54 protein-coding genes, 1 other RNA gene, 1 pseudogene and 2 other annotated features (1 of these 58 running past the window's edge) are annotated in these 57,671 nt (G+C 38.1%); of the genes and pseudogenes, 48 read left to right on the top strand and 8 right to left on the bottom strand.

Annotation, left to right across the window (positions count from 1 at the left end; all coding sequences use genetic code 11):
- The 17 genes from J5J03_RS14075 to pheA form a co-directional block, all read left to right on the top strand.
- Positions 1 to 7, top strand: partial view of a hypothetical protein gene (locus tag J5J03_RS14075; protein ID WP_208590362.1) — the final stretch only. The gene continues 905 nt to the left of window position 1, outside the view; the window shows 7 of its 912 coding nt (coding positions 906-912); the start codon falls outside the window, past its left edge; it ends in the stop codon at positions 5 to 7.
- A gap of 183 nt (positions 8 to 190) precedes the next feature.
- Positions 191 to 859: a RadC family protein gene (radC, locus tag J5J03_RS14070; RefSeq protein ID WP_208590377.1), complete on the top strand. Its 669-nt coding sequence runs from the start codon at positions 191 to 193 to the stop codon at positions 857 to 859.
- A gap of 187 nt (positions 860 to 1,046) precedes the next feature.
- The gene (locus tag J5J03_RS14065; protein WP_331460498.1) at positions 1,047 to 2,087 is read left to right on the top strand and encodes a rod shape-determining protein; all 1,041 of its coding nucleotides are present in this window, start codon (positions 1,047 to 1,049) and stop codon (positions 2,085 to 2,087) included.
- Positions 2,088 to 2,099: 12 nt separating this feature from the next.
- Entirely contained in the window at positions 2,100 to 2,996 is an 897-nt protein-coding gene (gene mreC / locus J5J03_RS14060; RefSeq protein ID WP_208590360.1) for a rod shape-determining protein MreC, read from the top strand.
- Positions 2,993 to 3,532: a rod shape-determining protein MreD gene (gene mreD, locus J5J03_RS14055; RefSeq protein WP_208590359.1), complete on the top strand. Its 540-nt coding sequence runs from the start codon at positions 2,993 to 2,995 to the stop codon at positions 3,530 to 3,532. The genes mreC and mreD overlap by 4 nt, the downstream gene beginning before the upstream one ends.
- Before the next feature lie 36 nt (positions 3,533 to 3,568).
- Positions 3,569 to 4,252: a septum site-determining protein MinC gene (gene minC, locus J5J03_RS14050; RefSeq protein ID WP_208590357.1), complete on the top strand. Its 684-nt coding sequence runs from the start codon at positions 3,569 to 3,571 to the stop codon at positions 4,250 to 4,252.
- Positions 4,245 to 5,042: a septum site-determining protein MinD gene (gene minD / locus J5J03_RS14045; RefSeq protein WP_208590355.1), complete on the top strand. Its 798-nt coding sequence runs from the start codon at positions 4,245 to 4,247 to the stop codon at positions 5,040 to 5,042. Before minC ends, minD begins: the two co-directional genes overlap by 8 nt.
- Before the next feature lie 590 nt (positions 5,043 to 5,632).
- A complete protein-coding gene (locus J5J03_RS14040; protein ID WP_208590353.1) occupies positions 5,633 to 6,409 on the top strand; it encodes a M23 family metallopeptidase in 777 nt (258 codons plus the stop codon).
- A complete protein-coding gene (locus J5J03_RS14035) occupies positions 6,396 to 7,250 on the top strand; it encodes a site-2 protease family protein (RefSeq protein ID WP_208590352.1) in 855 nt (284 codons plus the stop codon). The genes J5J03_RS14040 and J5J03_RS14035 overlap by 14 nt, the downstream gene beginning before the upstream one ends.
- Before the next feature lie 13 nt (positions 7,251 to 7,263).
- Positions 7,264 to 8,712: a ribonuclease E/G gene (locus J5J03_RS14030; protein WP_208590351.1), complete on the top strand. Its 1,449-nt coding sequence runs from the start codon at positions 7,264 to 7,266 to the stop codon at positions 8,710 to 8,712.
- A gap of 35 nt (positions 8,713 to 8,747) precedes the next feature.
- Positions 8,748 to 8,821: a sequence feature (ribosomal protein L21 leader region), on the top strand.
- 14 nt (positions 8,822 to 8,835) lie between these two features.
- Positions 8,836 to 9,144, top strand: coding sequence for a 50S ribosomal protein L21 (gene rplU, locus J5J03_RS14025; RefSeq protein WP_208590350.1), 309 nt, complete (start codon positions 8,836 to 8,838; stop codon positions 9,142 to 9,144).
- 12 nt (positions 9,145 to 9,156) lie between these two features.
- Positions 9,157 to 9,489 (top strand): ribosomal-processing cysteine protease Prp, encoded by a 333-nt coding sequence (locus tag J5J03_RS14020; protein ID WP_208590349.1) that lies wholly within the window; start codon positions 9,157 to 9,159, stop codon positions 9,487 to 9,489.
- Between the two features lie 14 nt (positions 9,490 to 9,503).
- Positions 9,504 to 9,782, top strand: a complete 279-nt coding sequence (gene rpmA / locus J5J03_RS14015) for a 50S ribosomal protein L27 (protein WP_018931448.1) — start codon at positions 9,504 to 9,506, stop codon at positions 9,780 to 9,782.
- 426 nt (positions 9,783 to 10,208) lie between these two features.
- Positions 10,209 to 10,721, top strand: a complete 513-nt coding sequence (locus J5J03_RS14010; protein ID WP_208590348.1) for a Spo0B domain-containing protein — start codon at positions 10,209 to 10,211, stop codon at positions 10,719 to 10,721.
- A gap of 19 nt (positions 10,722 to 10,740) precedes the next feature.
- Complete coding sequence (gene obgE / locus J5J03_RS14005) at positions 10,741 to 12,021, top strand: GTPase ObgE (RefSeq protein WP_208590346.1); 1,281 nt, start codon at positions 10,741 to 10,743, stop codon at positions 12,019 to 12,021.
- 55 nt (positions 12,022 to 12,076) lie between these two features.
- The gene (locus J5J03_RS14000) at positions 12,077 to 12,529 is read left to right on the top strand and encodes an ACT domain-containing protein (protein ID WP_208590344.1); all 453 of its coding nucleotides are present in this window, start codon (positions 12,077 to 12,079) and stop codon (positions 12,527 to 12,529) included.
- Positions 12,530 to 12,548: 19 nt separating this feature from the next.
- Entirely contained in the window at positions 12,549 to 13,430 is an 882-nt protein-coding gene (gene pheA, locus J5J03_RS13995) for a prephenate dehydratase (RefSeq protein ID WP_208590342.1), read from the top strand.
- Between the two features lie 360 nt (positions 13,431 to 13,790).
- On the opposite strand, the gene J5J03_RS13990 is transcribed toward pheA, so the two are convergent.
- Together J5J03_RS13990 and J5J03_RS13985 are read right to left on the bottom strand one after the other, a co-directional pair.
- Positions 13,791 to 14,321: a transcription repressor NadR gene (locus J5J03_RS13990; RefSeq protein WP_208590341.1), complete on the bottom strand. Its 531-nt coding sequence runs from the start codon at positions 14,319 to 14,321 to the stop codon at positions 13,791 to 13,793.
- The gene (locus J5J03_RS13985; RefSeq protein WP_208590340.1) at positions 14,299 to 15,468 is read right to left on the bottom strand and encodes an IscS subfamily cysteine desulfurase; all 1,170 of its coding nucleotides are present in this window, start codon (positions 15,466 to 15,468) and stop codon (positions 14,299 to 14,301) included. The genes J5J03_RS13990 and J5J03_RS13985 overlap by 23 nt, the downstream gene beginning before the upstream one ends.
- A gap of 262 nt (positions 15,469 to 15,730) precedes the next feature.
- Here J5J03_RS13985 and nadB point away from each other — a divergent pair, with 262 nt between their 5' ends.
- From nadB to J5J03_RS13955, 6 genes are all read left to right on the top strand, one after another.
- On the top strand, positions 15,731 to 17,269 hold the full coding sequence (nadB, locus tag J5J03_RS13980; protein ID WP_208590339.1) for an L-aspartate oxidase: 1,539 nt from the start codon (positions 15,731 to 15,733) through the stop codon (positions 17,267 to 17,269).
- Positions 17,266 to 18,111: a carboxylating nicotinate-nucleotide diphosphorylase gene (gene nadC / locus J5J03_RS13975; RefSeq protein ID WP_208590338.1), complete on the top strand. Its 846-nt coding sequence runs from the start codon at positions 17,266 to 17,268 to the stop codon at positions 18,109 to 18,111. The genes nadB and nadC overlap by 4 nt, the downstream gene beginning before the upstream one ends.
- The gene (nadA, locus tag J5J03_RS13970) at positions 18,108 to 19,214 is read left to right on the top strand and encodes a quinolinate synthase NadA (protein WP_208590337.1); all 1,107 of its coding nucleotides are present in this window, start codon (positions 18,108 to 18,110) and stop codon (positions 19,212 to 19,214) included. The genes nadC and nadA overlap by 4 nt, the downstream gene beginning before the upstream one ends.
- 170 nt (positions 19,215 to 19,384) lie before the next feature.
- The gene (gene safA, locus J5J03_RS13965) at positions 19,385 to 20,410 is read left to right on the top strand and encodes a SafA/ExsA family spore coat assembly protein (protein ID WP_208590336.1); all 1,026 of its coding nucleotides are present in this window, start codon (positions 19,385 to 19,387) and stop codon (positions 20,408 to 20,410) included.
- A gap of 210 nt (positions 20,411 to 20,620) precedes the next feature.
- Complete coding sequence (locus J5J03_RS13960; RefSeq protein WP_208590334.1) at positions 20,621 to 21,370, top strand: YebC/PmpR family DNA-binding transcriptional regulator; 750 nt, start codon at positions 20,621 to 20,623, stop codon at positions 21,368 to 21,370.
- 275 nt (positions 21,371 to 21,645) lie between these two features.
- Positions 21,646 to 22,188: a BofC C-terminal domain-containing protein gene (locus J5J03_RS13955; RefSeq protein ID WP_208590333.1), complete on the top strand. Its 543-nt coding sequence runs from the start codon at positions 21,646 to 21,648 to the stop codon at positions 22,186 to 22,188.
- A 119-nt stretch (positions 22,189 to 22,307) separates the two neighbouring features.
- Here the strand turns inward: J5J03_RS13955 and J5J03_RS13950 are convergent.
- Positions 22,308 to 23,434: pseudogene (locus J5J03_RS13950) on the bottom strand (MFS transporter).
- A 191-nt stretch (positions 23,435 to 23,625) separates the two neighbouring features.
- Between J5J03_RS13950 and ruvA the strand changes: the two are divergent.
- The 6 genes from ruvA to yajC are packed head-to-tail and all read left to right on the top strand — an operon-like array spanning position 23,626 to position 27,922.
- Positions 23,626 to 24,228: a Holliday junction branch migration protein RuvA gene (gene ruvA, locus J5J03_RS13945; RefSeq protein WP_208590332.1), complete on the top strand. Its 603-nt coding sequence runs from the start codon at positions 23,626 to 23,628 to the stop codon at positions 24,226 to 24,228.
- Between the two features lie 18 nt (positions 24,229 to 24,246).
- Entirely contained in the window at positions 24,247 to 25,248 is a 1,002-nt protein-coding gene (ruvB, locus tag J5J03_RS13940) for a Holliday junction branch migration DNA helicase RuvB (protein ID WP_208590331.1), read from the top strand.
- Positions 25,245 to 25,445 carry a DUF2905 domain-containing protein gene (locus J5J03_RS13935; RefSeq protein WP_018931465.1) on the top strand — a complete coding sequence of 67 codons (201 nt, stop codon included), beginning with the start codon at positions 25,245 to 25,247 and terminating at the stop codon, positions 25,443 to 25,445. Before ruvB ends, J5J03_RS13935 begins: the two co-directional genes overlap by 4 nt.
- 13 nt (positions 25,446 to 25,458) lie before the next feature.
- Complete coding sequence (gene queA, locus J5J03_RS13930; protein WP_208590330.1) at positions 25,459 to 26,487, top strand: tRNA preQ1(34) S-adenosylmethionine ribosyltransferase-isomerase QueA; 1,029 nt, start codon at positions 25,459 to 25,461, stop codon at positions 26,485 to 26,487.
- 15 nt (positions 26,488 to 26,502) lie between these two features.
- A complete protein-coding gene (gene tgt / locus J5J03_RS13925; protein ID WP_208590329.1) occupies positions 26,503 to 27,642 on the top strand; it encodes a tRNA guanosine(34) transglycosylase Tgt in 1,140 nt (379 codons plus the stop codon).
- A 16-nt stretch (positions 27,643 to 27,658) separates the two neighbouring features.
- Positions 27,659 to 27,922: a preprotein translocase subunit YajC gene (gene yajC, locus J5J03_RS13920; RefSeq protein WP_208590328.1), complete on the top strand. Its 264-nt coding sequence runs from the start codon at positions 27,659 to 27,661 to the stop codon at positions 27,920 to 27,922.
- 383 nt (positions 27,923 to 28,305) lie between these two features.
- On the opposite strand, the gene J5J03_RS13915 is transcribed toward yajC, so the two are convergent.
- A complete protein-coding gene (locus J5J03_RS13915; RefSeq protein ID WP_208590325.1) occupies positions 28,306 to 28,683 on the bottom strand; it encodes a TIGR04086 family membrane protein in 378 nt (125 codons plus the stop codon).
- A gap of 154 nt (positions 28,684 to 28,837) precedes the next feature.
- On the opposite strand from J5J03_RS13915, the gene J5J03_RS13910 reads away from it, so the two are divergent.
- Positions 28,838 to 30,139, top strand: a complete 1,302-nt coding sequence (locus tag J5J03_RS13910) for an ArsB/NhaD family transporter (protein ID WP_208590324.1) — start codon at positions 28,838 to 28,840, stop codon at positions 30,137 to 30,139.
- Between the two features lie 59 nt (positions 30,140 to 30,198).
- The gene (locus J5J03_RS13905; protein WP_231710759.1) at positions 30,199 to 30,873 is read left to right on the top strand and encodes a DUF421 domain-containing protein; all 675 of its coding nucleotides are present in this window, start codon (positions 30,199 to 30,201) and stop codon (positions 30,871 to 30,873) included.
- A gap of 239 nt (positions 30,874 to 31,112) precedes the next feature.
- On the opposite strand, the gene spoVB is transcribed toward J5J03_RS13905, so the two are convergent.
- Entirely contained in the window at positions 31,113 to 32,651 is a 1,539-nt protein-coding gene (gene spoVB / locus J5J03_RS13900; RefSeq protein WP_208590323.1) for a stage V sporulation protein B, read from the bottom strand.
- Positions 32,652 to 32,816: 165 nt separating this feature from the next.
- Between spoVB and J5J03_RS13895 the strand changes: the two genes are divergently transcribed.
- The 7 genes from J5J03_RS13895 to dtd all read left to right on the top strand — a co-directional run bounded on the left by J5J03_RS13895 (position 32,817) and on the right by dtd (position 42,062).
- Positions 32,817 to 33,113: a post-transcriptional regulator gene (locus tag J5J03_RS13895; RefSeq protein ID WP_208590322.1), complete on the top strand. Its 297-nt coding sequence runs from the start codon at positions 32,817 to 32,819 to the stop codon at positions 33,111 to 33,113.
- 80 nt (positions 33,114 to 33,193) lie between these two features.
- On the top strand, positions 33,194 to 35,455 hold the full coding sequence (gene secDF, locus J5J03_RS13890) for a protein translocase subunit SecDF (RefSeq protein WP_208590321.1): 2,262 nt from the start codon (positions 33,194 to 33,196) through the stop codon (positions 35,453 to 35,455).
- 191 nt (positions 35,456 to 35,646) lie between these two features.
- On the top strand, positions 35,647 to 35,976 hold the full coding sequence (locus tag J5J03_RS13885; RefSeq protein WP_208590320.1) for a LapA family protein: 330 nt from the start codon (positions 35,647 to 35,649) through the stop codon (positions 35,974 to 35,976).
- Positions 35,977 to 36,032: 56 nt separating this feature from the next.
- Positions 36,033 to 38,354: a single-stranded-DNA-specific exonuclease RecJ gene (gene recJ, locus J5J03_RS13880; RefSeq protein ID WP_208590319.1), complete on the top strand. Its 2,322-nt coding sequence runs from the start codon at positions 36,033 to 36,035 to the stop codon at positions 38,352 to 38,354.
- Positions 38,344 to 38,856 (top strand): adenine phosphoribosyltransferase, encoded by a 513-nt coding sequence (locus tag J5J03_RS13875; RefSeq protein WP_208590317.1) that lies wholly within the window; start codon positions 38,344 to 38,346, stop codon positions 38,854 to 38,856. The genes recJ and J5J03_RS13875 overlap by 11 nt, the downstream gene beginning before the upstream one ends.
- A gap of 533 nt (positions 38,857 to 39,389) precedes the next feature.
- Complete coding sequence (locus tag J5J03_RS13870) at positions 39,390 to 41,594, top strand: RelA/SpoT family protein (protein ID WP_208590315.1); 2,205 nt, start codon at positions 39,390 to 39,392, stop codon at positions 41,592 to 41,594.
- A gap of 21 nt (positions 41,595 to 41,615) precedes the next feature.
- Positions 41,616 to 42,062: a D-aminoacyl-tRNA deacylase gene (gene dtd, locus J5J03_RS13865; protein ID WP_208590312.1), complete on the top strand. Its 447-nt coding sequence runs from the start codon at positions 41,616 to 41,618 to the stop codon at positions 42,060 to 42,062.
- 42 nt (positions 42,063 to 42,104) lie between these two features.
- Here dtd and J5J03_RS13860 read toward each other — a convergent pair whose 3' ends face one another.
- A complete protein-coding gene (locus J5J03_RS13860) occupies positions 42,105 to 43,007 on the bottom strand; it encodes an N-acetylmuramoyl-L-alanine amidase (RefSeq protein ID WP_208590311.1) in 903 nt (300 codons plus the stop codon).
- An 83-nt stretch (positions 43,008 to 43,090) separates the two neighbouring features.
- Between J5J03_RS13860 and J5J03_RS13855 the strand changes: the two genes are divergently transcribed.
- From J5J03_RS13855 to ssrS, 4 genes are all read left to right on the top strand, one after another.
- Positions 43,091 to 43,264, top strand: a complete 174-nt coding sequence (locus J5J03_RS13855; RefSeq protein ID WP_208590309.1) for a hypothetical protein — start codon at positions 43,091 to 43,093, stop codon at positions 43,262 to 43,264.
- Positions 43,265 to 43,310: 46 nt separating this feature from the next.
- Positions 43,311 to 43,525 (top strand) — a binding site (T-box leader).
- 59 nt (positions 43,526 to 43,584) lie between these two features.
- The gene (gene hisS / locus J5J03_RS13850; protein WP_208590307.1) at positions 43,585 to 44,847 is read left to right on the top strand and encodes a histidine--tRNA ligase; all 1,263 of its coding nucleotides are present in this window, start codon (positions 43,585 to 43,587) and stop codon (positions 44,845 to 44,847) included.
- Between the two features lie 11 nt (positions 44,848 to 44,858).
- Positions 44,859 to 46,610: an aspartate--tRNA ligase gene (gene aspS, locus J5J03_RS13845; protein ID WP_208590305.1), complete on the top strand. Its 1,752-nt coding sequence runs from the start codon at positions 44,859 to 44,861 to the stop codon at positions 46,608 to 46,610.
- A gap of 88 nt (positions 46,611 to 46,698) precedes the next feature.
- A non-coding RNA gene (ssrS, locus tag J5J03_RS13840) (6S RNA) lies at positions 46,699 to 46,896 on the top strand.
- Positions 46,897 to 47,207: 311 nt separating this feature from the next.
- Here ssrS and J5J03_RS13835 read toward each other — a convergent pair.
- Both J5J03_RS13835 and J5J03_RS13830 read right to left on the bottom strand, forming a co-directional pair.
- Positions 47,208 to 47,927 (bottom strand): RsfA family transcriptional regulator, encoded by a 720-nt coding sequence (locus J5J03_RS13835; RefSeq protein ID WP_208590303.1) that lies wholly within the window; start codon positions 47,925 to 47,927, stop codon positions 47,208 to 47,210.
- A 278-nt stretch (positions 47,928 to 48,205) separates the two neighbouring features.
- Entirely contained in the window at positions 48,206 to 49,468 is a 1,263-nt protein-coding gene (locus tag J5J03_RS13830) for a replication-associated recombination protein A (protein ID WP_208590301.1), read from the bottom strand.
- Between the two features lie 228 nt (positions 49,469 to 49,696).
- On the opposite strand from J5J03_RS13830, the gene cymR reads away from it, so the two are divergent.
- From cymR to ltrA, 6 genes are all read left to right on the top strand, one after another.
- Positions 49,697 to 50,116 carry a cysteine metabolism transcriptional regulator CymR gene (gene cymR, locus J5J03_RS13825; protein ID WP_018931487.1) on the top strand — a complete coding sequence of 140 codons (420 nt, stop codon included), beginning with the start codon at positions 49,697 to 49,699 and terminating at the stop codon, positions 50,114 to 50,116.
- Positions 50,117 to 50,134: 18 nt separating this feature from the next.
- Positions 50,135 to 51,277, top strand: coding sequence for a cysteine desulfurase family protein (locus tag J5J03_RS13820; protein WP_208590299.1), 1,143 nt, complete (start codon positions 50,135 to 50,137; stop codon positions 51,275 to 51,277).
- A 13-nt stretch (positions 51,278 to 51,290) separates the two neighbouring features.
- On the top strand, positions 51,291 to 52,400 hold the full coding sequence (gene mnmA, locus J5J03_RS13815; RefSeq protein ID WP_208590297.1) for a tRNA 2-thiouridine(34) synthase MnmA: 1,110 nt from the start codon (positions 51,291 to 51,293) through the stop codon (positions 52,398 to 52,400).
- Positions 52,401 to 52,649: 249 nt separating this feature from the next.
- Entirely contained in the window at positions 52,650 to 53,315 is a 666-nt protein-coding gene (locus tag J5J03_RS13810) for a tetratricopeptide repeat protein (RefSeq protein WP_208590295.1), read from the top strand.
- A gap of 18 nt (positions 53,316 to 53,333) precedes the next feature.
- The gene (gene recD2, locus J5J03_RS13805) at positions 53,334 to 55,703 is read left to right on the top strand and encodes an SF1B family DNA helicase RecD2 (protein WP_208590294.1); all 2,370 of its coding nucleotides are present in this window, start codon (positions 53,334 to 53,336) and stop codon (positions 55,701 to 55,703) included.
- 630 nt (positions 55,704 to 56,333) lie between these two features.
- Entirely contained in the window at positions 56,334 to 57,593 is a 1,260-nt protein-coding gene (gene ltrA, locus J5J03_RS13800; protein WP_208585947.1) for a group II intron reverse transcriptase/maturase, read from the top strand.
- Positions 57,594 to 57,671: the final 78 nt, after the last annotated feature.

The raw sequence follows: 57,671 nt of genomic DNA, 5'->3' as shown, positions 1-57,671 counted from the left end.
TGAGTAATTTTGTTTTTTCATATTCTAGAGGTAGCAAGTTTTGCCTTTTTCCTATAACGAAAATCGCAAAACTTGTTATTTTTAGTGCTAGAAAATCTATAAATGGCTATTTGCTGATGATATTCCTTGTCGTTAAAATAATAGATATTGCTTAAAGGAGGAATATACATTGGAGATACCTACTATTAAAATGAAAGAAGTACCTAAAGAAGACCGACCAAGAGAAAGACTATTGGAACATGGTCCAGATCATTTATCCAACCAGGAATTGTTAGCAATCTTATTGGGTTCAGGAACTCAAAAGGAAAATGTCCATCAATTAGCTGAAAAAGTGCTAAAACATTTTGAAGGATTAAGAATGCTAAAAGACGTTACGATTGAAGAATTAATCGAAATTAAAGGTATTGGTCAGGTGAAAGGAGTTAATATTCTGGCGGCTGTAGAATTTGGTAAAAGAATTCAACAATTTAAAGAAAGGGAGAGGTATGTGATAAGAAGTCCGGAAGATGGTGCAAATTATGTAATGGAAGAGATGAGCAGTCTCAAACAGGAACATTTTGTATCTATCTTTCTTAACACGAAAAATCAAGTTATTCACCGGCAAACGATCTTCATTGGCAGTTTGAATGCTTCCATTGTCCATCCTCGTGAAGTTTTCCGCGAAGCAATTAAAAGATCTGCAGCTTCTATCATCTGTGCACATAATCATCCTTCAGGCGATCCCTCCCCTTCCCAGGAAGATATCCATGTTACCAAGCGGTTAAGCGAGAGTGGAAAAATGATAGGTATTGAACTTTTGGATCATTTGATTATTGGTGATCACAAATTTATTTCATTAAAAGAAAAAGGGTACTTATAGCACTATCTATTTTTGTTAAAGTTAAGTATAATAGAATTAACAAGCTTTTATAGCGCCTTATACAAGATCGCTTGTATAAAGGCGCTTATTATTATGAAAGAATATAATTTCTTGATTGAAAGTCAATAAAAGCATAAAATATTGAAGTGAATGTTTTGTATAATAATGGTTGAGAGGAAGAACAAGAGTGGGATTATTTAATTTATCACAAGATTTAGGGATTGATTTAGGTACAGCAAACACATTAGTATTCATCAAAGGTAAAGGCATTGTTGTGCGTGAGCCTTCCGTTGTAGCAATAAATAAGACAACAGGTGATATTGAAGCAGTTGGTAGTGATGCCAAGAATATGATTGGTCGTACTCCCGGTAATATTCAAGTTATTAGACCGATGAAAGACGGTGTTATTGCAGATTATGATACTACTGCAGCGATGATGAAATATTATATTAAATTAGCACAGAAAAACAGATCTAGCTTTGCCAAAAAGCCTAATGTAATGGTATGTGTACCATCAGGAATAACAATGGTAGAAGAACGAGCTGTAATTGATGCAACGAAACATGCAGGTGCAAAGGATGCATTTCCAATTGCAGAGCCATTCGCTGCAGCCATTGGTGCAGGTTTACCTGTATGGGAACCTACTGGTAGTATGATTGTAGATATTGGTGGAGGAACAACTGAAGTAGCGGTTATTTCTCTTGGTGGTATCGTTACAAGTAGATCGATTCGTACTGCTGGTGATGACATGGATGAAGCAATCATTCAGTATGTCAAAAAAACGTATAACCTGATGATTGGTGAGCGTACAGCAGAATCATTAAAGATGGATATAGGATCTGCTAAAGCCTTATCTGAGAAGGAACTAATGGATATTCGCGGACGTGACTTATTGACAGGATTACCAAAAACAATTAGTGTAAGTGCTTCTGAAATTGCATCCGCATTAAAGGATACAGTAGATTCCATTGTAGAAGCGGTGAAGAATACTTTAGAAAGTACGCCGCCAGAGCTTGCAGCTGATATTATGGACAGAGGTATTGTGTTATCCGGAGGGGGAGCACTTTTAAAAGATCTAGATGAAGTAATTAGTGATGAAACGAAAATGCCGGTATTTGTTGCAGATGAACCGTTAGATAGTGTCGCAATCGGTACAGGGAAATCCTTGGAATATATCGAACATTTTCGATCACATCCAAATATAGGGGTGCAGCGCTTATCAGATTAAGAAGGTGTTATGATGTTTTATAAAAAGAGAAGACTGTTTATTTTAATGATTTCGTTAATTATCATTGTTGGTTTGATCGGTTTTTCCTTACGAGAAAGAACGGAGCTGACCATCATGGAAGACTTTATCCATGACAGTGTTGGTTGGGCGCAGGAAGTGATTAATAAGCCGATTTCTTTCACAACCGGAGTTGCAAATAATATTAAAGAAATCCGTAATGTCTATCGTGAAAACCAACAATTAAAATCAAGTTTAGACGAGATAAGACAGTTAGAATATGAAAATCAAGAGCTGACAAAAGAAATAGATGAATTAAAAGAAGTTATGGATAAATCAGAGTCAGACTTTCTGCAAAATTTTGAAGCAATTCAGGCATCCGTAGTTGCAAGGAGCAAGGATCAATGGTTTAAGCAAATCACGATTAATAAAGGAACACAGGATGGTGTTCAGCCAAATATGTCGGTGATAACAGGAAAAGGGATGATTGGAAAAGTACAAACGAGCTCCCCTTTTACATCAACTGTATTATTGCTTAACGGATTTGACCGAACCAATCGAATTTCAGTAAATGTATTTGAAGAAGAAAAAGAAACAGATAATTCTGGGTTCATTGTCGGCTATGATGAAGAATCAGAATTACTACTGTTAGAAATGAATGATAATGACGGGAATTTAGAAGAAGGTCAATATGTATTTTCTTCAGGACTTGGTGGAGTCTTTCCAAAAGGCCTTGAAATTGGTGAAGTTGTTGATGTAGAAGCTGATCGTTATGAATTAACAAGTATAGCCCATGTAAAACCTTCAGCTGATTTGGAGGATTTAAATCATGTTATTGTCATCGATCGTTCGATGACAACAGTAGATGAAATAGAAGAAGTAGAAGAGCAAACAGAGGAGGATGAATCATGAAACGGATGATCCCTTTTCTTATTGCTCTCATCTCCTTTTTATTGGTGATACTGGAAGGTTCGTTGGCTCAAATTTCTCTGCCATTTCTGAAAGATGAATGGATAAATGTATCACATTTTCTTTTTATATTCCTGTTATATGTCACGATCTTTTTTGAAAAAGAATCTACATATTATGCTATTGCACTTTCGATTATATTTAGCTTAATTAACGATATTGTGTATACGGATGTGATTGGTGTCTATGTATTTGCTTATACAGCAGTATTATACGCAGCAAGAGTATTAATGAAGATTTTGCAGTCGAATTTTGTGATTGCGTTATTGATGACCACAGTAGGAGTTGTGGTTACAGACATTTTGATCTTTTTCCTTTATAATATTATTCAAGTACATGTACAAAGTTGGAGTATGTACTGGCAAAACAGGTTGATTCCGACAAGTATATGGAATATACTATTTGGCTTGCTAATTTATCTAATCTTTGCAAAAAAATTAACAAAATGGTCATATATTAAGTTTGAGCGAGCAGATTGATAACGGTTAGTGAATGTTTTAAGGGGTTGAATTGAAGTGGCATCAAATAAATGGATTACAATAAAGGGAACAAGAGATGGTCTAACCCTTTTTATGAATGATCAATGTGCATGGAATGAGCTGCTCGAGGAATTGGAAGAAATACTTTCTACAAAACATATGGCGGCGGATGAGCCGTTGATCACCGTGAAAATTGAATTAGGAAACCGTTATGTGACGAATCAGCAAGAACAAACGTTACGAGAATTTATTCGCAAGCATAATAAGTTAGTTGTAGACAAAATAGCTTCAAATGTTATTTTGAAAGAAGAAGCGTTACAATGGAAAGAAGAAACAGATGTCAATTTACATAATAAGATTATTCGTTCTGGACAAGTATTAGAGATTAATGGTGACTTATTATTAGTTGGGGATGTGAACCCTGGCGGTAAAATAATAGCAACTGGGAATATTTTTGTAATGGGTAATTTAAGAGGAATTGCACATGCTGGCGCAGACGGTAATAGAGATGCTGTTATAGCTGCTGCACATATGGCACCTAGTCAATTACGGATAGCGGAAGTAATTAGCAGGTCACCTGATGCTGACTCGGAAGGTGTCCCTATGGAATGTGGCTTTATTGATTCAAAGGGTGAACAAATTGTAATGGACCGTATCAGTACTATTGCAAGATCGCGTCCAGACTTAAATGCTTTTGAAAGGAGAGTTATGAATGGGTGAAGCTATCGTTATTACTTCTGGTAAAGGTGGTGTCGGTAAAACGACAACTACGGCAAATCTAGGAACTTCATTAGCATTGCTAGATAAAAAAGTATGTTTAATAGATACAGATATCGGACTGCGAAATTTAGATGTTATTATGGGGCTTGAAAATCGTATCATTTATGATATTGTGGATGTTCTGGAAAAAAGATGTAAAATTTCTCAGGCGTTAATCAAAGACAAGCGCTTTGACTGTCTATATCTATTACCTGCTGCACAAACAAGTGATAAATCGGCACTAACTCCTGAAGGTATGGTGCAAATCATTGAAGAATTGAAGCCGGATTATGATTACATACTAATTGATTGCCCGGCAGGTATTGAGCAAGGTTATCGTAATGCGGTGGCTGGCGCTGATAAATCGATTGTCGTGACAACTCCTGAGAAATCAAGTGTAAGGGATGCTGATCGCATAATTGGTTTATTAGAACAAGAGGATATGGAACCTCCTCATTTAATCATTAATCGTATCCGCAACCATATGATCAAAAATGGCGATATGCTAGACGTCGATGAGATAATCCAAGTATTGTCAATAGATTTATTAGGCATAGTTGCAGATGATGACGATGTGATTAAAGCATCTAATCATGGCGAACCTGTTGCTTTTCAACCTAATACACGAGCTTCTATCGCCTACCGTAATATTGCAAGAAGAATCTTAGGCGAATCAGTTCCACTACTCTCGTTAGAGGAAAAAGTATCATTCTTAGACAAAGTAAAAAAAGCATTCGGAATAAAAAAATAACCTAGACTAAAGAGTTTACCTGATAGCAGGTAAACTCTTTTTTAACATCATTTTCCGGTCAGTTCCATAACATATTATACATAAACTGCGAAGTAACGTGTACATAGGTATGCTTTCTTCCACTCTTTTCTTGATGAGTGCATAACCATCGCTGCGGAAAAATACTCCCTTTCCGGGGGCACGGCCTCAGCTAACTTTGCAAAGAAAATCACTTTGCAAAGTGGATCTTCGGCTCGCGCTGTTCCCCCAGGAGTGTCGCATTTTTCCGCAGCTTTGAATAGTGTTCTGGAAAAAAGAGAGGAAAGCCAGCGTATATATTCCCAGTAATTCTTTCCAATCCTAATTCAGAACACCAAATATAGCGCTGTATTCTGCCAGAGCGTATGTTAGCACTCATTATTAATCAGAATGGAAGAAAGCCTCACTCCACAAATTCTTACTAGTTCGCAGTATGTATCAACTTTTCTTGTTTACCATTTTTACTAAAGTGATTTTTGATGAAGCTTTTAAAAGTTTTTTTGTTCCTTTTTCATATTATGATGGTTGTCCACATATATTGTACAAACGTTGGAAAAAAGGAATGGATGCTGATGAAAAAAGATAATCTATCACAAATACGCCAAAATATTACGAGAAGAAAACAGTCTAGAAAAAAAATCACCTCAACAAGTTTATCAGATTTCAAGCGGAATAGTTATGTAAATCAAGCCTACATGGAAGATGAGGAACGACATGGGTATTCTCCGAGTTTCGGTGGGTATCACAACAATAGTGACCAAGCTCACTTAAAATCATTTCTCATTAAAAGTATTGTTGCAGCCATTATTTTTTTTATTACGGTGTTTTCAACGGCTTCCAATCAACAATGGCTTGAACAACCAAGGAACTGGGTCAATTATGCGATGACAGAAGAATTTCCTTTTGCAAGTGTGAATGCATGGTACCAAGCTCGATTTGGTGCACCATTTGCTATTGAAGCAGATCTTGATAAAGCGGAAACCGCTGAACCTACTGCATTGCCGGTTTCTGGTCAGGTAAACCAGACATTTCAAGAAAATGGTGAAGGTATTTTGATTTCATCTGATGAAGAAACAGAAGTGATTGCTGTAGATGAAGGTACTGTTTTATTCGCTGGTAATGATCGTGAAACAGGAAAAACAGTGATTGTTCAGCATGCGGATCGCAGCAAATCCATTTATGGAAACTTAACCAACATTGATGTTCATTCCTATCAATCGATTAGAGCTAATGAGAAAATAGGTAGCTATGAACCTTCTGAGACTAACACAGCAATGTACTTTGCGATTGAAAAAAATCGAGAATTTTTAGATCCGATTCGGGTGATGCAAGTTGATGAACAACCATAGGCTGCCTCCTGTTCATATTCACCCTATTTTATTTTTTTTCTTACTTATTGCTATTCTTACTGGTATGTTAGTGGAATTTTTTGTTATCTTTTTGATTGTTTCTATTCATGAATTAGGACATTATATATGCGCTCGCGTTTTCAAGTGGCGAATCCGGCGCATTTTTTTGTGGATTTTTGGTGGAGTGATGGAAACGGATGAGTATGGAACAAGACCGATACGTGAAGAATTTCTAGTGACGATTGCCGGACCATTACAACATATTTGGATTTATATCATTATCTATATGCTCGATGCTGGCTCCTTGCTGCCAGAATCCACTTTAAACCTGGCATATCAATATAATACATTCATATTGATTGGAAATTTGTTACCGATATGGCCGCTTGATGGCGGGAAACTCGTCCAGCTTAGTTTAGATTCTTTTTTTTCCTTTCAAGTTTCTCATAAATGGATGATTATAATATCCGTTGTGACGATAGTTTTTGTAAGTATCTATGTATATAGTCAAGCATGGATTTCTTTAAGTTTTGTTTTACTTATGATTTTTTTAATTTGGGAAAATCGGTTAGAATGGAAGCGAAGGTATTTTAAGTGGTGGCGTTTTTTATGGAGTAGGTATAGTGAGACCACTAAATTTCGAAAACACAGAGATATAGAAGTGCCTGCATCGATCAGTTTATTGGATTTGTTTCGTTTGTTTAAAAGAGATACCTTACACCGTATCAAAGTATATGATCAACATGGAAAGATTTATTGGTTATCGGAACGAGATTGTTTGCAAAGTTATTTCGATCAGAAAAATATTCACTTGGTGGTGAGCCAGTTGCTTACAGGATAGAAAGAGGTTTAATATGAAGAAATTACACTTTTACACAGGTAGTTCGGAAAAAATAGGCATGCTTTTTGAAGGAAAGCAATGTATCGATATTTTTATTGACCGCCAGTCAACAAATGCTCGCCTAGGTTCAATCTATAACGGGAAAGTGCGAAACGTTGACGAAAGTATTGATGCAGCATTTATTGATATTGGTGAGAAGAAGGTAGGTTTTCTGCCTAAAAGCGAAGTGCCTTTTTTGGGTGTAAATGACAAACTCTCCTCCTATTTAACAGATGGAGCAAGTATTATTGTGCAGGTTATCAAAGAAGCTTATCAAGATAAAGGACCAAGGCTTACGGCTAATATAACACTCACGGGACAACGAATTATTTATTTACCACATGGAAATTATGTTGCTAGTTCCAAAAAATTATCGCAAACAGCAACAGAAAAATGGAAAACTTATCTAACTGAACAACTTTCTATTAATGAAGGAGTTATATTACGAACAGACATAGCGAATGCTGAAACAGAGCAAGTATTAACTGAATTAAATAATAGCAGACATCTCTGGCGAAAGTTGGATAGTGATGCATCACAAAATAAAGCACCTTACTTCCTTTTTCGATATCCAATGATTCCAAATCAAATGATAAGTCAATATCAAAATGAATCCTTTCAGGATATTACCTTTGATGAGCCTCGTACTCTACAAAAAATGAAGTCAGCTTTTCCTAACCTAGCGGATAAAATGCGGATTAGGAAAGAGGCCAATCAAATTGCTGGTCAAGATGTGAGCAGATGGTTAACAGAAGCGATTCAGCCAGTTGTTCATAAACAGGATGGTATTACCTTAACAGTGGAACAAACAGAGGCATTGACAGTGATTGATATAGATAGCAGTAAATTCACAAGTCGGCATAACAAACAGGATACCATCTATCGCATTAATCAACGTTCTGTAAGATATTGTATCGAAGAAATTCGCAAACGTAATATATCAGGAATTATTCTAATTGATTTTCTGAAAATGGGGAAAAAAGAAGAGGCTATCATTGTACAGCAGGTGAAACAAGCTTTACGAGAAGATCCGATACGTGCAGAGGTGCTCGGATTTACAAAACTGGGTTTGTTGGAAATAACGAGAAAAAGAGAAAGAACTGGGCTCTTGGAACTGATGACTGATAGGGAAATAAATAAGAAGCCTGTATTATCAGTGGAAACGACCGGTTATCAGCTGGAACGCGAATTGTTAGAGTGGAATCGAAATACGGAATGCTTATTACTTGTTATTCATCCAGACCTGTATATCTTTTGGAAAGAAATGTTGGCTGCTGAAGTCTCTTCTAATATTCAAATGGAAGTTTATTATTATACGGATGAAAGTATTCCTGATTTTCAGATAATCCGTTCGGGCAGTAAGGAGCTAATTAATCTGCACATAGCTGACAATCCGGAAATAGTCATTGACAAGTTGCTTTAATATATGGTAAGATCGTTTTGTTGTTTATGTAGCACCTGTTGCTACAACCGCGCAGAACAGGTCTTTAAAGCTTTGTGAGGCTACCTGTATGGCGAGTCTGAGTCTATGAGGAGGTGCAAGAGAATGTACGCTATTATTGAAACTGGTGGAAAACAAGTAAAAGTAGAAGAAGGTCAAGCAATTTTTGTTGAGAAGCTAGCTGCTGAAGCTGGCGAATCAGTAACATTTGACAAAGTACTTGCAGTAGGTGGAGACGAAGCAAAATTTGGTACTCCATACGTGGACGGAGCTTCTGTAACTGCGAAAGTAGAAAAACAAGGCCGTCAAAAGAAAATCACTGTATTTAAGTACAAGCCAAAGAAAAACTATTCGCGTAAACAAGGTCATCGTCAGCCATACACAAAAGTTATCATTGAGAAAATCAATGCATAAGGTTTAGCTTGTATGATTAACGTGACAATTGAGCGTGAAGAAACGTATATAAAATCATTTACGCTGACAGGGCACGCTGGAAGTGGTCCAGAGGGGCATGATTTAGTTTGTGCCGCTGTTTCTGCGATCTCTTTTGGTTCTGTTAACGCAGTGTTTAAGCTATGTGAGATTGATTTGGATATAGATCAAGCTGGTGATGAAGGCGGATATTTGAAGGTCACCATTCCTAATTTATTGGATGAGCAACTTTTAGAAAAAGTATCATTACTTTTTGAAGGTATGGTGGTTTCCTTACAAACTGTTGAGCGGGAATATGGTCAATATATATCTATCTTGGAAAATTAAGGAGGTGCAACAACATGCTACGTCTAGATTTACAGTTTTTCGCAACGAAAAAAGGTGTAGGTAGTACGAAAAACGGTCGTGATTCTGAGTCTAAACGTTTAGGTGCTAAACGAGCAGACGGTCAATTCGTTTCAGGTGGTTCAATCCTTTATCGTCAACGCGGTACAAAAGTTTACCCAGGTGTAAACGTAGGCCGTGGTGGAGATGACACACTATATGCTAAAGCAGACGGTGTGGTTAAATTCGAACGCCAAGGACGCGATCGTAAAAAAGTCAGTGTATATCCTGCATAAGGAAATAAAAAAAGGCTCTAATCTTTCAAGGTTAGAGCCTTTTATTTTGAACTTACAAATAGAAAAAATTCACAAGATACATAAACTACGCAGTAACATAGACATAGATTTAGCTTCTTCCATTCTTTTGTTGATGAGTGCGTGACCGTCGCTGTGGAAAAATACTCCCTTTCCGGGGCCACGGCCTCAGCTAACTTTGCAAAATGATCTTTGCTTTCCGAGGAAGCTGAAGCCGTGCCCATGGAAAGCGCGGTACTCTGCCGGAGCGAATGCTAGCACTCACCTTAAATCAGAATGGGAGAAGCTACACAAGTCAATTTTCATAACTCGCAGTTTGTATCTACTTCGACAAGGATATACCATTATATAGATGAATTTTCTGTATTTCTATGCTATAATTTGCTTATTGTGTGAGGGGTGAACACGTTGAAAGAACAAGACGTAGTCGAAATGTTACGCCATTATCGTCATGATTGGCTTAATGATCTGCAACTAATTTTGGGTTATGCTCAAATGGGGAAATTAGATAAAATACAAAGTAAAATAACCGAAGTGATGGAAAGATCAAACCAGGAACGCGGTCTGGATCGGTTAAATATACCAAAAACAATGGTATGGCTGTATCAATTGAATTGGCGCTCGGAAGCGTTTCAGCTGCATTTTCAATCCTTTGTTGACGAGCTACCAGCCATCATTGATGACGAAGCATTACTTACTAAAATACAAAAAATATTTCAAATATTACCTTCTTATCAGCAAGAATATGAAGAATATATCGGTACGCTTATTTTCAAAAAAGTGGACCATACTATACATATTCACTTAACATTTGATCAGAATTGGACCGATATTGATGCATTAAAACAAGAGTTAGAATCTTTATCATTTATTGAAAAAGTGACAACAGAAAAGATGTTAAGGATAGAGTGGCAAGAATAACGAAAGAAGGTGAGACAGTATGTTTGTCGATCAGGTCAAAGTATATGTAAAGGCAGGCGACGGGGGCAACGGTATTGTTGCTTTCAGGCGTGAAATATATGTTCCGATGGGCGGTCCTGCTGGTGGCGACGGTGGAGATGGCGGAGATGTTATTTTTGAAGTTGATGAAGGCTTAAACACACTAATGGACTTTCGCTACCAAAAACATTTTAAAGCGAAGCGTGGCGAGAACGGAATGGGGAAAGGCATGCATGGAAAAAATGCAGACCCATTAGTATTGTCTGTACCGCCGGGTACCACTGTGAGGGACGTTAATACAGGAGAAGTGCTCGCTGATTTGATTGAACACAAACAACAAGCAGTCATTGCAAAAGGTGGCCGAGGTGGTCGGGGAAATATTCGATTTGCATCTGCTAGAAATCCAGCCCCGGAAATCGCAGAAAATGGTGAGCCAGGTATAGAGCGCGATATTCAGATTGAATTAAAATTGATAGCTGATGTTGGTTTAGTAGGATTTCCAAGTGTTGGGAAGTCAACTTTGTTATCAACCGTTAGTGCGGCAAGACCGAAAATAGCGGACTACCATTTTACGACATTACAACCTAACTTAGGAGTTGTCGATACGGCCGATCAACGTAGTTTTGTTTTAGCAGACCTACCTGGATTGATAGAAGGGGCACACGAGGGTGTTGGGCTTGGACACCAATTTTTACGACATGTGGAACGTACACGTGTGATTTTACATGTGATAGATATGGCAGCAACAGAAGGGCGAGATCCTTACGAAGATTTTATTACGATTAATAAAGAACTGAAACAATATGATCCGACACTATTAGAGCGTCCAATGATCATTGCTGCTAATAAGATGGATCTACCAGAGGCAGAGGAACAGCTTGCCTTTTTTAAAGAACAGTTAGACGAGGATTGTCCAATCTTCCCGATCTCTACGGTTACTAAGGAAGGAATCCGTGATCTATTATTTGCTGTAGCGAACAAACTAGATGAAATTCCAAAAAATTATAAACCAGTTGAAGAACAAGAGGATCGCGTTGTTTACCGTTTTGAAAAAGAAGAAAGAGCTTTCTCGATAACTCGTGACCCTGATGGTGCGTATGTACTATATGGCGAAAAAATTGAGAAGCTATTCAAGATGACTGATTTCAGTCGTGATGAATCTGTTCAACGTTTCTCCAGACAATTGCGCGGAATGGGTGTAGATAATGCGCTAAGGGACCGCGGAGCAAAAGACGGTGATACAGTTCGTCTGCTTGATTATGAATTCGAGTTTATGGAATAATAGATAGTATGCTTAGTAGCAAGACCATCCGTTGGTATAAAAAAGGGGAATGTGGATGTCTGCGAAAAATGAAAAGTTCTATTTGGTAAGTGAAGATTTCTTACCAGAAGGAATGAAAAAAACATTGGAAGCAAAAAAATTATTGGAAAGTCACAAAGTGGATTCGGTTCATAAAGCTACACGCCAAGTCGGATTGTCGCGTAGTGTTTTTTATAAATATCGGGACGCTGTCTTTCCTTTTCAACATATGGTGAAAGAGCAGATGATTACGTTGTTTTTCCATTTGCAAGATCAAACAGGGGTGCTTTCTCACCTCTTGTCTGTTGTGGCACAGGCGGGATGCAATATATTAACGATTCACCAAACAATACCAATTCAAGGGAAAGCAAATGTCACGTTATCCTTAAATACAAATGGAATGACAGTTGAGATCGATCAGCTTTTAAATGATCTTAAACAGATTGATTTTGTCAATCAGGTAGAAATATTAAGTTCAGGTGTTTCATAACATAGGGGGAGCAAGCTATATGAAGGAAACTATCGGGTATTTAGGTCCAAAAGGAACTTTCACTAAAATCGCAGTAGACTCCATGTTTAATGGAGAAGTAAAAAAAGGATATAGTACCATTCCGGAATGTATCGACGCTGTAGTGACCAATGAAGTAAGCTATGCTGTTTTACCATTGGAGAATGCAATAGAGGGTACGGTTAATATAACTTTGGACTACTTAATCCAAGCGCCGGATGTGAAAATTGTAAGTGAAGTAATTGTTCCGATTCGTCAGCATTTAATGGTTCACCCAGATAATGTTAATAAATGGACAGAAATCGATGCTATTTATTCTCACTCTCATGCGATTGCGCAATGTCACAGCTTTTTACGTAAGGAATTAGTGAAGGTACCGGCACAGTCGATGACCTCAACAGGAGCAGCTGCTGAATTTGTCAGTGAGCACCCTGAACAGAATATAGCTGCAATTGCCAATCATCTCGCAGCGAAAGAATATGGCTTATCGATTGTGAAAAAAGACATCCATGACTTTGATAATAATCATACAAGATTCGTTGTCTTGCATAAAGATCAAACAGAATTAACTTCCAATAAAATGGAGGAAATAGGATTCAAAACATCAGTAACCGTCACCTTGCCATCAGATCAGCCTGGTGCATTACATCAAGTATTATCTGCCTTTGCATGGCGTAACTTGAACTTATCCAAAATTGAATCACGACCAATGAAAACAGGCCTTGGTAATTATTATTTCTTAATAGACATTGAACAAAAAATGGATGATGTTCTGATTCCTAATGCTATAACAGAAATGGAATCGTTAGGCTGTAAAGTTTCAGTATTAGGCAGTTATCCTTACTATTTACACAGCGGAAACGGTGTAACGCTTGCGGTATAATCGCAAGCGTTTTTTTATGGAAAGCAAGTATAAAATCAGCGCAATGATAGTTAGTTATTTTGGCATATTTTATGTATATTTGCAACGCTCCGCACTAATTACTTCGCTTTCACCCAAAGGGTATAAGTCAACATCTGCTAAAAGCTTGCTTTCGCAGTGTATCCTATACCGCGGGCACGGCCTCAACTAACTTTGCAAAGTGGATTTTCGGCTCGCGCTATTCCCGCAGGAGTCTCCGAAATTAGTCTCCGCTATGAGAAGGTGCAACAATCCTTGTCAGAAGAAATAGGTTGACTTTTTACAATGGACAAAGAGGATTATTGCTATTTTCATCTGCATGTGCTGTATCAAATACAACTGCTATTCTACAATAAATCCTTTCTCCTTTAACGCCTCATATGCTTGATCCAACTTCCGCTCTTCATTTGCAACTATCGTATGATTATGAATCCCATCCGTCAACTCCAGTAAATATGGTGCGTTTTTTTCTTCGATTTTCTGAACAAATTGATCAACATCAACACGACTGTTTATCATTAAAGAGGCTTTTAAATCACCGTAAATAGGATGTTCGATAATGACATCTTCTACAGTCGCACCATAGTCTACGACCGTATATAATTCTTCCCTAGTATCCTTCCCTTCATGTTTACACGCAATAACACGACGGAAATCTACCTTTTCGCTTTCAGCCTTCATATATAAATAACCATTACTTGTAGCAATAATCGGATAATTATGAGCTTTTAATAGGGACATATCTTGCACGATCGCTTGCCTGCTTACATTGGCCTTCTCCGCCAGTTCTGCACCTGTGAGCGGTGTTTTGCTATTTTGTAACCAGGTCAGCAGACTTTCGCGTCTTGCTTTACCCGTTAACTTCTTCGTCATAACCTTGTCTCTCCTCCTTGATTCGATTAAATATTCGCTTTGATGCTTCCATGATTTTATAAATGTCTTTTTCCGTTGTCTGATGGCTAAAAGAAAAACGTACAAATCGATTTCCTTCATCATAATCAGTAATAAAAGGTTGAATTGACATAGGAACTTCTGATGCGCCAATACTACATGCACTACTAGTCGAAATGGCAATACCTTGTCGATTATATTCTAGCATGACGTAATCACCCTGTACAAAGTCACTGATACAACCAACAATACTTGGACATTGTTTAACAGATACAATTGGTTGTAATGGAATTCCTTCGGTTTTCAATTTCTGAATAAAAAGATCTCGTATGTATTCGACGTGATCTTGATTTTGATCGAGGTTGTTTATTGTTTCTGAAGCTGCTGCGGCAAATCCAGCTATTCCAGGCACATTAACGGTTCCAGGTCTTAAGCCGTGTTCATGATTAGTTGAAACAGGGTGAGCTTTTAATGAGAGCTTATTAGAGAAATATATTGCTCCAACTCCTTTAGGACCGAATATTTTATGACTTGAAATCGTCAAACAATCAACAAGCGGTATCAACTGCTTTATATCTATTTTACCAAATGATTGAATCATATCGCTATGAAAAGGGATATTATGTTTTTGTAACCGCTGACCAATTTCTTTTATTGGCTGGATAATACCAGTTTCGCCATTAACATGTTGGATAGATACAAGACATGTATTAGGCTGGAGGGCTTTTTCTAGATCGGATAGCCGAATTTGTCCGTTGTGATCTACTGATAGAAAAGTGACATCTACATTTGGTTGATGTGCCAACTCGTTCATGTAGTAATATAATGAACTATGCTCGACTTTTGTTGTAATGATATGCTTTTTTTCCTTTAGATGACTAGTTCTTAGTAAGGTATCGACAGCCAACAGATTACTTTCCGTTCCCCCACTGGTGAATACAATTTCTCGTGCTTCTGTATCTAAAAGCTTTGCTATCATGGTTCTTGAATTTTCTAATATATCCTTTGCTTTCCCACCTATATCATGTAAGCTGCTAGCATTTCCGAAATAACCTTTTGCCACTTCTTGATATACATCCAATGCTAGATTTGACATGGGGGATGTAGCAGCATAATCACAATAGATCATCCAATCGTCCTTTCTTTACAAGTTTAGACTTAAACAATAGTTGGTAGATTTGTATGCTAATCACCGTCGTAACACTCCCACTTAAAGAATTGAGCATTCTAATGAAGTAAAACAGGAATAACTGACGCTAACATCTTGATAAAATATACTCACTGATGGGAGTCTCGCTTTATAATGGCTGATAGCTCAAAAAATACTTGTCATATCATTCATTATATGTAAAGATATCTGTAAAGACAACTGTAAAGTGTGGTGTTTTGTTTTGAAACGACAAAAAATTATTATTGTCGGCTCCGGCCTTGCTGCATATGTACTTGCAAGTAAATTATGGCAGCATAACGATGTGACAATACTGACGAAAAATACAACACAGCATAGTAACTCTATACGTGCCCAGGGAGGAATAGCTGCTGCCATTGCTGCTAAGGATCAATGGCAATTACATGTAGAAGACACATTAAAAGCTGGTGTATTCCATAATCATCAAAAAGCTGTGGAAACATTAGTGAAAGAGGGAAAACAGGTAGTGACAAATCTGCTTCAACAAGGGTTTCTAGCAGATCGTGATCATCATGGTGAACTTTTATTAGGACGTGAAGGTGCCCATAGTGAGCGAAGAATCATTCATGCAGGAGGGGATCAAACCGGTAAGTATCTCATTTACTTTTATCAGCAATTATTGCAAGGAAAAATAGCGATTATAGAAGGGCAACTTGCTGTTGAATGTGTTATGGAAGGTGGCGAGTGTAAAGGGATTATGACGATGGGTCATGATAATCAATTGCATACTTATACTGCGGATCATATCGTATTGGCAACCGGAGGCTTTGGTGCGCTTTATGATACAACATCCAATGATCCAAGTGCTACCGGTGACGGAATAGCGATTGCTTATCGTGCTGGAGCCAAAGTCTCAGATCTTGAATTTGTCCAATTTCATCCGACAATGCTAGCAACACAAGCTCCATACAATGATTTGATTTCAGAAGCAGTTCGAGGAGAAGGAGCCATTTTGGTGGATCAGAATGATCGAGAAATTATGAAAGGTGCTCATCCATTGGAAAATTTGGCACCTAGAGATATTGTAGCCCGTGTTATGATGACGGAATTGACGAAAGGACATCAGCTTTATTTGGATATTCATCAAATTAAAAACTTTCAAACTAAATTTCCTTTTATTAAATCAGTATGTGAAAAGAATAACATAGACTGGCAGCAAGGACTAATACCGGTCAAACCAGGTGCCCATTTTACGATGGGAGGGGTAGAAACCGACTTACGAGGAAGAACGAATATCCCACGGTTGTATGCAATTGGAGAAGTAGCATGCACACATGTCCATGGTGCTAATCGTTTAGCAAGTAATTCATTGCTAGAGGGTATGGTGTTTGCAACGAGATTAGCAGATTATTTAACGACGCAATCAAGTGTGTCTTTCAGTAATATACCGGTGAACCAACGATTACATCACACATTCCATCATCCGGATTTAGATAGATTACGTAAACAAATGACCAATCATGTTGGCATTAACCGAAGTGAATCGGGTTTAAAACAAATGACCGAATGGCTAGAGAAATTTACACTTATCCAAGAAAATCATTTAACTAGCTATGTTTTATCACGAGGTCAGATTCAAATGCAGCATCATTTACTAGTTGCCCAGCTTGTTACAAAGGCAGCCAGAAAACGATTGGAAAGCAGAGGTGCTCATTACCGAGTTGATTATCCATTTAAAAGTGAACAATGGAGGAATAAAAGTATTACCTTTCAATTAACCAAACAAGGAGTAACGGTATGAATCGATTATATGTAAAACAACAGCTCAACCAATTTTTTCAAGAGGATATCGGGAGTGGAGATATCACAAGTGATCGTATTTTCGATCAATCATCTCCAACAGGAACAGGTGAATTTATTGCAAAACAGGATGGTATCTTTGCAGGTGAAGTGATATTAGATGAGGCTTATCATCTTTTTGACGAAACTATCAAACTGGATCTATTTAAAAAAGATGGTCAACAAGTAAAGAAAGGAGATGTAATTGCACAAGTATCTGGTCCATATCCATTATTGTTAACCTCAGAAAGGGTAATTTTAAACCTTTTGCAACGACTGAGTGGTATTGCGACTGTTACTTCTCAAGCAATTCGTCATTTAGCTAATGATCAGGTAAAAATTGCTGATACTAGAAAAACAACACCAGGATTACGTATGTTAGAAAAATATGCAGTTCGTTGTGGTGGTGGAGTCAATCATCGTTTCGGATTAGATGATGCGGTGATGTTAAAGGACAATCACATTGCAGCAGTGGGTTCGATTACTAAGGCTGTAGACAAAATAAAAGCCTCGACAGGACACATGATGAAGATCGAAGTAGAAATAGAAAACAAGGAGCAGCTGGAAGAAGCTATTGGAGCAGGAGTTGATGTGATCATGTTCGATAATATGTCGCCAGAACAAATAAGAGAGCTGATTGAACTAGTGCCAAATCATATTATCACAGAAGCCTCAGGTAATATCACTGTCGATAATATCCATCTATATAAGGATACGAGCGTGGATATGATTTCGCTTGGGTTTATTACCCACTCAGCACAAGCTTTAGATATCAGCTTTAACATAACGGGGGGACTAAAATGAATCTAGCAACACTTTTTACCACACATCAACAGTTACCAGAAAAGTATCAACAGTTGAGTAATAACGAAATGATAGAAAGAATCAAAATGATAAAAAAAGATATGGGAGAAGATTTATTTATTCCAGGACATCATTATCAAAAGGACGAAGTGATCCAATTTGCTGATGAAAGTGGAGATTCTTTGCAACTAGCTCAAGTTTCCGCACAACAAAAGGCAAAATATATTGTTTTCTGTGGTGTTCATTTTATGGCAGAAACAGCTGATATTTTAACAAATGCTGATCAAAAGGTAATTCTACCTGATATGCGTGCCGGATGTTCGATGGCGGATATGGCAGATGATAAGCAGACAGAGGAAGCCTGGAGAGAATTAACTGACTTGTTTGGAGATACTATTTTGCCCTTAACCTATGTCAATTCCACTGCGGCCATTAAAGCATTTGTAGGTCAACATGGCGGTGCTACGGTTACCTCATCTAACGCGAAACAAATGGTTCAATGGGCATTTGAGCAAAAACAGCGGCTGTTATTCTTGCCTGATCAGCATTTAGGCAGGAATACCGCAGTAGAGTTAGGCGTTCCGTTAGATCAAATGGCAGTATGGGATCCGATCGGAAGAAAATTGGAATTTGAAGGTGGTTCTGTAGAGCATATCCGTGTTATTTTATGGAAAGGTCATTGTTCTGTACATGAAAATTTTACTACGAAGAATATCGATCAAGTTCGTAAAAAACATCCTAATATGACGATTATCGTTCATCCGGAATGTAAGTATGAAGTTGTGCAACAAGCAGATCTTGCTGGTTCGACGAAATATATCATTGAAACAATCAAGCAAGCACCTGCTGGAAGTGAGTGGGCAATCGGTACAGAAATGAACTTAGTTAATCGTTTGATAAACAGCCATCAAGATAAAAAAATCATTTCCTTAAACCCATTTATGTGTCCTTGCTTAACGATGAATCGTATTGATTTGCCTCATTTAACCTGGGCATTAGAAGAAGTAAGGGAAGGAAATTATACGAATCGAATCCGTGTTCCAAATCAAATAGCTCAAAATGCAAAACTAGCTCTAAATCGTATGTTGCATGTAAACCTATAATAATAGCATATATGTGCAAACATGTATGGAAGTCGAAGGATATCTATAAAAAAAGATATCCTTCTTTTTTTATTCAACATTTTGGGCATTTTGCATATGTTGTTAAAGAAGATGGATTAGAACGAGACAAATGCCCTTCCATACTTATCATACAGAAAGGAGAAATTGCTTTGAAAATTCATATTGTGCAAAAAGATGAAACACTTTGGAAAATTGCGCAAAAATATGGTGTAAATGTAAATGATGTGATAGCAGCGAACTCACAAATTTCAAATCCTGATATGATTATGCCGGGAATGAAGATAAAGATTCCAACTGCTGCTGACAGTAAACAACAACCAGCACCAACTAATAAGAAACAACAAGTCCAGCCTGGTACAACGGACAAAAAAGACAAACAGGAGGTAAAACCGGAGGCTCCTAATCAAATCTTACCAGCGATTGAAGAAGATGAAGACAAAAAATGGGAACCATTAAAAAAAGAAATGCCTTCCTTACCAATTCATTTTAATAAGCAGCCACCACAACCAGTACAGCCAGCACCATCTCAAGCATCACAAGACTTGAAATGGACACAGCTAACGAATAATTTTGAAACGCATATTCATCCAACGCAAATGCCCGAAGATGACGACCACGTAGCAGGAGTGGAGGATCATATGAAACCAAAACACAAACCGATGGCACCACACCATCATCATCTTCCACAACCAATGCCAATGCACGCACCATGTTATTCAAATGATGGTATACCCTATGGCTATGGACACACTGGACATACAGGGCATATGCCTCAGTATCCGTTCCCAGAAGGTTTTCAGCCACAAGTAATGGGGGAACAATCGCAACCGCAACAAGGATGGTATCAAGCACAAATGCCATCAGATAATCAAGGACAGCAAATGCCATGGGGACCATCACAAATGCCCCAAAATCAAATGATGCCAAATCAACAACAACCAATGCAACAAATGATGCCACAACAAATGCCAATGCAGCAACAACAAAATATGCCAGTACCAATGCCAGGAGAACCAATGATCCCACAACCTGGTGCACCGAATTATCCATTAATGCCAATGCCATATGGAATGCAAGGACAACAACAAATGCCATATCAGCCATATCCTCAACAAGGAATGCCTTACGGACAACCGAATAAAAAGGACTGTGGGTGTGGAGGAAATCGAGAATAATCATAATTGCCAAGGCTGCTGAGAAATTTTTTCTCAACAGCCTTTTTTAAATTTCGCAATAAAGAAGCTCGATTTCGCAATAAAGAAGATTGATTTCACAACAAAAAAACTTGCATAGATAAATCTGTTTTGCCTCGATATTTTCAATTTCTGATAGTTGTGATAAAGTAAGTAATGGAGACTGAGATAGATTATGAGAGGTGAGAAAGCATGGCAGGACATTCTAAGTGGAAAAATATCCAAAGAAGAAAAAATGCACAAGATGCAAAACGTGGTAAAATTTTTATGAAACATGCTAAGGATATCTATATAGCTGCTAAACAAGGTGGCGGAGACCCAGAAATGAATGCAAGCTTACGTCTTGCAGTAGAAAAAGCAAAGTCTGACAATATGCCGAATGAGAACATAGATCGAGCGATTAAAAAAGCAACAGGGGACTTAGACGGAGCTAATTATGAAGAATTAACTTATGAAGGGTATGGTCCTGGTGGAACCGCTGTAATGGTTGAGGTATTAACAGATAATAAAAATCGGACAGCATCTGATATAAGACATGCGTTTAGTAAAAATGGTGGGAATCTTGGTGAGAATGGTTGTGTAGCTTTCATGTTTGATCGTAAAGGTTACCTGGTAATTGATCAAAGTACAACGGATGCAGATGAAGATACTGTAATGTTAGAAGTAATTGAAGCTGGTGCAGAAGAAATGGAAACCGTGGAAGGTGCTTATGAAATCTACACTGATCCAGAAGATTTTCAGGAGGTAAAATCAACGTTAGAAGAAAATGGCTTTACGTTGGAAACAGCGGAAATCACCATGATACCTCAAACACTTTCAGAAGTGGATGACAGTGCCGGTAACAAAATGGTCAAGCTTGTCCAAATGCTCGAAGATATGGAAGATGTTCAAGAAGTATACCATAACATGGATGCAAATGAAGAAATTATGGAACAAATATAATAAACAAAAGGCTGCCCTAGGAGGTAGTCTTTTTGTATGTATAAATAAACCCTCAATCTTAAGTTCAAAAACTAGTCTTAAACAAAGAAGATCCTTTATCATGGTTGAATTGCTGCCAAAAAAAGGTTAAGTATTTCCTTGCATTCTCCAAATCTCAAATTGTATTACCGTCTTACAATCATTTAAACAATCTGTCCTTTTCTTTAATATTGTGGTTATATTTTCTAAAATTGGACACCCTAATAATAAATAAAGCTCAATTGGGGGCATTCATTATGGGCAAATTATGGTTGTTATTAAATGGTATCGTTGTCTTAATAATTGGGGTCATTAGTTTTCAATCATTCTTTGAGCAAGAAGGATCTGAAGAACAACAGGAAGAAGTAATGGTCATGTCACAAGACCCGCTAACAATTGAATTAACTTTAGAGAAACAATATATAGATGGACATATTGAAACAGAGGATGTCCAGGAAACCATCGCTTCTATGGAAGATTTCTGGTCCGAATACCAAGAATGGCAAGTGATGGAACAGCGGGATGGTTTTATTCGTTTTCGAAAAGAAGTGAATGATATTTCGCCATACCTGAAAGCAAATGGATACTTTGGCATTAAAGATGGGCAATTAACAATCTTTGAAGGTGTTCCAATACATGAAGCAGCTGTGCAATCCTTTTATCAAATTGATACTGAAGAATTAGAATCACACTTGTATGAAGAATTAAAAGAAGGTATTAAAATTAACTCAAAGAAAGATTATTTAGAAGTACTAGAAACATTTCGATCCTATCAAGATGTGGAAGCAGTAAATAGTTGAACGATGCTAAATCATCGTTCAACTATTTTACATTTATCACGGTTACGACCCACTAATTCAAGGAAGCGAAGTGCGGAGAACATCCTGATCAGTTTTGCTATTGTTCATCCTCCCACTGATCATTGTCTCATTTTATAGGAAGTGAAAATACCAATCATAGCTAAAAAAGTCATTGCTGCCATTAATTGATACATGGTTTGAGAACCAAAATTGTCTAAGATAGCTCCCCCTGTAGTACCTCCAACCGCACCACCTAATCCAAAACATGTCGACATTAATAATGCTTGGCCCGTACTACGTAAATGGTTGGGGACAAAATTCACGGCAGTTTGTAAAGCAACGAGCCAGAACAAACCAAATGTGAGCCCCTGCGTTATTTGAAAAAACACAATCCATTCAGCAGATTCAATGAAACCATACAATAACCAACGGATCGTAAAAAGCAAAGCAACAATGCCAAGTAAAAATAAATGATGAAATTGCAGGACCTTCTGTGTTAAGAAATAAAAAACAGGAACTTCACTAAATGCAGCCAGCGCCCAGGCAGCTCCGACTAAAAAAGTAGTAGCTCCTAAATCTTCTAAGTGAAGAACAAGCATTGTATCGTTCATTCGGTGTGGAATCATAACCAGAAAGCACAAAAACAAAAATACCATAAATCCTTTATTCGTTAATACTTCCTTGACTCCCTGTAAAGAAACTTTGTCGGTTGCATGGTTATTATCTTTTAAAAATAAGGTTAAAGAGAGTAAAAGTAAAATCAGAATCCAAAATAAAATATAAATGTTATGAATACCAATCATACCCAGAACAGGCCCAGAAACTACTGCAGTAAACGCAAATCCGACAGACCCCCAAAGACGAACTTTACCGTACTGATCACGTTTTTTTGCCCCTAAGCTTTTGATGGCCATACTATCTAGTAACGGACCAGCAGGTGACATCACAAAGTGAAAGGCGACAAAAGAAATAAACACGATATAAAAAGAAGTGCTGAAAAAAATACTGAAGCTAACTGCGATCACGGCAAAATATAAAAATAGCAGTAACCCTTTAATCGTTTTATACTTATCACTAATGTAACCAAAAAAGGTTGTGCTACAATACTTACCATGGGAGCAATCCCTAAAATGGTTCCAATCTCAACAGAAGAAAAGCCTCTAAAACTCAAAAATAATGGTAAAAATGGTAGTATAAGCCCTTTGTGACTGGCGTTAACCAGCGTTAACGCTTTCAAAAATAACATTTGACGTTTGTTTGACATAGTAGTCCATCCTTTTATGATAAAGTCATTCTATTACTTTATCACACATAAACAAACGCTTTCATTTATTTTGCTTCTGCTTACCTTGATAAAAGATCTGAGATAAGCTAAGATTAATACGAACGTATGATTGTGACATTTAAATAGAATTGGATCAAAGAGGAGTTCATGATATGATTGCATATATAAACGGGGAAGTAGCGGAAATAACGGAGCAAGCTGTTATATTAGATACGAACGGTATTGGATATGAAGTGATATGTCCGAATCCTTATCGTTTCCAAGCACAAGTTGGTCAAAGACAAAAGGTGTATACGTATCATTATGTAAGGGAAGATGCCCAAATATTATACGGGTTTCAAAATCAGGAAGAAAAGACTTTGTTTGCACAAATTCTTAATGTTTCCGGTATTGGACCAAAGGGTGCATTAGCTGTTCTTGCCACAACTTCTGTGCAGGACTTTGTTGTTGCGATCGAACAAGAAGATGAAAAGTTTCTAACAGGTTTTCCAGGTGTCGGAAAGAAAACAGCTCGACAGATGATTCTCGATCTAAAAGGAAAACTGCCTTTTGACTATCAAACTGAAAACATGGCGCAACAGCAAAAAGCAGGAACACTGGAAGGTAATCAGGCATTAACAGAGGCAATTGAAGCACTAAAAGCACTAGGTTATTCGGAAAAGGAAATTAATCATATTAAACCGGTATTAACGAAAGAACAGAGTGATACTGCGGATACATATATACGGAAAGGGTTAGCATTATTAATGAAATAAGGGGAAAGGAGCTTCATAATGGAAGAGCGGATCATTTCAGGTGAAATTCAAGAAGAAGATATAACAGAAGAGCTCAGTCTCCGACCGAAGGTATTGAAGCAATATATTGGACAACATAAAGCAAAAGAAAACTTATCGATTTTTATTGAAGCAGCTAAAATGCGGAATGAAGCGTTAGATCACGTCTTATTATACGGTCCGCCTGGGCTTGGTAAAACCACGATGGCGCAAATAATTGCAAATGAAATGGGTGTACAGTTTAAGCAGACGTCAGGACCAGCTATTGAACGATCAGGGGATTTGGCAGCGATTTTATCGTCATTGGAAGTAGGGGACGTCCTTTTTATCGATGAAATTCATCGTTTACCTCGAGCTGTAGAAGAAATTCTATACCCGGCAATGGAAGACTTTTGTTTAGATATTGTGATTGGGCAAGGGCCAAGTGCACGTTCTGTTCAATTAGATCTACCTCCTTTTACTTTAGTAGGAGCAACGACACGTGCTGGGTTGCTGTCAGCACCATTACGTGATCGTTTTGGTGTGTTGTCACGCTTGGAATTTTATGAAGTAGTGGACCTTTGTGCCATCGTCGAACGAACTGCCGATATTTTTCAGGTGGAAATAGATAAAGCAGCGGCATTAGAGGTTGCGAGAAGGTCTCGTGGTACACCACGTATTGCCAATCGATTGTTGAAAAGAGTTCGAGATATTTCGCAAGTTAAAGGAGAAGCTAGTATATCAATAGAGACAACTCAAAAAGCACTTCAAATGTTACAAGTCGATCAAGAAGGACTTGATCATATTGATCATAAGTTGTTGTTAGCGATGATGGATGGTTTCAAAGGTGGACCTGTTGGATTAGATACGATCGCAGCATCCATAGGTGAGGAATCGCAAACAATTGAAGACGTTTATGAGCCATACTTATTACAACAAGGTTTTATCCAACGTACACCAAGAGGAAGATTAGTAACACCAAAAGCATATGCGCATTTTAAGCGGGAGGTGCCTGAAGCTTGACGGATTTTGGCAAAATCTTTATTGTAATAGGGGTTGTCTTTATTATCGTTGGTCTGTTATGGGGAATGATTGGGAAGTTACCAGGAGATATCAGCTTTAAAAAAGGAAACTTTTCTTTCCATTTCCCGATAATGACCTCGATTGTGATCAGTATCATTTTAACAGTGATTTTTGCGATTATCGGACGTTTCAAATAGAAGGAGAAGAAAAATGGAAATAGAAGATTTTGATTTTGACTTACCAGAAGAACTAATTGCTCAGACTCCATTAGAGGATCGCGCAAGTTCGCGCTTGATGGTATTAAACCGAGAGAATCGCTCCATTACCCATCATCATTTTTACGATATATTGGATTATTTAAAAGCTGGTGACTGCTTGGTATTAAATAATACAAAAGTATTACCTGCAAGATTGTACGGTGTAAAGGAAGATACAGGTGCAAAAGTGGAAGTCTTATTATTAACCCAAATGGAAGGCGATTATTGGGAAGTGCTCGTCAAGCCAGCAAAAAAAGTGAAAGAGGGTACTACCATTAGTTTTGGTGACGGAAAGCTTACGGCAACATGTGTTGATATGAAAGAACATGGTGGACGAGTCCTTCGTTTTCAATATGAAGGCATTTTTTATGAAGTATTAGATGAACTAGGAGAAATGCCACTCCCTCCATATATTAAAGAACAATTAGGTGAGCGCGATCGCTATCAAACCGTTTATGCTGAAGAGAAAGGCTCTGCAGCAGCACCGACTGCCGGTTTACATTTCACAAAAGAATTATTAGAACAAATCAAGCAAAAAGGTGTGGAAATTGCTTTTATTACGTTACATGTAGGCTTGGGAACATTTCGTCCAGTAAGTGTGGAAAATATCGAAGAACATGAAATGCACGCAGAATTTTATCAAATGACACAAGAGACTGCTGATCAACTAAATGCGGTAAAAGCAAGAGGTGATAGGATTATCTCAGTTGGAACCACTTCAACGAGAACACTAGAAACGATTGCTAGAGATGCTGGTGGTAAATTTGAAGCGCGAAATGGATGGACAAGCATTTTCATTTATCCTCCATACGAATATCAAGCTATTGATGGTTTAATCACGAATTTCCACTTACCGAAGTCAACCTTGATTATGTTAGTAAGCGCGTTAGCAGACCGCGATTTTATTTTAGAAGCGTACAACAAAGCAGTAGCTGAACGTTACCGATTCTTCAGTTTTGGTGACGCCATGCTAATTTTGTAAGGAAAGGAAACCACTATGACAGCTATAAGATACGAACATATTAAAACGTGTAAACAAACAGGTGCTCGGCTTGGAAAAGTGCACACGCCACATGGTTCATTTGAAACACCTGTTTTTATGCCTGTTGGCACTTTGGCGACAGTGAAAACAATGAGCCCAGAGGAATTAGAGGAGATGGGTGCGAATATTATTTTATCTAACACTTATCACTTATGGTTACGACCAGGAGAAGATATTGTAAGAGAAGCAGGTGGCCTACATCAATTTATGAACTGGGATGGTGCGATTCTCACCGATTCTGGCGGATTTCAAGTCTTCAGTTTAAGCGATTTACGTAAAATCGAAGAGGAAGGGGTTCATTTTAGAAATCATTTAAGTGGTGAGAAACTGTTCTTATCACCGGAGAAGGCAATGCAGATTCAAAACGCACTAGGTTCGGATATTATGATGGCTTTTGATGAATGCCCGCCATATCCGGCAGAACATGACTATATGAAAAAGTCTGTTGAACGTACTAGCCGTTGGGCAGAGCGTTGTCTAGCAGCACATGAGCGAAAAGATGTCCAAGGCTTATTCGGTATCGTCCAAGGTGGAGAATATGAAGATTTACGACGATTAAGTGCTCAAGACTTAACATCCTTAGATTTTCCTGGTTATGCAATCGGCGGTTTATCAGTCGGAGAGCCGAAAGATGTGATGAATCGAGTGCTTGAATTTACAACACCACTATTACCATCAGACAAGCCTCGTTATTTAATGGGGGTAGGATCACCTGATTCGTTAATTGATGGTGCGATTCGTGGTGTTGATATGTTTGACTGTGTGTTACCGACAAGGATTGCTCGCAATGGAACATGTATGACATCTGAAGGACGATTGGTTGTTCGAAATGCGAAATTTGCTCGAGATTTTTCACCTTTAGATCCAAATTGTGATTGTCATGTATGTAAAAATTACACAAGGGCTTACATTCGACACCTAGTCAAAGCAAATGAAACGTTCGGTTTTAGACTTACTACTTATCATAATCTATATTTTCTGTTAAAATTAATGAAACAAGTCCGTGAAGCGATAAAGCAAGACCGACTTGGTGATTTTAAAGAGGAATTCTTTGAACAATATGGTTTTAACAAACCAAATGCAAAGAACTTCTAGAAAGGGGGCGAAGTGAATGGAAATTTTTGCAACTTTTGGACCACTGATTTTAATGGTTGTGATTTTTTATTTCTTATTAATCAGACCTCAACAGAAAAAACAAAAGCAGGTCCGTGAAATGCAACAAGAATTGAAAAAGGGTGACAAGATCGTTACGATTGGTGGATTTCACGCAACTGTACACGCACTGGATGAAGACCAGATCGTACTTCTAGCTGGGGATGGAACGAAACTTACATACGATCGTTCGGCAGTAAGAGAAGTAGTAGAACAAAGCTAAAAATAAGGAAAAATACCATGGCCTTCCAAATTGTCATGGTATTTTTTATTCTACCAAACTAAAATATTGCACAAAAAACATAAACTGAGCAGTAACGAGGACAAGGAATTGCTCTCTTCCGATCTGTTATTATGAGAAGTGTTGTCATTCGCTCCGGCAGAATACTACGCTTTCCATGGGCACGGCCTTAGCCTCCTCGGAAAGCAAAAGATCCACTTGGTGAAGTGGTTTTCTTCACCAAGTTAGCTGAGGCCGTGCCCCCGGAAAGGGAGTATTTTTCCGTAGCGACGACTTAGCACTCATCATCAATCAGAATGGAAGAAGGCCTCACTCTACAAAATTTTCATTACTTCGCAGTTTCTATCTACTACGAATGAATCTTTTTAGGTTGATTCTTCTTCAGAAGATAGGTTGACACCAATAATCGCCCCTATTATCGCTAACAATAAATATGCACTATGGTTTACTAGCTCGACAACCGAAAATCCTACATGTAAACCGAGGAAACGATAACAAAAGACTACAAATGTAAACAATAGACTTGTAATCGTACCGATAAGAATTCCTTTATGCTTTGCTTTTAATCCCGCGATTAACCCACCTGTAAATAGCGCAATAAAACTGATAAATAACGTAGCCATTTCGAGTGTGGATTCCCCTAAAGAAGTGAAACGTAACAATAGTGTAAGAATAACACTGGCAAGAACCATCACTACAAAAATCCCAATCCAGCCATATAAGACACCGACAATTGTTTTCATCCATCACGCCCCCTGATTATTAAAAAGTCCTCTTTAATTATGTATGCATGTCCTTCAAAAATAGAAGAACTGCTTTTTTGAATAGTTCCAAAAAATCAGAATATAGATGGTAATATAACTTGTCTTACTATGAAGATTAGAGAGGGGACATTTCATGTCAGTTACCATCGCAGTTGCCGTTTTTATTATTAGTTATATATTTATAATGTCAGAAAAGATAAATCGAGCGTTAGTCGCGCTAGCTGGTGGTGTATTGTTACTATTAACAGGTGTCTATGGCTGGGAAGACGCTGTTATATCCTACATAGATTGGCACACGGTAGCACTCCTCTTTGCAATGATGGTATTAGTTGCGATAACGAAAAAAACAGGTGTATTCACGTACATTGCCATCTGGTTAGCAAAAGTAGTAAAAGGCAAGCCAATACCTTTGATGATAGGAATCGGGTTTTTAACGGCCGTAGGTTCGGCTTTACTCGATAATGTGACAACTGTGTTATTATTTGTTCCGGTTATATTAACATTGACAAATTTATTGCAATTACCGTCGTTACCGTATTTAATCACGATTATATTAACAGCAAATATTGGTGGAACAGCTACTTTAATCGGTGATCCGCCAAATATTATGATTGGTCAAGCCGTTCCTCACTTAACCTTTATTTCATTTCTACAGCACACAGCACCGGTTGCTGCTCTTTTGTTTGTCTTAGTTATGATTATGCTTAGCTTTCTATTTCGCAAACAATTGAAAAAAATAGATGAGAATAGGATACAAGAGCTAATGAATATGAAAGAAGCAAGTTATTTAATTAAATCACCGTTGTTATATCAATCACTATCGGTATTAACACTAACTATTATAGGTTTTTTATTGCATCCTGTTTTTCACATTGATTTAACGATTATCGCCTTGTGTGGTGCAATTCTTTTGTTAATAATCAGTGAAAAAGAGGTGGAGGCAGAAACTGTCTTTCAACAAGTAGAGTGGGTCACACTATTTTTCTTTATCGGTCTATTTATGCTAGTTGGAGGATTAGAAGAAGTGGGGGTCATTGATGAGCTTGCAAGATCAATTATGTGGTTAACGGAAGGAGATATGACTTATACAGCATTATTGCTTTTGTGGGTTTCGGGAATTTTCTCAGGGATCGTTGATAACATTCCGTTTGTTGCCGCCATGATTCCAGTCATTAAAGAGTTTGAAACATATGGAATGGCAAATTTAGATCCATTATGGTGGTCATTGGCACTTGGCGCTTGTCTTGGTGGAAATGGTACATTAATTGGTGCTTCCGCAAATGTCGTGGTTGCAGGACTTGCTGATGCACAGAATAAGCCGATTGCATTCCTCAAATTTATGTTATATGGGATCCCGGTTGTTATCCTGTCTTTGATCATTGCAACAATCTATATTTACTTTCGCTATTTGTTACCATTTCAACAACCGTTGTAAGTATATTACTATGAGCATCGGGAAAACTAGTCACATCGCTTGTAAAGGGTGTGGCTAGTTTGTCTATAGAGGAAATTTTTACACTGGTATTTCGTACATTACTGTACTATTTCAGTATTGTGCTTGTCTTTCGTTTAATGGGGAAACGTGAGGTAGGTGAATTAAGCATTTTAGATATTGTTGTCTTTATCATGATAGCCGAAATCGCTGTGTTGACGATAGAAGATCTGGAATTATTTTTTGGTTATGGTTTGATTCCGATGATTATTTTACTTATTATTCAGCGTTTAACAGCTTGGATTTCGTTAAAAAGCCCGCTTTTTCGTAAGTGGTTTGAGGGGAAACCAGCTATTATTATTACTCGGGGAAAAATTGATGAGTATGCGATGAAGAAAAATCGTTTCAATTTTGATGACTTAATGCAACAACTTCGAGAGAATGGCACTGAAAGTATTAAGGATGTATCATATGCTATATTGGAGCCGTCCGGTAAACTCTCAATCATTGAAAAGAAAAGTTATGATAATGTGAGGAATAAGATAGATGGGCTTGTTTTACCGTTAATAGTGGATGGGAGAGTTCAAGAGAAAGCACTACAGCAACTGGACAAAAGTGAGGACTGGCTACATGAGCAGTTGCAACAAAAGGGTTTTAACAGTATAAAACAAATTTCTTTTTGTTCGATTGATGTTCATGATGAATGGTATATTGATAAAAAAAATGAAATAAAATAAGGCTGGGACATAACTATACAACAATCTTAACAAAGCATAAGCAAAATACACAGACTCCTGACGAGCACGCGATCTGAAGTCGTGCCTACGGGATAGGATACACTGTGAAAGCTTGCTTTAAGCAGATGTTGACTTATGCTCATTGGGTAAAAGCGAGTTCTATACCGAAGCGGTATGTGTACTAAGACACTCATGTTCGGGTTTTTCCTATCTAAGTACTCTTTGGTCCCAGCATCATTTTATTTTTTCCGTAATTGTTGTAATTCATCTTTACTAACAAATTGTAAGCAAAATAGAAAGATCAAGTAGCTAACTAATAATAGAATTAAAATAATGAAAAAGTTGAACATATCGGCTGTTTGAAAGGCAAAAATTTGGATTAATAGTTCACCCATCCAGAAAGTTAACCCTGCTAAAACAATCATTTTCCCTATCATTTTTAAAGGTATATAAAAGCGGATTGCTCGGAATAAGGCAATCAAATGCAATACCGTACCAATGATGACGCCAACACACATGGCAATAGCAGCACCATAAATCCCAAATTGTGGATTGGTTGTAAGACAGATTAAAATAATAAATTTGGTCACTGTTGATGCGATATTATTCCACATCGCTTGCTTTGCTAGATCTAATGCTTGTAAAGAAGCATTCAGTGGGAACTGGATATACAGAAACAAGAAACATGGTGCCATTATTTTGAGGAAAAGACTAGCGCTATTTGTTCCATACATATATTGCAATATGGCATCAGCAAAAAGTGCTAATAAGACAGTAGCAATAGCTCCCGATGCAAAAGATAGCCGAATTGCTTGATGTATTCTATAATGAATCAATTTAGTGTGTTGTTTAGCTTCTGCTTCACTAATGTTAGGTACTAATGCAACAGCTAGTGAATGTGTGATAAAAGTAGGGAGAAATAAAAGTGGCAAAGCATAGCCGGTTAGAGCTCCATACTGTTTGGTTGCTACTGTTGCATGAAAACCAGCTAAGGCTAAACTTTGCGCAACTAATATTGGTTCCAGAAAGTTAGCAATCGAATTGACCAATCGACTTGCCGTACTAGGGATTGCTATCGAAAACAATTGTTGTAGTGTATCTTTACCTGTTTTTACGTACTGATAGATATTCTTGCGTAACTTGATTCGTTTCTTGATCTGGAACATTCTCAGCATGAATAGTAAGGAAACAGCTTCCCCAATAATAACAGCTATCATCGCACCAGATGCAGCGAATTCTACCCCATAGGGCACTAACCAGCTTACTAGTATTAAAACAAATCCAATCCTCACGATTTGTTCTAATACTTGGGCGTAGCTTTGCGGCTTCATGTTTTGTCGTCCTTGGAAATAACCACGAATTACTGAACCGACAGCACTAATCGGTATAATGGGTATAATGGCCATCATCGGGTAAAAGACTCGTTCATCAGTTAATAGATAACTTGAAATATAAGGGATCAGCAAGAACATTAACACTGATGATAGAATGCTCAGCGAAATCGTAATGGATAGAGAGATGATTAATATCTGCTTGATCCTGGCGTGATCATTTTTAGCATCTGCTTCTGCCACCCGTTTTGCAATAGCAATAGGTAGTCCGATTTGCGAGATTGTATACATTAAAAAAAGGGTTGGCAATGCCATGTTATATAATCCAATACCTTCTTCGCCCATTAATCTCGCGACCACAATTCTATTAATGAAGCCCAAAAATCTTGTAATCATCCCGGCTATGATTAAAATAATAGTCCCTTTTAAAAAATTTTGTTTGGTCACTTTGCTCGACCTACCTTCTCAAATGGAAAATTTTCATATACAATGAAGTATATGCATGAGGTGAGGACAAGCATGACAATTTCGGGTAGATTTTTTTGTGTTTAGGAATGGATGAAATGATGAAGGATGATGGTATAGTTCTAATCACGGATGGAGGAAAAATTCATGACAGTAAAGAAGCAAGTATCGTTATGGAAGCATGAACTGGAAGATGTGCTAGCTAGTAAGGTCAATGAATTTCAGTTACTGGATTATTCGAAAGCAACATCAGAAGATATTTGGAACTGTTTACTAGATAAAGTATGGAAAGGTGACCCCGAGAAAACACTACATGAAGTGGTTCAGGATATTTTTCATTTACATCCCAACCTATTTATGACATATTTAACACAGCAATCATGGAGAGATAATAACTTACAGGAATCTTTAGATGCCCTATTAGGAAACGAAAAAAGGGGCTAAGATCCCCCTTCATTACTTGTCTCATGGTCAATATTTATAGTAATATAGTAGTGTTGTGAAAACTTAGGGAGGCTTTACATATGGTGAAAAGAGGGAGAATCGTTGCTTTTTTTCTGATTGTCCTAATATTGGGAGCAACGATTGGAACAACATATACGGATATAGCAAATAAAATCAAATTAGGGCTAGATCTTCAAGGTGGTTTTGAAGTTTTATACGAAGTAAAACCTTTGGATGATGAAGGCCAAGAAGTAGATAGAACTGTATTAGAATCAACTGTTGCTACACTGGAAAGGCGTGTAGATGCGATCGGTATTAGTGAGCCAAGCTTTAACATTGAAGAACCGAATCGCATTCGTGTACAGCTAGCAGGGGTCGAGGACCAAGATGAAGCAAGAGAAATGTTAGCTACAACGGCAGAATTATCATTCCGAGATGTGAACGATAAAAAATATTTAGATGGTTCTGATATAAAAGAAGGTAGTGCTAAACAAGATTTTGATCCAGACACTAATCAACCGATCGTAACTGTTCAATTTAAAGATGCAGATCGTTTTGGTGATACCACAAAAGAAATTATGGAAAATCCAGACCTTTCGGATCAAGTGGTTATCTGGATGGATTATGAAGAAGGAGATACATACGAAGAGGAAGTTCAGAAAGAGGATTCCAAAGTAATATCTGCTCCAACCTTTCAAAATGTGTTACGAACAACAGATATTATGATTGAAGGAAACTTTACGATCGATTCAGCAAAACAGCTTGCTGACTTATTAAATGCAGGCTCATTACCAGTTGATTTGGAAGAGGAATATTCCACTTCAGTGGGTGCTCAGTTTGGTCAACAAGCACTGGATAAAACAGTATTTGCCAGTATAATCGGAGTTCTCTTGATTTTTATTTATATGATTTTCTATTATCGTTTTCCTGGTGTGATTGCTGCGATAACATTGAGTATTTATATATACCTGGTGTTACTGGTATTCCAATTAATGAATGGTGTCTTAACCTTGCCAGGTATTGCGGCCCTAGTACTAGGGGTTGGTATGGCAGTTGATGCCAATATCATTACGTACGAACGGATTAAGGAAGAAATTAAGGAAGGAAAATCGATTAAAGCAGCCTTTAAAGCAGGTAACCAACATTCATTGTCAACGATATTTGATGCAAACATTACGACGATGATTGCTGCAGCGGTACTATTTATCTTTGGTACAAGCTCTGTAAAAGGGTTCGCGACACTGCTAATGGTCAGTATCGTATTAAGCTTTATCACAGCAGTATTTGGATCGAGATTATTTCTAGGCTTCTGGGTAAACAGCAACATGTTAAACAAACGTCCTAGATGGTTTGGTGTAAAACAAGACCAGATTCTTGATATTAATAGTGGTGAAGAAGTGGAAGCGACCTTCTTCGGCAGACAATTTAATTTTGTTAAACACCGTAAGAAGTTTTTCAGCATCTCTATTTCTTTAGTTGTAATCGGAATTGCCTGCTTGGCAATCTTCCGCTTAAATCTCGGTATCGATTTTATAGCAGGATCTCGAGTGGAAGTGTTAGCAGACCAGACATTAACTGCTGAGGAAATCGAAGAGGAATTTGCAGCACTTGACTTAGAAGTAAGTGCACCAGTTGTCATATCAGGTGATGATCAAAATATCGCAGTCGCCCGTTTTGCAGATGAATTGTCACAAGAAAAAGTTTCAGAAGTGAGAAATCATTTTGAAGAACAATATGGAAGTTCGCCGTCCGTAAGTACCGTTTCACCTGTTGTTGGTCAAGAGTTAGCGCAAAACGCGGTGCTTGCTGTATTGTATGCTTCAATCGGGATCATCATTTACGTAACTATCCGATTTGAATTTTATTCTGCTTTAACGGCAATACTGGCGTTATTGCATGATGCATTTTTCATAATCGCTTTGTTTAGTATTACAAGGCTCGAATTTGATATTACGATCATCGCGGCCATTTTAACTATTGTTGGTTACTCGATTAATGATACAATCGTTACCTTTGACAGAATTAGAGAAAATTTAAAGAAGAGGAAAAAAATCAAATCATTTGGTGAACTTGCAAATATTATCAATCAAAGTTTAATGCAGACATTTGCAAGAAGTATCAACACCGTTTTAACGGTAATCTTTGCTGCCTTGATGTTATTTATTTTCGGTGCCAATGCGATTACTAACTTCTCCTTCGCTTTAGTAGTAGGATTAATTGCAGGTACTTACTCATCTTTATTTATCGCAGCACAATTATGGTTGGTATGGCGTGGTAAGTCAATCAAAGAAAAACCAATTGTATATAAAGAGAAAAAGTATAATGACGGACCACAAGTGTAATATAAAGCTGAGCATCTTATTAGAGATGCTCGGCTTTTTAAGTTTAGTCTGTAGGATATACGGGTATAAAATAGGGAAACGGTCGGGGCTGAATCGATCATTGTTTTTTAAAACATAAATCGACATTGTATATTAATTCCTTTATACTTAATTTATCGTAATAGACAACATGGAGGAGGTAGCATAAGTATATGAAAGGACAAACGTATATTATTTTTGCTGTAGTATTCGCAGTTATTATCGCTATTTTTGCTGTCATTAATGTAGATGCTGTTGAAGTCAATTATCTGTTTGGAACTGGTCATGCACCACTTATTCTTGTTATTTTATTTTCTGTTTTAATGGGAGCTATTATTACTGCCGCGGTTGGAGTGTTTCGTGTGATTCGATTGCAAAAAGAATTAAAAATTGCTAGAAAAGAACTAAAGGAGTTAAAAGCCCATGAAAATCCTGTCGGAGAAGCTGATCCAGAAGGAGTATCGTCAACTGAAATAGCAGAAAACGACGATACAGTAAAATAATTCTGTTTGCTACCCTTGATACACTTTTGTATAATAAGTGAGTCAGGGGTGAATTTATGTTAGAGAGTCAATCAAACTGGATTTTTACATATAACAATAAAGACGAAGTAAATATGGACAGTTTAGCAGATGTAAATGTTTCTCCTGTAATTAAACAACTATTGTTACAAAGAGGAATCGATACAGCTGATAAAGCCAAAAACTTTCTAAATCCAAGCCTAGAATTACTTCATAACACGAATGGTTTCTCTCAAATTGATAAAGCTGTGAACCGAGTGAAGCAAGCTATTGATGCAGGGGAAAGTATTCTAGTATATGGTGACTACGATGCTGATGGTGTGACATCAACTACAGTGATGATCGAGGCATTACGTGAAAGTGGTGCGATGTGTGATTATTATATACCGAATCGATTTACAGAAGGTTATGGTCCTAATGAAGGGGCTTTTCGTGAAGCACATCGACAAGGATTTCAACTTATTATTACGGTGGACAATGGGATAGCTGGGATCAACGAAGTTGCTGTTGCTAATGAATTAGGTATGGATGTTATTATAACGGATCATCATGAGGTGCAAGAATCATTACCGGAAGCTTATGCTATTATTCACCCAAAATGTTCAGATAGTTATCCTTTTAAGGAGTTAGCTGGGGTAGGTGTTGCATTTAAATTTGCGGAACATTTACTCGGATATTTTCCTAAACAGTTTCTTGATCTGGTCGTCATTGGAACAATCGCAGACTTAGTTCCATTGCAAGATGAAAATCGGATACTAGTACATTATGGTTTGCAAGCACTAACCCGTTCTGAGCGTAAAGGGATCAAAGCATTAAAAACATTGTGTCAAATAGAAGGAAATGCTACTGAAGAAGATATTGGATTCAGAATTGGACCGCGGCTTAATGCAGTGGGGCGCCTCCAGGATGCGAACTTAGCTGTTGACCTTTTGTTAACGGATAATCCTGAAGAAGCGGAAGAACTGGCTAATTATGTTCAGGAACTTAATACCGAAAGACAAAAAATCGTTGCCGATATTACAAAAGAAGCGATAGAAATGTTCGAGTCATCTGATACGGAAAAGCGAGTAATTATCGTTGCCAAAGAAGGCTGGAATCAAGGTGTACTAGGAATTGTTGCATCCAAACTGGTCCAGAATTACTATCGACCAGCTATTGTACTTGCCATCGATCCGGAAACAAATCAGGCAAAGGGATCTGCCCGTAGTATTGAAGGCTTTGACATGTTCCAAAATTGTATGCAACACCGAGACTTATTTACACATTTTGGTGGGCATGCTCAAGCTGCCGGAATGACATTGCCAACCGAAAATATTATAGAATTAGAAGAAAAATTAGATCGATTAGCACAAGAGCAATTGACAGATGCAGATTATAAACCGCAGTTGACTGTCAGTGGTAAATTATCTATCAGCGATATTGATATGTCTTTGTTGGAAACGATCGACCAGCTAGCACCGTTTGGGATGGCAAACCCTAAACCTCTTTTTCATATAGAGGCAACTCCGTCTGAGATAAGGCAAATTGGCGCAACTAAAAATCACTTGAAGATGAAGTTTGTCGATGCTGGTGTACAAATGGATAGTATTGGATTTGGTTTTGGTGAGAAGGTACCATTCCTCGCTAAACAGACACCAATCGAAGTGGTAGGGGAACTGCAAGTTAATGAATGGAATGGCATCCGCAAGCCTCAAATGATGATAAAAGATATAGCTGTGACCAGTTGGCAGCTTTTTGACTATAGAGGAACAAAGAACTGGCAGCAACATTTGGAGAATAATCTGGAAAACCACTACTTTGTGAGTTTTCAAGGCACTAACTATGATCAAATAGCTGTCTGTGATAAAGATACAGTATTAAATCTTACTCAAACCATTGAAGCGCTATATTTACTTGATCTACCTGAAACTTTAGATGACATTCGCGAGCTTGTTCAAAAAGTAGATTTTAAACGGTTGATGGTATGTTTCTCCACAAAAGATAGTGATTATTTTCGGGCATTACCAACTAGAGAGGAATTTAAGTGGTTGTATCAGTTAATGTTAAAGCGTAAATATTTTGATTACAAAGTAGATGCTCCGAAACTTGCCCAATACAAAGGTTGGAAATTAGAAAAAATAAAATTTATGTTCCAGGTTTTTCATGAACTGGAGTTTGTAACTCGTAAAGAAGGTTTAATTGTGCCAGCTGAACAACCGTCTAAAAAAGATTTAGCAGAGGCACATGTTTATCAAGATCGAAAAAGGTGGATGGAGTTAGAAGAAATATTAATTTATTCATCGTATACACAATTAAAAACATGGATATCTGAGCAAATGAATGTTGAGATACATGAGGAGGAAATGGTTTATGGATTATAAAAAGTATATTACAGTAGTAGAAGATTGGCCAAAAGAAGGGGTTCGCTTTAAAGATATTACAACATTAATGGACAATGGCCCTGCTTATAAAGCAGCTGTTAACGAAATTGTCGAATATGCTAAAAGTAAAGATGTAGACATCATTGTAGGCCCTGAAGCAAGAGGCTTTATTGTCGGTTGTCCAGTATCCTATGCATTAGAAATCGGATTTGCACCAGTTAGAAAAGAAGGAAAACTTCCTCGAGAAGTAATAAAAGTTGATTATGGTTTAGAATACGGTAAGAATGTCTTAACGATCCATAAAGATGCAATCAAGCCTGGGCAACGCGTGTTAATAACAGATGACTTATTAGCAACTGGTGGAACGATCGAAGCAACAATTAATCTCGTAGAGCAGCTTGGCGGTATTGTAGTAGGCTGTGCATTCTTGATCGAATTAACCTACTTGAACGGACGTGACAAACTAGAAGGATATGATGTATTAACATTGATGGAATACTAAGAATAACTTGTGCCAAATGAAGAAACTTAAAAAAGTTACATGGTCACTTCATAAGGTACTTACTTGAGCATGAGTTCGGCAACAAATCGGACTCATGTTTTTTAACTTTAAATAAGGCAAGTGTAAGATGACAGTATTTATAAGCTGCGGAAGGGCTGTCCTGCTCCGAGGAAAAAGCCTTCTCTTCCGGGGATAAATGATTATATCCAGGGAAGGGAAGTGGGCAGCCGGAGTGGTAGTGATCATTATTGATATGTTTCAAATTAATGTATAAGGTTATTACGCTACTTCGAACAAACAGCATTTTCACAACTTCGCAGTTTTTATCCATTCCGAATCAGATAATGTGAGTAGGATTGCCACCGAATGATCACTATAGTTAGTGATGTTAAGTATAATAATTAGTACATAATAAATAAATGAAGTAAAATGTCGAGAAATGAAAGGTATAGGAGGAAAATTTGCTTTATTTTTGGTATGATAGATAAAACACGTTTTATAACGTAGTTAGTCTAATAGTAAAAGGTGATTATATGGCAAAAGATAGAATTTTAGCGCCTGAGGATATATTTGAAGAAGCTAAAAGTTATTTAAATGATGAAGATATTCGCTTTATCAAGTCTGCGTATGAGTATGCGGAAAAAGCACATGAGGGACAATTTCGTAAGTCAGGAGAGCCATATATCATTCATCCTGTTCAGGTCGCTGGAATCTTACTGGATTTAAAATTAGATCCCGAGACGATAGCTAGTGGTTTTTTACATGATGTCGTCGAAGATACATCAGTTACTGTGGAAGACCTGGAAATGGAATTCAATGAAGAAATTGCAATGCTCGTTGATGGTGTAACAAAGCTCGGGAAAATTAAATATATGTCAAAAGAGGCTCAACAAGCTGAGAACCACCGCAAAATGTTTATTGCGATGGCTAAAGACATCCGTGTTATTTTAATCAAGCTTGCAGACAGATTACACAACATGCGGACGTTGAAACATTTACCTGCTGAAAAACAACGTCGTATCTCGAATGAAACGTTAGAGATTTTTGCACCTTTGGCACACAGGTTAGGTATTTCGGCAATTAAATGGGAATTGGAAGACACGGCACTTCGTTACTTAAACCCACAACAATATTACCGTATTGTTCACTTAATGAAACAAAAACGCGAAGAGCGTGAACATTATATTGATGAAGTAATGGAAGAAGTAAAAAAACAATTGAATGATGTTAATATTGAAGCTGACTTTTCCGGCAGACCGAAACACTTATATAGCATTTATCGGAAAATGATGTTACAGAAGAAGCAATTTAATGAAATCTACGATCTGCTAGCAGTACGTATTATTGTATCCAGTATTAAAGACTGTTACGCTGTTTTAGGTATTATCCATACATGCTGGAAGCCGATGCCAGGTCGGTTTAAAGACTATATAGCCATGCCAAAACCAAACTTGTATCAATCCCTACACACGACGGTAATCGGACCAAAGGGAGCGCCTTTAGAGGTACAAATTCGTACAAAAGAAATGCATGAAATAGCAGAATACGGTATCGCAGCACACTGGGCATATAAAGAAGGTAAGAAGGTCAATACTACTCAACAGTCTAACGAAGACCGCCTTGCATGGTTCCGTGAAATTTTAGAGTGGCAAAATGACGCAAATGATGCTGAAGAATTTATGGAATCATTGAAGGTAGATCTTTTTTCAGATATGGTTTATGTATTTACACCGAAAGGCGATGTCATTGAATTACCAAGAGGATCGGTTCCAATTGATTTTGCCTATAAAATCCATACGGAAGTCGGAAATCATACGATTGGTGCCAAAATAAACGGAAAGATGGAACCACTTGATTACCAATTAAAAAATGGGGATATCGTTGAAGTGATGACATCGAAGCATTCTTATGGACCTTCACAAGACTGGCTGAAAATGACGCAAACATCGCAAGCAAAAAATAAAATAAAGCAGTTTTTCAAAAAACAGCGTCGTGATGAAAATGTCAGTAATGGACGCGAGATGGTGGAAGAGGAGCTAAAACAAGCAGGCTTTGAACCAAAAGAAGTATTAACAGAGGAAAATATTGATCTGGCCCTAGATAAGTTCAGTTTTGGTACAGAAGAGGATATGTTTGCAGCTGTTGGTTATCATGGCATTACAGCAGCACAAATCGTCACTAGACTAACAGAAAAAATTCGTGAACAGCAGGAAAAGGATAAAAATATTGAAGAAACGATTGAGGAAGTTAATGCAAGTGGCCAATCGATAAAGAAAAAATCAAAAAGAGATTCTGGTGTACGAGTAGAAGGTGTTGACAACATGCTGATTCGTTTGTCTAAATGTTGTAACCCGGTACCTGGCGATGATATTGTCGGGTATATTACGAAAGGTAGAGGCGTTTCCGTGCATCGTAAGGATTGTCCGAACGTGCAGGCAAACGAAGCAAAAGATCGTTTAATCCTTGTCGAATGGGAAAATACAGAATCAGAATCTAAATCCTATCATGTTGATTTGGAAATATCCGGCTATGACCGTCGCGGATTATTAAATGATGTACTACAGGTTATTAATGAATCGAAGACAAATATCATTGCAGTAAATGGTCGTTCTGACCGCAACAAAATCGCGATCATTAATGTGACCATTCTCATTCATAATATTAATCATTTACGTCGAATTGTTGATCGATTAAAACAAATTCAAGATGTTTATACCGTTGAACGAACGATTCAGTAAAAAGGCAGGTAGAGAAATAGCATGAAAGTAGTATTACAACGAACAAAAGAAGCTTCCGTTACGGTAGATGACCAACTAGTGGGCCAAATAGAAAATGGCTATGTCGCATTAGTCGGTGTCACACATGAAGATACGGAAGAGGATGTTAATTATCTTGTTAACAAAACGGTAAACTTACGTATTTTTGAAGATGAAAACCAAAAGATGAACCTATCCTTGAAAGACGTAGGTGGCAGTGTGCTCTCGATCTCACAATTCACACTCTATGGGGATGCAAGAAAAGGGAGAAGGCCAAACTTCATGCAGGCAGCCAAACCTGATTATGCCGAAAAACTATATGAACAATACAATCAAAAATTAAGAGCAGAAGGTATTAACGTTCAAACAGGGCAATTTGGAGCCACGATGAACGTATTCCTGACCAACAACGGTCCTGTTACCATGATTCTTGAGAGTGGAATAGAGTGATAGGATAATAAAATCGAGTTGACACTAATCAACTCGATTTTATTATCTGAAATATTGTTCTAGTCCTATTAAGACGCCTCGGCTCATTGCTTCGAGGAATGCTCGCGATTGAATCTTCTTTTCCTCTGTTTCATTCGAAATAAAGCCAAGCTCCAATAATAGTGATGGGCGATGGTTGACTCGCAATACATGTAAATCTCGTTGTTCAATCCCACGATCATGCATGTCTGTTTCATTAATAATCCCACCGTGTACATACTCAGCAAGTTGCTGATCCCGTTCAGATAAATAATATGTATCAATCCCTTGTACCTCTGGTAACTCAGGGGTACTATTATAATGTATACTGAGATAAACATCAGCTCGCAGCAAGTTGGTATGTGTTGTTCTGCTGGTTAACGGCACATATTGATTATTATTACGAGTAAGATATACATCCGCACCGTGTTCTTCTAGCTTTTCACGTAATACTTGTGCAGTCTTTAATGTATAATCACTTTCAAAACCACCTGAAGCACCGATAGCACCAACATCCCTTCCACCATGACCAGGGTCTAAGACGATTTTTTTACCTGCTATGCTATTGTCCAATTGCTTATGTGTTTCCGTTGAATTTGCAACGGAATCTGAGCTTCTTTCATTTTCTTCCTCCATCTTTTTATCGTCATTTTGCGATTCAGACTCTTCTGTAATCGAAAAATAATCCTGGTGGATCCATCCTTGATGATCTCCTAAATCGATTTTAGCCCATTCACCAGATTCCTCGAGAACTGGATACTGTTCAGGAGGATTTACACTTGTAATGATATCGTAATCTGTACCAGGTCCACTTCTTACGTTTAAATTTTCTCCTTCAATTTGCGCATCTTTTGCATAAATAAGTAAAGATATTGAAAAAATAAAAACAAAACTAATGATTGTCAGGAAAAAGATTTTTCTTTTCACAATTGGTATCGCTCCTTCGACATATGATCACTGATATCTTACCGGAATCATAACTAAAAGTAAAAAAAGGATGAGAACAACGAATGCATACTCATTACAAACATAACAGAAAAGCAGCAACAAGTCACCAATACACCAAAAATGCTCATCATTTTCATGAATTTCAACCAAGGAACTATCAAACAGAAATTGCAGCACAATTTGATATTCCTCTGCACTCTACCCAAAAAATAGCGAAAAACCGAAAACAAACTTGACAAAAACATTCACGAACGATTATGATATAATAAATTCTAAAGATAACTATAGCTAATGATGGAAAGAGTAGCGAAGAAACAATAGGAAAGAGAGAGAATTCCCGAGGCTGAAAGAATTCTTGCTAACTGACTTACGTGAAAGACATTCCGGAGGCTTTATACCGAATAGAGTAGGTATAAACGTAACAGGCGTTAACTGTTTGAGTGGAAGTAATCATACTTCAACTAGGGTGGCAACACGGGTAATCTCTCGTCCCTTTTTTAGGGGTGGGAGTTTTTTTATGTCCATTAATCTAGAGAATGTGTGAGGGGGAGATCTTATGAAAGCACCTAGAGGTACGCAAGACCTGTTACCTGGTGTGACGGAAAAATGGCAATATGTCGAAGGAAAATTGAAGGAGTTAAGCAATAACTACCATTACCAAGAAATTCGTACACCGATCTTTGAACATACTGAATTATTTCAGCGTGGTGTCGGTGATACAACAGATATTGTCCAAAAAGAAATGTATACTTTTTTAGACAAAGGAGATCGAAGTATTACCTTAAGACCAGAAGGAACAGCTTCTGTCGTTCGCTCATTTGTTGAGCATAAGTTGTTTGGTTCTCCTAATCAACCGACAAAGCTATTTTATATCGGACCAATGTTTCGCTATGAAAGACCTCAACAAGGCAGAATGCGACAATTTGTACAATATGGAGTAGAGGCATTAGGCAGTGCTGATCCCGCGATCGATGCAGAAGTTATTTCATTGGCAATGAATGCTTATCAAACATTAGGCTTGCAGTCATTAAAACTTGTGATAAATAGTCTAGGTGATCAGGAAAGCAGAGAAAATCACCGTCAAGCGTTAATCGATCACTTTACACCAGTGAAAGAAGAATTGTGTGATGACTGCCAGACACGTTTAGAACAAAATCCTTTACGTGTATTAGACTGCAAGAAAGACCGCGAACATCCCAAAATGCAAGATGCACCATCCATATTAGAATACTTAAATGACGAATCAGAAGCATATTTTGAAAAGGTAAAAGCATACTTAGATGCAATGAATATTCCATACGAAGTGGATCCAAATTTAGTACGTGGTCTAGATTACTATAATCACACCGCATTTGAGATTATGAGTAATGCGGAAGGATTTGGAGCTATTACCACATTATCAGGTGGAGGCCGGTACAATGGATTGGTTGAGAATCTTGGAGGACCTGAAACACCTGGAATTGGTTTTGCGCTAAGTATAGAACGTCTACTAATGGCATTAGAGGCAGAAGGTGTTGAGTTACCAATTGACAGCCAACTTGATTGCTATGTTGTGTCATTAGGGGATGCTGCCAATCTAAAAGCAGCGACAATCGTTAATGAATTACGTCAAGCAGGTATTCAGGTAGATAAGGATTATCAAGCAAAGAAATTTAAAGGACAATTTAAAGCAGCTGATCGCCTTCAAGCAAAATATGTACTAGTTCTGGGCGACGATGAATTAGCTAATAATCAAATCGCCGTAAAAAACATGGAGACTGGTGACCAAGAAACAGTTGCTTTAGATCAATTAACAGAACACATGCAAGGTATTTTATAAGGGGGAGAATCATGCGAACTTTAGCAGGAACTTTACGAAAAGATCACGTCAATCAAGAAGTTACACTCAAAGGTTGGGTACAAAAACGTCGTGACCTTGGCGAAATTATTTTTATTGATTTGCGTGACCGATCAGGCGTTGTCCAAATCGTATTTAATGCTGAAAACAGTAAAGAAACACATGCGATTGCCGACAGTGTCCGTAGTGAATACGTCATTGAAGTAAAAGGCGAGGTAGTAGAAAGAGATGCTGAAACGGTTAATCCAAAAATCGATACCGGTGATATTGAAGTAATCGTCAGTGAAATTAAGGTGTTGAACGAAGCAAAAACACCTCCATTTACATTAACAGATGACCTCGATGTTTCGGAAGATATCCGTTTAAAATACCGTTATTTAGACCTGCGTCGTGAGGTCATGCAGGAAACATTCAAATTACGTCATCAGGCAGCACAATCCATTCGTGAATTTTTAAACAGTGAATCCTTTTTGGAAATGGAAACACCAATGTTAACCAAAAGCACGCCAGAAGGTGCACGTGACTATTTAGTACCAAGTCGTGTACATGAAGGTTACTTTTACGCATTACCTCAATCACCACAATTATTTAAACAATTATTGATGGTAGCAGGTTTTGAAAAATACTATCAATTTGCTCGTTGTTTCCGTGATGAAGATTTACGTGCAGATCGTCAACCGGAATTCACCCAAGTTGATATCGAAACATCTTTCATGGCGATGGATGATATTTTAGATATGACAGAACGTATGATGAAAAAAGTAATGAAAGAAGTCAAAGGAATCGAGATTGAAACGCCATTCCACCGCATGCCATACGATGAAGCAATGGAGCGTTTTGGTTCTGATAAACCTGATGTACGTTTTGATATGGAATTAGTGAACCTTTCCGAAGTAGTGAAGGATTCAGGCTTTAAAGTATTCCGTCAAGCAATTGAAAATGGTGGAAAAGTAAGTGCCCTTAACTTACAAGGGAAAGCAGAATATTACTCCCGTAAAGATTTGGACAATATGACAGACTTCGCAAAGATTTATGGTGCAAAAGGGTTAGCTTGGCTGAAAGTAGAAGAAGAAGCTTTAGTAGGACCTATTGCAAAATTTTTCTCGGAAGAAGAACAAGCACAATTCCGCAGTATGCTTGATGCTCATCCAGGTGACATTTTGTTCTTTGTAGCTGATGAAAAACAAGTCGTATATGACACATTAGGTGCATTACGCTTGAAGTTGGCTAAAGATCACGATTTAATTGATGAAAGTAAATTTGAATTTCTCTGGGTCACAGACTGGCCACTATTAGAATATGATGAAGAGGAACGGCGCTATCATGCAGCTCACCATCCATTCACAATGCCGTTTGAGTCTGATTTTGACAAATTGGATACAGATCCAGGAGCAGTTCGCGCACAAGCGTATGACCTAGTATTGAATGGATATGAGCTAGGTGGAGGTTCACTTCGTATTTATCAACGTGAAATGCAAAATCAAATGTTTGAAAAACTAGGCTTCACGAAAGAAGAAGCAGAATCTCAGTTTGGTTTCTTACTTAATGCATTAGAATATGGTGCACCACCACATGGAGGTATTGCTTTCGGATTTGATCGTTTCATCATGTTGCTTGCAGGTCGCACGAATTTACGTGATACCATTCTATTCCCAAAAACAGCATCAGCATCAGATCCAATGACAGAGGCACCAAGTTCTGTTGATAGTAAACAGTTACATGAATTACATTTAAAATTAAAATAAATGTAAAGAAATGGTTAAGGTATTGTAAAGTAATACCCTTGAATTCCAAAATTCGATATGCTATTATGTAGTTAACAACAAGATAACAAAAATCCTGATGTGTTCGTCGGATTATTGACGTTTTGACCGAACACCAATTACATCGGGAGCTCGGTGTTCTTATATGGTGTGCATGCCGCTTTACTTATATGAAAAATAGCGGAAGCATGAAGTATAGGACAGGGCACCCACCTGCTAGGAGCGGGATCAAAACTTCATCACTTACGACGGCACAATTGGGATTGTCGATTAAAATTAACAGACACATCATTTTTTAATGGTGTGTCTTTTCTATATGTCGAAACGAGTAGTACTGAAAATCCTTGAAGAGTTTTGAATGGAATGGTAAGGACAATTAAGGTTTAAGGTGATTTGGAAGTGCAGATATTCTGATTAGTTTTTAAGAAAAGAGTTCATTTTACTCAGCAGATTAAATTGTAGTACAACCTCTATTTCCCGCGGACAGAAGAATGTCAAAATCGAGATAAAGTGTTCACGAGAACAGCTCTAGCACAAAAATAAAAGACAGCTTCTAAAGATAGCTGCCTTTTATTATTATTATTTTGCTACTTGTTCTAAATTTCCGTTTTTATCCATGCGGAATTTTGGAATCGGACGTGATTCCTCTTCTTCAAACACTACCATCTTTCTAGCACGTTCGACAATTTGCATAAAGGCTTGGTAGTCTTCCTTCATCGTTTGTAATTCCTTCTCTAATTCTTTTACTCTTTTTTGTTCACTATTCAATTGGTTTTGTAGTTGCTCATTTTCTTGCAATAGCTTTTGGTTACTGGCTTTTGAAGATTGTGCTAGTTTTTGCTCTTTCTTCAAATATTGTAAGTATCGAATAACTTGATCTAGATCTATACTATAATCTTCCTGATAAGACTCAGCAATTGGAGTAGTTTCGGGTTGAGCTTGTTCACGGTTTGAGTTCCAATTCAACATCGAATATACTTCTTCTTCAATCGTTCTATTTGTCTCATTTTCTTGTTGACTAGTTTGTACACTAGGAGGTGTATAAACGTTACTCTGTTTGGCAAGTGCTCTTTTCCTGTCTTTCCGTTGCTTTTTCGCGATCTGTACAGCTTGTTCATAGTTTTGGCGCACTTCCGCATTCCATCTGAATCCGCAAGCTGCAGAAGTGCGATTTAATTTATCGCCTACTTCATCAAAAGCCCTTAATTGTGTACTCCCTTCTCGGATATGTCGTAATACTGTTTCTGCTAATAATAGGTCATCTTCATGTGACCATGCATCTTGACGTACTTTCGCCATGTATGTTCACTCCTTGTTTGGTTCTGATATTTTTTTAATAGATAGTTAAGCAAACAGAGATGTCTAGCTCCAAGCACCTAAAAACTAGTGCCCTTCCTTCAGCTTCGTACGATAAGTCATCATCAGTTCCTCCGTCACTGTGATTCCTTTTATCTCCTACGCTTCAGTCCAGGTCATACGTTTTTGATCAGGCGCTTTTTGCTTTTCTAATAGATTGATAATCGTGCGAATAGATTAACTTATTTGCTATTGTCACCAGAAAAGGAGTGAATTAAACACTATTTTTTCATTTTTTGATATATTTGTTGTAAATTTTTTTCGAACTTACCGGTATCCTTAGGCTGATAGTATTGTTTATGCTTGATTTTATTGGGTAAATATTGTTGCTTAACCCAGCCGCCTTCATAGGCGTGAGGGTATTTATAATCGACTCCACGGCCAAGTGCTGCTGCTCCTTTATAATGCGCATCTTTTAAGTGTGCAGGTATTTCACCGGTATCACCACTGCGAATATCAGCAAGTGCTGCATCTAATGCCGAATAAGCACTGTTCGATTTTGGAGATAAACATAACTCGACAATAGCCACTGATAAAGGAATACGGGCTTCCGGAAAGCCAACACGTTCAGCGGTCTCGACTGCAGCTAAGGCTCTTGGACCAGCTTGCGGATTTGCAAGTCCAATGTCTTCATATGCACAAACCAGCATTCTCCGGGCAATACTTTCTAAGTCACCAGCTTCGATCAGTCGTCCTAAATAATGTAATGCGGCGTCAACATCACTGCCGCGAATTGATTTTTGAAAAGCCGATAATACATCGTAATGCGCATCTCCACCTTTGTCATGAGAGAAGCTCTTTTTTTGCATACAAGCTTCAGCATTCGCTAAATCAATCACGATCTGATCATCGGTGTGAGGCGTAGAGTAAGCTGCTAGCTCTAGTCCATTTAGGGCAGCTCGCAAGTCACCATTACAGGCATTAGCAAAATGTTCTTTTGCTTCTTGCTCCACCGCAAGTGGCAACTTCCCTAAACCATTTTCTTCATCTGCAATCGCACGATCTAATGCTTCGATAATATCTGACGGTTCCAGCCGAAAGAGTTCAAAAATATGAGAACGACTTCGGATCGCAGGATTGATCGAGTGATAAGGATTTGACGTCGTACAACCGATTAATGTAATTAGATTTGATTCTACATGTGGCAAAAGAAAGTCTTGTTTTGCTTTATCAAGTCGGTGTACCTCATCTAATATGACGACAAGCTGTCCCGACATTTTTGCTTCTTCTACAGCGATCTGCATATCTTTTTTCTTATCAATAGCTGCATTCAATAGTTTATAGCGAATGCCTAAACTATTAGCAATACCGATTGCCATAGAAGTTTTCCCTGTGCCTGGAGGTCCATAGAATACCATAGAATGGAGTCGGTTTGCGTCAACCATTCTTCTGATCATTTGGCCTTCTCCTACTAAATGTTGTTGTCCGATTACTTCATCTATATTTTGTGGTCTCATTCGAAAAGCAAGTGGTTGATTTGCCATGGTAACATCCTTTCTATGACTTCTAGAGCAAGCAGCTTGACATTTTTTAGCTGCTTTCTTAATATAGGCAAGTATGTAATGATTAGAAAAGCTTGGCTAACAGCATTAGTTTTTTCTTTTTTACTTGCTATGAATTGTTCTGCAATTAGTATATCATTCATGCTATAATAACAACTAATGACGAACATTGTATATAGATAATTTGAAGGGGAAAAATGAGGTGTAATCATGAAGATATCTACGAAAGGGAGATATGGACTTACGATTATGATCGAGCTGGCAAAAAATAATGGTAATGGCCCGATGTCGTTAAAAAGTATCGCCAAAGAAAATAATTTATCAGAACATTATTTAGAACAATTAGTAGCCCCATTGAGAAATGCAAGCTTAGTAAAAAGTATTCGTGGTGCATATGGTGGTTATGTATTGGCAAAAGAACCGAATGAGATAACAGCTGGTGATATCATCCGAATTCTAGAAGGACCAATCACGCCGGTTGAGGGAATTGAGGAGGAAGAGCCAGCCAAACAGGAGCTTTGGATCCGAATTCGTGACGCAGTGAAAGATGTACTCGATACCACCACATTAGAGGACTTGTCCACTTATGGGGAAAAAGGTGTACAGGATCCTTACATGTTCTACATTTAAAGAAAAGAGTTGAAAGTAATGAAAGCTATCTATTTAGATCATGCCGCGACAACACCGGTACACCCGAAAGTTGCCGAGGCAATGACAGAAAGCTTGCAAGAGAATTTTGGTAATCCATCTAGTATTCATTCATTTGGACGGAAAGCTAGACAGGTTTTAGATAAAGCACGTTCGGTTGCAGCCCAATCTATAAAAGCTACCGAAAAGGATATTGTATTTACAAGTGGTGGAACTGAAGCGGATAATATCGCTATAACCGGAGTTGCGCTAGCCAATCAAGATAAAGGGAAACATATTATCACAACAAAAATCGAGCACCATGCAACCTTACACACGGTTGAAAATCTTGAAAAACAAGGCTTTGAGGTAACTTATTTAGACGTGAATGAACACGGTGTAATTGAGCTCCAACAATTGAAAAATGCTTTGCGTGACGATACCATTCTGGTGACCGTTATGATGGTAAACAATGAAACAGGTGTGATCCAGCCGATTGCAGAAATTGGGGAATTACTAGTGGATCATCAAGCTTATTTTCATACAGATGCCGTTCAGGCTTATGGTATGTTATCGATAAATGTTGGGGAACTTAAGGTTGATTTGTTAACCGTTTCTTCTCATAAAATTAACGGACCTAAAGGTTTAGGATTTTTATATGTTCATCCAGATGTAGCATTACAAGCGTTACAGTATGGAGGAGAACAGGAACGTAAACGTCGCCCGGGTACGGAAAATGTTGCAGCGATTGCCGGCTTCACAGAAGCAATTCAGCTGGTATTGACTGAAAGAGAGCAGCGTTATCAAGCCTATCAGAATTATCGTGATCGCTTTTTGCAAATCCTTCGCGAACGAGGTATTAACTTTTCCATTAATGGTGAAAAGAGCGAACGCGTACCTAATATCATTAATGTCAGTTTTCCTGGAGCCAATGTGGAAGCTCTATTAACCAATTTTGATTTGAGTGGTGTTGCAGCATCGAGTGGAAGTGCTTGTACAGCAGGATCAGTCGAACCTTCCCATGTGTTGAGCGCCATGTTTACGGAAAACAGTAGCTGTACGACTAATTCAATTCGCTTCAGCTTCGGATTAGCGAATAATCAGGAAAATATAGTAGAGGCAGCAGAGAAAGTGGCAAAAATCGTCCAAAGACTCACAAACTAAGGTGGTGACAACAATGAAAAAGAATGAAGATACACGTGTGATTGTCGGTATGAGTGGTGGTGTCGATTCATCCGTGACAGCCCTTCTGTTAAAAGAACAAGGCTATGATGTTGTTGGTATCTTTATGAAAAACTGGGATGATACCGATGAATTTGGTGTATGTACGGCAACAGAAGATTTCGATGATGTTGTTCGTGTATGTAATCAACTTGATATCCCATACTATGCTGTCAACTTTGAAAAACAATACTGGGATAAAGTATTTACTTACTTTTTAGATGAATACAAAGCAGGTAGAACGCCGAATCCTGATGTAATGTGTAATAAAGAAATTAAATTTAAAGCATTTCTTGACCATGCCCTTTCACTTGGTGCTGATTACGTTGCAACAGGACACTATGCCCAAGTAAGACATACTGGTGATCGTGTAGAAATGTTACGTGGTGTGGATGATAATAAAGATCAAACATACTTCTTAAATCAATTGTCTGAAGATGTGTTAAAAAGAGTTATGTTCCCACTAGGAAACTTACCCAAAACGGAAGTGCGCCGTATCGCCAAAGAAAACGGACTCGCTACAGCGAACAAAAGAGACAGTACTGGAATCTGTTTTATTGGAGAACGAAACTTCAAAGAATTCCTTAGTGAATATTTACCAGCTCAACCAGGTAAAATCATGACATTAGATGGGGAAGTAAAAGGTGAGCATGACGGTCTGATGTACTACACGATCGGCCAACGTCAAGGACTTGGTATCGGTGGTCCAGGTGGTCCATGGTTTGTCGTTGGTAAAAACTTGGAAGACAATGTACTCTATGTTGGAGCGGATTACCATAATGATGCATTATATTCCGACGCACTTATTGCAACGGATATTAATTGGATTAATGAAGCACCAACAGAAGCTTTCCATTGTACGGCAAAATTCCGTTATCGTCAGAAAGATAATGGCGTAACCGTTTATCCAAATGAAGATGGCACTGCTAAAGTCATATTCGATAATCCGGAACGTGCGATTACACCAGGACAAGCAGTCGTCTTTTACCAAGATGAAATCTGCTTAGGCGGAGGAACGATCGATGAGATTATGAAAGATGATAAATATTTAGATTATGTAGGATGATTTAGAGGGGCAGCATATTAATGTGCTGTCCCCTTTCGCTTAAAAAGGGGAAGAGATAAAACAAAAGTGTCCATCATCAGCTTGATGAAGGACAAAAGAAGAACAAATCAACAAAAAGTGTCTTTCATCAATCTGATAAAAGGCAAACGCGATATTCAGATACAAAATTGACCACCATACGATCAATCATCAGACAGTGCTTGCACGCTAATTCACTATTAAGCTAAAATAACAACAGGAGGTTTTAACATGACTGAAATGGACCAAGGGATTCAGTATATGAAAGAAGGCAAGCTGGAAGAAGCAGCACAATACTTTACAGATGCGATTGAAAAAAATCCACAAGATCCCATTCATTATATCAACTTTGGCAATCTACTTTTACATATGAAAGATTATGAGCGAGCTGAACGATTTTATCAAGAGGCAACAGAGCTTGATAAGAAAGCAGCAACTGCCTACTACGGATTGGGCAATGTTCAGTTTGAACAGGAGAAATACGACTCGGCAAAAGAACATTTTCAGAAAGCAATTAGTCTAGGCTTGGAAGAAGCCGATCCGTATTTTATGTTAGGGATGACTTTTTTGTACGATGAGCAGTTTAAATTATCACTTCCATATCTACAACGAGCAAGCGAGTTAAGCCCTGATGATGTTGATGTGCAATTTCAATATGGACTGGCACTAGCACAAACAGAGCAACTGGACTTTGCCAAATCTACTTTTGAAAGAGTATTGGAGTTACAAAAAGAACATAGTGATGCTCATTATAATTTAGGGGTTATCGCCTTATATGATGAAGATGTTGAGCAGGCATTGGAGCATTTTCATCAGGCACTCGAAATTCAACCTGATCACTTATTAGCAGGAAATGGTAAAAAGCAAATTGAAAAAATGCTTGAAGAAAACCAGTAAGAAATGGAGGTCTTTGTAATGGAGAATAGCCAACCAGCTGAACAAAAAAATTTCATAAAAGGTGAAATGATCCATACTATTTTTGAAAATAAACAAGAGCATTTCTCCATTGCAAAGATTAAGATTCTTGAAACCAATCAGCAGTTTGATGAAACAGAAGTCGTAGTGAAAGGATATTTCCGGCGCTTAGACCCTGGTGAAACCTATGAATTTTATGGACGGGTTGTTGATCATAAACGATTTGGTCGTCAATTCCAAGTGGAAAGCTATCAACGTTTTCTCCCTGAATCGAAGGAAGGCGTGATAGCCTATTTATCAAGTGATCTATTTCCTGGTATCGGTAAAAAAACAGCAGAACGAATTGTCGATACCTTAGGAGAATCAGCTCTATCTCAGATTCTGAATAATCAATCTGTTCTGGTTCAGGTAAAAGGGTTAGCGAAAGACAAACAGGAAAAAATTTATCAGATCCTGCAAGAAAATCAAGGGTTTGAACATATTGTCATTGTATTGTCGAAATATGGTTTCGGCCTGAAGATGGCTCAGAAAATGTATACAGCTTTTAAAGAAAATACATTAGAAACATTGCAAACCAATCCGTATGCTTTCGTATTTGAAGTGGAAGGCTTTGGTTTCATACGGGCTGATCAAATGGCTAAAGAGAATCATATTCCGATTGATCATCCTACTAGATTACAAGCAGCGTGTGTTTATATTCTGCAAAACAGTATTCAGGATGGTCATGTTTATTTACCTATTGATCAGTTGTTATATGAAATGGATCAATTATTAGATGGGGAAACAAACCAGATCGATGTTGACAAAATGACTGCTCAAATTGTCGAGCTAAATACAGAAAAACAAATTATTGTAACGGACAAAAAAGTCTATTTACCATCTCTTTATTACTCGGAAACTGGTTTCTGCGCACAAATTAAACGAATTGCTGACAAGAAGGTTGAACGAGCATTTACTGATGCAGAATTGTTAAAAATAGTCGGTGCTATTGAGGAAGAAGAAGTATTAAGTTATGGAAAAGAGCAATATCAAGCACTGGAAACCGCATTATCAGAGAAAATATTCATCTTAACTGGTGGACCAGGAACCGGTAAAACAACGGTTATTAAAGGAATTATCAATGCTTATGCTGAGATTCATGATCTTTCATTGGATCGAGATGATTATAAAGAAGACGAAGAATATCCATTTGTATTAACCGCACCAACTGGTCGTGCAGCCAAAAGAATGAAAGAGTCTACAGGGATTGACAGTGTGACAATTCACCGTCTATTAGGCTGGGATGGTAATGAGACATTTGATAAAGATGAAAATAATAAATTAGAAGGAAAAATTCTCGTTATTGACGAATTTTCTATGGTTGATATATGGCTTGCTTATCAATTGTTTCGTGCGATTCCGGATGATATGCAAGTAGTAATTGTAGGAGATGAAGACCAACTGCCATCTGTCGGCCCAGGACAGGTGCTTGCAGATCTGTTAAAAAGCGAGGTCGTCTCATCCGTTTCACTCAAGGAAGTGTATCGGCAAAAGGAAGGCTCCAAAATCATTCAGCTTGCTCATGAAATCAAAAATAATCATGTACAGCCAGATAGCTTAACCAAAGCAAATGATTTTAGCTTTTTAACATGTCCGGATTACCAGGTTGTTAATATTGTGACGCAGGTAGTGAAAAAAGCGCATGACAAAGGAGTGGACTTACGGCAAATTCAGGTGCTAGCTCCAATGTACCGTTCAAAAGCAGGTATACATCGGTTAAATACAGAGCTCCAAGCAGTGATCAACCCGCCACAACAAGGTAGAAGGGAAATGCGTTTTGGTGATACTGTATTTCGAAAAGGGGACAAGGTCATCCAACTTGTCAATCAACCAGAAGATGGTGTGTTTAATGGTGATATAGGAGAAGTTGTCGCGATTTTTGAAAAAGATGAGAATGTTGACCAAGAAGAACAAGTTGTTGTAAGTTTTGACGACAAAGAAGTTGCTTATGCTAAAGCAGATTTGATGAATCTGATGCATGCTTACTGTACATCAATTCATAAGTCACAAGGTAGTGAATTTCAAATTGTCATTTTGCCAATTATCCCGGGATACAATCGCATGCTGCGCAAAAACTTGATCTATACAGCGATTACCCGTGCTAAACAATCACTTGTCATGTGTGGTGATAAATCAGCATTTTTACGAGGTGTGCAAACAGAAGATACTAATCAACGTTATACATCACTTATTACGTATTTACATGAATTATTCCAAGTACAAGAAAATAAAGCAGAAAATGAAGGAGAGCAGAAATTAACAGCAGATGAACAACTGCTTGCTGTAGAAGTAGGTCAAGAAGATTTTTCACCTTATGACTTTATGGAGTAATAATGAAGGAGATGACTTCCTGAAGTTTTGTTGGAAGTATTCCTTTTAAGCAGAGATTGGTATTACCATCTCTGCTTTTTTGGTGTGCCGGGCATGCATCTAAACTCTAGGGTTCAAGTCCCGAACTGGGAAGGCAGTAGTACCAGTTAGCCAAGGACAAGGGTGTCTAGGGCGACCTAGAATCTGAAGGAAGTCGGAGGCAAATTCCCGCCTTGAGGAACACGAACTTCATAGAAGGCTATTTATACTTGGATGAGACTGCCAAACACATCAAAGTCCATACTGCCGAAGGGTATAGGTAGTAAATGAAGCAAGGATATGGGGAGGAAGTGTAGATGCTTACCCCGGGAGGTCTGATAGCAAAGCGGTACACTTACCGTAACCGGATGTGTGAACATTCACTGAACTATCAGAAGTCAGCAGAAGCCATAGTACCTGTTTCTTCTAGAGGAACAGGGAAGGGCGGAATCAGGAAAGGAACATGATCACTTGGGATACGTATGGTTTGATGAAGCAGAAACACAAGTTCCTTCCTCATGGAGGAAACGGTGAATCCCGTGGGGGACATGAGAAGGGTGGAGAACACATACCACATAAAGAGAACGATCATGTACGTAGGAGAGAGAACGAATGTTAAAACAAATACTGTCACGAGAGAATCTACTACAAGCTATATGGCGTGTAGAAAAGAATAAAGGAAGCCACGGAATCGACCAAATGCCCGTACAAAACCTACGAGTGCATTTGAAAGAGAACTGGACAATCCTCAAGCAACAATTGGAAACAGGAACCTATCAACCTCAACCGGTCCGTCGAGTCGAAATCCCGAAACCAGACGGTGGAAAGAGGAAGCTAGGGATTCCAACCGTGACAGATCGCTTTCTACAACAAGCGATCGCACAAGTGTTGACCAAAGTATATGACCCGCAGTTTTCGGACCATAGTTATGGATTTCGTCCCCAAAGGCGAGGTCATGACGCGGTGAGGAAAGCAAGAGGGTATATACAAGAAGGCTGTCGTTGGGTAGTAGATATGGATCTAGAGAAATTCTTTGATAAAGTACATCATGATCGTTTAATGCGCACCCTGAGCAAACGGATTAACGATCCAAGAGTGCTGACATTAATCCGTCGCTATCTACAAGCAGGAGTCATGGAGCAAGGACTTGTTCAGTCGAACACAGAAGGAACACCACAAGGTGGCCCGTTAAGTCCTTTACTCTCTAATATTGTCTTAGATGAATGGGACAAAGAATTGGAGCGCAGAGGACTGCACTTCGTCCGTTATGCGGATGATTGTCAAATCTACGTTCGTTCCAAAAGAGCAGGACAGAGAGTCAGACAAAACATGACGGAATTCCTGGAAGGAAAACTAAAGCTGAAAGTGAATCAACAAAAGAGTGCGATTGATCGTCCATGGAGACGAAAATTTCTAGGATTCTCCTTCACCAGTCACAAGAAGAGACCAAAGGTTCGCATACCAAAAGAGAGTATTAAGAGGCTCAAAGATCGAATCCGTTCCTTAACATCAAGGAAAGAAAACATCAGTATGGAGACCAGAATCGAACGATTAAATCGGTACTTAATCGGTTGGATAGGATATTACCAATTGACCGAGGCACCAAGTGTTCTGAAACAGATAGATAGTTGGATCCAACGTAGACTCCGCATGATTCGATGGAAAGAATGGAAGTTGGTCAAGACAAGGTATCGAGAATTACAAAGGTTCGGTGTGAAGAAGGAGAAAGCGTGGGAATGGGCCAACACAAGGAAAGCCTATTGGCGGATTGCGAACAGCCCCATTTTACACAGAACCCTCGGCAACCGATATTGGGGAAGCCAAGGACTAGAAAGTTTGTTTATTCGTTATCAATTTTCACGTATGACTTGAATGAAATCGCCAAATACGGAACCGTATGTTTGGTGATGTGAGAGGGTCGGAGGTTAGTCACCTCCCCCTATCTCGATT

Origin of the sequence: Gracilibacillus suaedae (assembly GCF_017599345.1) — a bacterium.
GTDB lineage: Bacteria > Bacillota > Bacilli > Bacillales > Amphibacillaceae > Gracilibacillus > Gracilibacillus suaedae.
Note: the sequence above shows the minus strand (reverse complement) of the source record. Positions and strands in the feature narration are given on the sequence as shown.

Excerpts from the sequence above, each read along its gene's own strand:
- J5J03_RS14030 (WP_208590351.1), top strand. The coding sequence starts at position 7,264 with ATGAAGAAATTACACTTTTACACAGGTAGTTCGGAAAAAATAGGCATG.
- nadA (WP_208590337.1), top strand. The coding sequence starts at position 18,108 with ATGAATCTAGCAACACTTTTTACCACACATCAACAGTTACCAGAAAAG.
- recJ (WP_208590319.1), top strand. The coding sequence starts at position 36,033 with ATGTTAGAGAGTCAATCAAACTGGATTTTTACATATAACAATAAAGAC.
- dtd (WP_208590312.1), top strand. The coding sequence starts at position 41,616 with ATGAAAGTAGTATTACAACGAACAAAAGAAGCTTCCGTTACGGTAGAT.
- J5J03_RS14020 (WP_208590349.1), top strand. The coding sequence starts at position 9,157 with ATGATTAACGTGACAATTGAGCGTGAAGAAACGTATATAAAATCATTT.
- aspS (WP_208590305.1), top strand. The coding sequence starts at position 44,859 with ATGCGAACTTTAGCAGGAACTTTACGAAAAGATCACGTCAATCAAGAA.
- J5J03_RS13810 (WP_208590295.1), top strand. The coding sequence starts at position 52,650 with ATGACTGAAATGGACCAAGGGATTCAGTATATGAAAGAAGGCAAGCTG.
- tgt (WP_208590329.1), top strand. The coding sequence starts at position 26,503 with ATGACAGCTATAAGATACGAACATATTAAAACGTGTAAACAAACAGGT.
- rpmA (WP_018931448.1), top strand. The coding sequence starts at position 9,504 with ATGCTACGTCTAGATTTACAGTTTTTCGCAACGAAAAAAGGTGTAGGT.
- mreD (WP_208590359.1), top strand. The coding sequence starts at position 2,993 with ATGAAACGGATGATCCCTTTTCTTATTGCTCTCATCTCCTTTTTATTG.
- J5J03_RS13870 (WP_208590315.1), top strand. The coding sequence starts at position 39,390 with ATGGCAAAAGATAGAATTTTAGCGCCTGAGGATATATTTGAAGAAGCT.
- mreC (WP_208590360.1), top strand. The coding sequence starts at position 2,100 with ATGTTTTATAAAAAGAGAAGACTGTTTATTTTAATGATTTCGTTAATT.
- ruvA (WP_208590332.1), top strand. The coding sequence starts at position 23,626 with ATGATTGCATATATAAACGGGGAAGTAGCGGAAATAACGGAGCAAGCT.
- pheA (WP_208590342.1), top strand. The coding sequence starts at position 12,549 with ATGAAGGAAACTATCGGGTATTTAGGTCCAAAAGGAACTTTCACTAAA.
- J5J03_RS13990 (WP_208590341.1), bottom strand. The coding sequence starts at position 14,321 with ATGACGAAGAAGTTAACGGGTAAAGCAAGACGCGAAAGTCTGCTGACC.
- rplU (WP_208590350.1), top strand. The coding sequence starts at position 8,836 with ATGTACGCTATTATTGAAACTGGTGGAAAACAAGTAAAAGTAGAAGAA.
- mnmA (WP_208590297.1), top strand. The coding sequence starts at position 51,291 with ATGAAAAAGAATGAAGATACACGTGTGATTGTCGGTATGAGTGGTGGT.
- ruvB (WP_208590331.1), top strand. The coding sequence starts at position 24,247 with ATGGAAGAGCGGATCATTTCAGGTGAAATTCAAGAAGAAGATATAACA.
- obgE (WP_208590346.1), top strand. The coding sequence starts at position 10,741 with ATGTTTGTCGATCAGGTCAAAGTATATGTAAAGGCAGGCGACGGGGGC.
- secDF (WP_208590321.1), top strand. The coding sequence starts at position 33,194 with ATGGTGAAAAGAGGGAGAATCGTTGCTTTTTTTCTGATTGTCCTAATA.
- J5J03_RS13915 (WP_208590325.1), bottom strand. The coding sequence starts at position 28,683 with ATGAAAACAATTGTCGGTGTCTTATATGGCTGGATTGGGATTTTTGTA.
- nadC (WP_208590338.1), top strand. The coding sequence starts at position 17,266 with ATGAATCGATTATATGTAAAACAACAGCTCAACCAATTTTTTCAAGAG.
- recD2 (WP_208590294.1), top strand. The coding sequence starts at position 53,334 with ATGGAGAATAGCCAACCAGCTGAACAAAAAAATTTCATAAAAGGTGAA.
- J5J03_RS14000 (WP_208590344.1), top strand. The coding sequence starts at position 12,077 with ATGTCTGCGAAAAATGAAAAGTTCTATTTGGTAAGTGAAGATTTCTTA.
- J5J03_RS13830 (WP_208590301.1), bottom strand. The coding sequence starts at position 49,468 with ATGGCAAATCAACCACTTGCTTTTCGAATGAGACCACAAAATATAGAT.
- J5J03_RS13985 (WP_208590340.1), bottom strand. The coding sequence starts at position 15,468 with ATGATCTATTGTGATTATGCTGCTACATCCCCCATGTCAAATCTAGCA.
- ltrA (WP_208585947.1), top strand. The coding sequence starts at position 56,334 with ATGTTAAAACAAATACTGTCACGAGAGAATCTACTACAAGCTATATGG.
- radC (WP_208590377.1), top strand. The coding sequence starts at position 191 with ATGAAAGAAGTACCTAAAGAAGACCGACCAAGAGAAAGACTATTGGAA.
- J5J03_RS13875 (WP_208590317.1), top strand. The coding sequence starts at position 38,344 with ATGGATTATAAAAAGTATATTACAGTAGTAGAAGATTGGCCAAAAGAA.
- cymR (WP_018931487.1), top strand. The coding sequence starts at position 49,697 with ATGAAGATATCTACGAAAGGGAGATATGGACTTACGATTATGATCGAG.
- hisS (WP_208590307.1), top strand. The coding sequence starts at position 43,585 with ATGAAAGCACCTAGAGGTACGCAAGACCTGTTACCTGGTGTGACGGAA.
- J5J03_RS13955 (WP_208590333.1), top strand. The coding sequence starts at position 21,646 with ATGGGCAAATTATGGTTGTTATTAAATGGTATCGTTGTCTTAATAATT.
- J5J03_RS13960 (WP_208590334.1), top strand. The coding sequence starts at position 20,621 with ATGGCAGGACATTCTAAGTGGAAAAATATCCAAAGAAGAAAAAATGCA.
- J5J03_RS13910 (WP_208590324.1), top strand. The coding sequence starts at position 28,838 with ATGTCAGTTACCATCGCAGTTGCCGTTTTTATTATTAGTTATATATTT.
- J5J03_RS13885 (WP_208590320.1), top strand. The coding sequence starts at position 35,647 with ATGAAAGGACAAACGTATATTATTTTTGCTGTAGTATTCGCAGTTATT.
- yajC (WP_208590328.1), top strand. The coding sequence starts at position 27,659 with ATGGAAATTTTTGCAACTTTTGGACCACTGATTTTAATGGTTGTGATT.
- queA (WP_208590330.1), top strand. The coding sequence starts at position 25,459 with ATGGAAATAGAAGATTTTGATTTTGACTTACCAGAAGAACTAATTGCT.
- J5J03_RS14040 (WP_208590353.1), top strand. The coding sequence starts at position 5,633 with ATGAAAAAAGATAATCTATCACAAATACGCCAAAATATTACGAGAAGA.
- J5J03_RS14035 (WP_208590352.1), top strand. The coding sequence starts at position 6,396 with ATGAACAACCATAGGCTGCCTCCTGTTCATATTCACCCTATTTTATTT.
- J5J03_RS13835 (WP_208590303.1), bottom strand. The coding sequence starts at position 47,927 with ATGGCGAAAGTACGTCAAGATGCATGGTCACATGAAGATGACCTATTA.
- J5J03_RS13895 (WP_208590322.1), top strand. The coding sequence starts at position 32,817 with ATGACAGTAAAGAAGCAAGTATCGTTATGGAAGCATGAACTGGAAGAT.
- J5J03_RS13855 (WP_208590309.1), top strand. The coding sequence starts at position 43,091 with ATGCATACTCATTACAAACATAACAGAAAAGCAGCAACAAGTCACCAA.
- minD (WP_208590355.1), top strand. The coding sequence starts at position 4,245 with ATGGGTGAAGCTATCGTTATTACTTCTGGTAAAGGTGGTGTCGGTAAA.
- J5J03_RS13820 (WP_208590299.1), top strand. The coding sequence starts at position 50,135 with ATGAAAGCTATCTATTTAGATCATGCCGCGACAACACCGGTACACCCG.